55 protein-coding genes (1 of these 55 running past the window's edge) are annotated in these 55,682 nt (G+C 66.6%); 4 read left to right on the top strand and 51 right to left on the bottom strand.

The window, feature by feature from the left end:
• The 7 genes from VDQ18_RS00275 to VDQ18_RS00245 all read right to left on the bottom strand — a co-directional run.
• On the bottom strand, positions 1 to 711 hold the 5' portion of the coding sequence (locus VDQ18_RS00275; RefSeq protein WP_323019033.1) for an SDR family oxidoreductase. It extends 42 nt beyond the left edge of the window; the window shows 711 of its 753 coding nt (coding positions 1-711); the start codon lies at positions 709 to 711; its stop codon lies beyond the left edge, outside the window.
• Positions 711 to 1,745: an aromatic ring-hydroxylating dioxygenase subunit alpha gene (locus VDQ18_RS00270; protein WP_323019032.1), complete on the bottom strand. Its 1,035-nt coding sequence runs from the start codon at positions 1,743 to 1,745 to the stop codon at positions 711 to 713. Before VDQ18_RS00270 ends, VDQ18_RS00275 begins: the two co-directional genes overlap by 1 nt.
• Before the next feature lie 67 nt (positions 1,746 to 1,812).
• Positions 1,813 to 2,385 (bottom strand): cupin domain-containing protein, encoded by a 573-nt coding sequence (locus VDQ18_RS00265; RefSeq protein WP_323019031.1) that lies wholly within the window; start codon positions 2,383 to 2,385, stop codon positions 1,813 to 1,815.
• 54 nt (positions 2,386 to 2,439) lie between these two features.
• Positions 2,440 to 3,207, bottom strand: a complete 768-nt coding sequence (locus VDQ18_RS00260) for an ABC transporter permease (RefSeq protein WP_323019030.1) — start codon at positions 3,205 to 3,207, stop codon at positions 2,440 to 2,442.
• 93 nt (positions 3,208 to 3,300) lie between these two features.
• A complete protein-coding gene (locus VDQ18_RS00255; RefSeq protein ID WP_323019029.1) occupies positions 3,301 to 4,278 on the bottom strand; it encodes an ABC transporter substrate-binding protein in 978 nt (325 codons plus the stop codon).
• Between the two features lie 34 nt (positions 4,279 to 4,312).
• A complete protein-coding gene (locus tag VDQ18_RS00250) occupies positions 4,313 to 5,083 on the bottom strand; it encodes an ABC transporter ATP-binding protein (RefSeq protein WP_323019028.1) in 771 nt (256 codons plus the stop codon).
• Positions 5,073 to 5,375 carry a recombinase-like helix-turn-helix domain-containing protein gene (locus VDQ18_RS00245; protein ID WP_323019027.1) on the bottom strand — a complete coding sequence of 101 codons (303 nt, stop codon included), beginning with the start codon at positions 5,373 to 5,375 and terminating at the stop codon, positions 5,073 to 5,075. The genes VDQ18_RS00250 and VDQ18_RS00245 overlap by 11 nt, the downstream gene beginning before the upstream one ends.
• A 244-nt stretch (positions 5,376 to 5,619) precedes the next feature.
• Between VDQ18_RS00245 and VDQ18_RS00240 the strand changes: the two genes are divergently transcribed.
• Positions 5,620 to 6,414 (top strand): IclR family transcriptional regulator, encoded by a 795-nt coding sequence (locus VDQ18_RS00240; RefSeq protein ID WP_323019026.1) that lies wholly within the window; start codon positions 5,620 to 5,622, stop codon positions 6,412 to 6,414.
• Between the two features lie 16 nt (positions 6,415 to 6,430).
• Here VDQ18_RS00240 and VDQ18_RS00235 read toward each other — a convergent pair whose 3' ends face one another.
• The 13 genes from VDQ18_RS00235 to VDQ18_RS00175 all read right to left on the bottom strand — a co-directional run bounded on the left by VDQ18_RS00235 (position 6,431) and on the right by VDQ18_RS00175 (position 21,385).
• On the bottom strand, positions 6,431 to 7,552 hold the full coding sequence (locus VDQ18_RS00235) for an FAD-dependent monooxygenase (protein ID WP_323019025.1): 1,122 nt from the start codon (positions 7,550 to 7,552) through the stop codon (positions 6,431 to 6,433).
• Between the two features lie 199 nt (positions 7,553 to 7,751).
• Positions 7,752 to 9,185: an indoleacetamide hydrolase gene (gene iaaH / locus VDQ18_RS00230; RefSeq protein WP_323019024.1), complete on the bottom strand. Its 1,434-nt coding sequence runs from the start codon at positions 9,183 to 9,185 to the stop codon at positions 7,752 to 7,754.
• A complete protein-coding gene (locus VDQ18_RS00225; RefSeq protein ID WP_323019023.1) occupies positions 9,185 to 10,189 on the bottom strand; it encodes a branched-chain amino acid ABC transporter permease in 1,005 nt (334 codons plus the stop codon). The genes iaaH and VDQ18_RS00225 overlap by 1 nt, the downstream gene beginning before the upstream one ends.
• On the bottom strand, positions 10,186 to 11,064 hold the full coding sequence (locus VDQ18_RS00220; RefSeq protein ID WP_323019022.1) for a branched-chain amino acid ABC transporter permease: 879 nt from the start codon (positions 11,062 to 11,064) through the stop codon (positions 10,186 to 10,188). Before VDQ18_RS00220 ends, VDQ18_RS00225 begins: the two co-directional genes overlap by 4 nt.
• Before the next feature lie 3 nt (positions 11,065 to 11,067).
• Entirely contained in the window at positions 11,068 to 11,781 is a 714-nt protein-coding gene (locus VDQ18_RS00215) for an ABC transporter ATP-binding protein (RefSeq protein WP_323019021.1), read from the bottom strand.
• A complete protein-coding gene (locus VDQ18_RS00210; RefSeq protein ID WP_323019020.1) occupies positions 11,771 to 12,583 on the bottom strand; it encodes an ABC transporter ATP-binding protein in 813 nt (270 codons plus the stop codon). Before VDQ18_RS00210 ends, VDQ18_RS00215 begins: the two co-directional genes overlap by 11 nt.
• A gap of 3 nt (positions 12,584 to 12,586) precedes the next feature.
• Positions 12,587 to 13,867, bottom strand: coding sequence for an ABC transporter substrate-binding protein (locus VDQ18_RS00205; RefSeq protein ID WP_323019019.1), 1,281 nt, complete (start codon positions 13,865 to 13,867; stop codon positions 12,587 to 12,589).
• 58 nt (positions 13,868 to 13,925) lie between these two features.
• Entirely contained in the window at positions 13,926 to 15,353 is a 1,428-nt protein-coding gene (locus tag VDQ18_RS00200; RefSeq protein ID WP_323019018.1) for an amidase, read from the bottom strand.
• Positions 15,350 to 16,732 carry an aminotransferase gene (locus tag VDQ18_RS00195; RefSeq protein WP_323019017.1) on the bottom strand — a complete coding sequence of 461 codons (1,383 nt, stop codon included), beginning with the start codon at positions 16,730 to 16,732 and terminating at the stop codon, positions 15,350 to 15,352. Before VDQ18_RS00195 ends, VDQ18_RS00200 begins: the two co-directional genes overlap by 4 nt.
• On the bottom strand, positions 16,732 to 17,130 hold the full coding sequence (locus VDQ18_RS00190) for a RidA family protein (RefSeq protein WP_323019016.1): 399 nt from the start codon (positions 17,128 to 17,130) through the stop codon (positions 16,732 to 16,734). Before VDQ18_RS00190 ends, VDQ18_RS00195 begins: the two co-directional genes overlap by 1 nt.
• Positions 17,131 to 17,142: 12 nt before the next feature.
• Entirely contained in the window at positions 17,143 to 17,898 is a 756-nt protein-coding gene (locus VDQ18_RS00185) for an IclR family transcriptional regulator (RefSeq protein ID WP_323019015.1), read from the bottom strand.
• Entirely contained in the window at positions 17,898 to 19,925 is a 2,028-nt protein-coding gene (locus tag VDQ18_RS00180) for an alpha-ketoacid dehydrogenase subunit alpha/beta (protein ID WP_323019014.1), read from the bottom strand. Before VDQ18_RS00180 ends, VDQ18_RS00185 begins: the two co-directional genes overlap by 1 nt.
• Before the next feature lie 194 nt (positions 19,926 to 20,119).
• Positions 20,120 to 21,385 carry an MFS transporter gene (locus VDQ18_RS00175; protein WP_323019013.1) on the bottom strand — a complete coding sequence of 422 codons (1,266 nt, stop codon included), beginning with the start codon at positions 21,383 to 21,385 and terminating at the stop codon, positions 20,120 to 20,122.
• 318 nt (positions 21,386 to 21,703) lie between these two features.
• Here VDQ18_RS00175 and VDQ18_RS00170 point away from each other — a divergent pair, with 318 nt between their 5' ends.
• Entirely contained in the window at positions 21,704 to 22,024 is a 321-nt protein-coding gene (locus VDQ18_RS00170) for a hypothetical protein (protein ID WP_323019012.1), read from the top strand.
• Positions 22,025 to 22,104: 80 nt separating this feature from the next.
• A complete protein-coding gene (locus tag VDQ18_RS00165; RefSeq protein ID WP_323019011.1) occupies positions 22,105 to 22,560 on the top strand; it encodes a DoxX family protein in 456 nt (151 codons plus the stop codon).
• Positions 22,561 to 22,796: 236 nt separating this feature from the next.
• Here the strand turns inward: VDQ18_RS00165 and VDQ18_RS00160 are convergent, their stop codons facing one another.
• The 13 genes from VDQ18_RS00160 to VDQ18_RS00100 all read right to left on the bottom strand — a co-directional run bounded on the left by VDQ18_RS00160 (position 22,797) and on the right by VDQ18_RS00100 (position 35,533).
• Complete coding sequence (locus VDQ18_RS00160) at positions 22,797 to 23,906, bottom strand: hypothetical protein (protein WP_323019010.1); 1,110 nt, start codon at positions 23,904 to 23,906, stop codon at positions 22,797 to 22,799.
• A gap of 134 nt (positions 23,907 to 24,040) precedes the next feature.
• Entirely contained in the window at positions 24,041 to 25,348 is a 1,308-nt protein-coding gene (locus VDQ18_RS00155) for a TRAP transporter large permease (protein WP_323019009.1), read from the bottom strand.
• A gap of 45 nt (positions 25,349 to 25,393) precedes the next feature.
• Positions 25,394 to 25,915, bottom strand: coding sequence for a TRAP transporter small permease (locus tag VDQ18_RS00150; RefSeq protein WP_323019008.1), 522 nt, complete (start codon positions 25,913 to 25,915; stop codon positions 25,394 to 25,396).
• A 26-nt stretch (positions 25,916 to 25,941) separates the two neighbouring features.
• Positions 25,942 to 26,697, bottom strand: coding sequence for a glucose 1-dehydrogenase (locus tag VDQ18_RS00145; protein ID WP_323019007.1), 756 nt, complete (start codon positions 26,695 to 26,697; stop codon positions 25,942 to 25,944).
• Between the two features lie 3 nt (positions 26,698 to 26,700).
• Positions 26,701 to 28,161, bottom strand: coding sequence for an aldehyde dehydrogenase family protein (locus VDQ18_RS00140; protein ID WP_323019006.1), 1,461 nt, complete (start codon positions 28,159 to 28,161; stop codon positions 26,701 to 26,703).
• Positions 28,162 to 28,168: 7 nt separating this feature from the next.
• Positions 28,169 to 29,617 (bottom strand): aldehyde dehydrogenase family protein, encoded by a 1,449-nt coding sequence (locus VDQ18_RS00135; RefSeq protein WP_323019005.1) that lies wholly within the window; start codon positions 29,615 to 29,617, stop codon positions 28,169 to 28,171.
• A 13-nt stretch (positions 29,618 to 29,630) separates the two neighbouring features.
• Positions 29,631 to 30,599 (bottom strand): aldo/keto reductase, encoded by a 969-nt coding sequence (locus tag VDQ18_RS00130; RefSeq protein WP_225296953.1) that lies wholly within the window; start codon positions 30,597 to 30,599, stop codon positions 29,631 to 29,633.
• Positions 30,600 to 30,678: 79 nt separating this feature from the next.
• Complete coding sequence (locus VDQ18_RS00125; RefSeq protein WP_323019004.1) at positions 30,679 to 31,410, bottom strand: GntR family transcriptional regulator; 732 nt, start codon at positions 31,408 to 31,410, stop codon at positions 30,679 to 30,681.
• Positions 31,411 to 31,470: 60 nt separating this feature from the next.
• Entirely contained in the window at positions 31,471 to 32,073 is a 603-nt protein-coding gene (locus tag VDQ18_RS00120) for a carboxymuconolactone decarboxylase family protein (protein ID WP_323019003.1), read from the bottom strand.
• Positions 32,074 to 32,093: 20 nt separating this feature from the next.
• Positions 32,094 to 33,272, bottom strand: coding sequence for a CaiB/BaiF CoA-transferase family protein (locus tag VDQ18_RS00115; protein ID WP_323019002.1), 1,179 nt, complete (start codon positions 33,270 to 33,272; stop codon positions 32,094 to 32,096).
• A gap of 3 nt (positions 33,273 to 33,275) precedes the next feature.
• A complete protein-coding gene (locus tag VDQ18_RS00110) occupies positions 33,276 to 33,932 on the bottom strand; it encodes a glutathione S-transferase family protein (protein WP_323019001.1) in 657 nt (218 codons plus the stop codon).
• A gap of 76 nt (positions 33,933 to 34,008) precedes the next feature.
• Complete coding sequence (locus tag VDQ18_RS00105; protein WP_323019000.1) at positions 34,009 to 34,770, bottom strand: alpha/beta fold hydrolase; 762 nt, start codon at positions 34,768 to 34,770, stop codon at positions 34,009 to 34,011.
• 1 nt (position 34,771) lies between these two features.
• Positions 34,772 to 35,533, bottom strand: a complete 762-nt coding sequence (locus VDQ18_RS00100; RefSeq protein ID WP_323018999.1) for an enoyl-CoA hydratase/isomerase family protein — start codon at positions 35,531 to 35,533, stop codon at positions 34,772 to 34,774.
• A 105-nt stretch (positions 35,534 to 35,638) separates the two neighbouring features.
• Between VDQ18_RS00100 and VDQ18_RS00095 the strand changes: the two genes are divergently transcribed.
• Entirely contained in the window at positions 35,639 to 36,436 is a 798-nt protein-coding gene (locus VDQ18_RS00095) for an alpha/beta hydrolase (protein WP_323018998.1), read from the top strand.
• On the opposite strand, the gene VDQ18_RS00090 is transcribed toward VDQ18_RS00095, so the two are convergent.
• From VDQ18_RS00090 to VDQ18_RS00005, 18 genes are all read right to left on the bottom strand, one after another.
• Positions 36,433 to 37,020 carry a glutathione S-transferase family protein gene (locus VDQ18_RS00090; RefSeq protein WP_323018997.1) on the bottom strand — a complete coding sequence of 196 codons (588 nt, stop codon included), beginning with the start codon at positions 37,018 to 37,020 and terminating at the stop codon, positions 36,433 to 36,435. The two genes, VDQ18_RS00095 and VDQ18_RS00090, sit on opposite strands and share 4 nt — an antisense overlap.
• Complete coding sequence (locus VDQ18_RS00085) at positions 37,017 to 38,117, bottom strand: NAD(P)-dependent alcohol dehydrogenase (RefSeq protein ID WP_323018996.1); 1,101 nt, start codon at positions 38,115 to 38,117, stop codon at positions 37,017 to 37,019. Before VDQ18_RS00085 ends, VDQ18_RS00090 begins: the two co-directional genes overlap by 4 nt.
• A gap of 468 nt (positions 38,118 to 38,585) precedes the next feature.
• Positions 38,586 to 39,758: an ABC transporter substrate-binding protein gene (locus VDQ18_RS00080; RefSeq protein WP_323018995.1), complete on the bottom strand. Its 1,173-nt coding sequence runs from the start codon at positions 39,756 to 39,758 to the stop codon at positions 38,586 to 38,588.
• Between the two features lie 63 nt (positions 39,759 to 39,821).
• On the bottom strand, positions 39,822 to 41,657 hold the full coding sequence (locus VDQ18_RS00075) for an AMP-dependent synthetase/ligase (RefSeq protein ID WP_323018994.1): 1,836 nt from the start codon (positions 41,655 to 41,657) through the stop codon (positions 39,822 to 39,824).
• Positions 41,654 to 42,424 (bottom strand): ABC transporter ATP-binding protein, encoded by a 771-nt coding sequence (locus tag VDQ18_RS00070; protein WP_323018993.1) that lies wholly within the window; start codon positions 42,422 to 42,424, stop codon positions 41,654 to 41,656. Before VDQ18_RS00070 ends, VDQ18_RS00075 begins: the two co-directional genes overlap by 4 nt.
• Before the next feature lies 1 nt (position 42,425).
• Positions 42,426 to 43,187, bottom strand: coding sequence for an ABC transporter ATP-binding protein (locus VDQ18_RS00065; RefSeq protein ID WP_323018992.1), 762 nt, complete (start codon positions 43,185 to 43,187; stop codon positions 42,426 to 42,428).
• The gene (locus VDQ18_RS00060; RefSeq protein WP_323018991.1) at positions 43,184 to 44,260 is read right to left on the bottom strand and encodes a branched-chain amino acid ABC transporter permease; all 1,077 of its coding nucleotides are present in this window, start codon (positions 44,258 to 44,260) and stop codon (positions 43,184 to 43,186) included. Before VDQ18_RS00060 ends, VDQ18_RS00065 begins: the two co-directional genes overlap by 4 nt.
• Before the next feature lie 3 nt (positions 44,261 to 44,263).
• Positions 44,264 to 45,148, bottom strand: a complete 885-nt coding sequence (locus VDQ18_RS00055) for a branched-chain amino acid ABC transporter permease (protein WP_323018990.1) — start codon at positions 45,146 to 45,148, stop codon at positions 44,264 to 44,266.
• Positions 45,145 to 46,080: a winged helix-turn-helix transcriptional regulator gene (locus tag VDQ18_RS00050; RefSeq protein WP_323018989.1), complete on the bottom strand. Its 936-nt coding sequence runs from the start codon at positions 46,078 to 46,080 to the stop codon at positions 45,145 to 45,147. Before VDQ18_RS00050 ends, VDQ18_RS00055 begins: the two co-directional genes overlap by 4 nt.
• On the bottom strand, positions 46,077 to 47,261 hold the full coding sequence (locus tag VDQ18_RS00045) for an acetyl-CoA C-acyltransferase (protein WP_323018988.1): 1,185 nt from the start codon (positions 47,259 to 47,261) through the stop codon (positions 46,077 to 46,079). Before VDQ18_RS00045 ends, VDQ18_RS00050 begins: the two co-directional genes overlap by 4 nt.
• Before the next feature lie 26 nt (positions 47,262 to 47,287).
• Positions 47,288 to 48,496: an acetyl-CoA acetyltransferase gene (locus VDQ18_RS00040; protein ID WP_323018987.1), complete on the bottom strand. Its 1,209-nt coding sequence runs from the start codon at positions 48,494 to 48,496 to the stop codon at positions 47,288 to 47,290.
• Complete coding sequence (locus VDQ18_RS00035) at positions 48,493 to 49,422, bottom strand: nitronate monooxygenase (RefSeq protein WP_323018986.1); 930 nt, start codon at positions 49,420 to 49,422, stop codon at positions 48,493 to 48,495. Before VDQ18_RS00035 ends, VDQ18_RS00040 begins: the two co-directional genes overlap by 4 nt.
• Positions 49,415 to 51,091, bottom strand: a complete 1,677-nt coding sequence (locus VDQ18_RS00030) for an aldehyde dehydrogenase family protein (protein ID WP_323018985.1) — start codon at positions 51,089 to 51,091, stop codon at positions 49,415 to 49,417. Before VDQ18_RS00030 ends, VDQ18_RS00035 begins: the two co-directional genes overlap by 8 nt.
• Positions 51,091 to 51,501, bottom strand: coding sequence for a lipocalin-like domain-containing protein (locus VDQ18_RS00025; RefSeq protein ID WP_323018984.1), 411 nt, complete (start codon positions 51,499 to 51,501; stop codon positions 51,091 to 51,093). Before VDQ18_RS00025 ends, VDQ18_RS00030 begins: the two co-directional genes overlap by 1 nt.
• The gene (locus tag VDQ18_RS00020; RefSeq protein WP_323018983.1) at positions 51,501 to 52,985 is read right to left on the bottom strand and encodes a carotenoid oxygenase family protein; all 1,485 of its coding nucleotides are present in this window, start codon (positions 52,983 to 52,985) and stop codon (positions 51,501 to 51,503) included. Before VDQ18_RS00020 ends, VDQ18_RS00025 begins: the two co-directional genes overlap by 1 nt.
• A gap of 11 nt (positions 52,986 to 52,996) precedes the next feature.
• Positions 52,997 to 54,490 carry a carotenoid oxygenase family protein gene (locus VDQ18_RS00015; protein ID WP_323018982.1) on the bottom strand — a complete coding sequence of 498 codons (1,494 nt, stop codon included), beginning with the start codon at positions 54,488 to 54,490 and terminating at the stop codon, positions 52,997 to 52,999.
• 197 nt (positions 54,491 to 54,687) lie between these two features.
• Positions 54,688 to 55,026, bottom strand: coding sequence for a putative quinol monooxygenase (locus tag VDQ18_RS00010; protein WP_323018981.1), 339 nt, complete (start codon positions 55,024 to 55,026; stop codon positions 54,688 to 54,690).
• Positions 55,027 to 55,035: 9 nt separating this feature from the next.
• Positions 55,036 to 55,682: TRAP transporter large permease subunit (locus VDQ18_RS00005; RefSeq protein ID WP_323018980.1), on the bottom strand; the 647-nt coding region annotated here is incomplete at its 5' end.

The following is a 55,682-nucleotide window of genomic DNA, read 5'->3' as shown; positions in this document are numbered from 1 at the left end:
GCCGGTGAGGGTGAGCGCGGCTTCGGACAAGAGGAACGCGACGGTGCCGGTGACTTCCTCGGCCGATTGGGGCCCCGGCACGGCGCGGCCGTCGCCGTAAAGCGCGTGGCGGGCGGCGGGGACGTATTCGGTGCTCTCGGTCGTCAGGATGCCCGGCGCGATGCAGGTAACGCCGACGCGGTCGGGACCCATTTCGCGGGCAAGGCTGCGCGTCATCGCCATGACCGCGCCCTTGGATGCGGTGTAGGCCAGCAGCCGCGGCGCGCCCCATAGTGCGGTGTCGGAGGCGACATTGACCACCCGGCCCGAGCCCGAGGCGCGCAGCATCGCCGAGCAGGCGCGGGTCATCAGCCAGGTGCCGCGCACGTTCACGCGGTGGACGCGATCCCAGAGGTCGAGCTCGATATCCTCGAACTCCATGCCACCCACGTTGGTCGCGACGGCGCCGTTGTTGCACAGGCCGTGCAACTCGCCCTCATGGGCCGCGATATCCTCGGCCAAGGCGGTGATGCTGGCGGGATCGCCCAGATCCACCGTGACCGCCCGCGCGCCCAGTTCAGACGCAGCGGCCTCGACTCCCTTGGTGTCGATATCGGCCAGTACCAGCCGGGCACCCTGTTCGGTGCAGGTCCCGGCAATCGCGCGACCGAGGCCGCGCGCCGCGCCGGTGATGAGGATCGTGCGTCCCTTCAGAGGCGAATGGGGCAGCATCACTCGGCCGCCACGGCGAGTTCGGCTTCGATCTGCTCCTTGGCCGCGCGGGTCAGGATCTGGCGGATACGCGACACGCCGAGGTCATGCTGATAGAGCATCTCGCGCTTGCGGGCGTCGTCGGGCATGCCTTCCAGCATCACGCGGTCCTGTTCCAGCACGTTCCAGTGCCGCTCTTCCAGCTGCGCGCGGTAGAGGAAGCGCCAGCTGTCACGGGCGATCCCCTCGACCTTGCGCAGGCGCCAGAAGAAGACCTTGCAGGTGGTCTCGTCGATGGGCGTGGTGAAGCCGACGATCCGCATGTTCCCGCCGGGGCCGGCCGCGGGCGGATAGGGGATGTCGAGGAAGCAATACATGTTGCCGGGGAAGACGGCGAATTCGGCCCAGTCGAAATTGTCGCCGACCTGGCCCACGCGAGTGACGTGGAAGCCGTTCTCGGTCTTGTCGAGCTTCATCAGGTCCTGCTTCGAACCATAGGCCAGCGTGAAGCTTTCGGAATGAAGGTAGCAGCCGTGCATCGGATCGGCGAGGTTGTCCAAGGCGTAGCGGTAGTTCGTCTCCCAGACCGAGGTGCACAGGAACCCGGTCCATTCGTCGCCCACCAGTTCCGGCGGCATGACCAGCTCGGGCGGCTCGGGCTGGGTCAGCGAGGGGATGTAGACGAAGACCGCGTCCGAATGCTCGGTGACGTGGAAATTCTTCAGCGCCTTGCGGCCCTCCATGGCGCATTCGGGCATGGCGGGGACCCGGACCACGACGCCTTCGCCATTGACGATCACGCCATGGTAGCGGCAGCCGATATTGCCCTCGTGGATCTCGCCATAGGACAGGGGCGCGCCGCGGTGGGGGCAGAAATCCTCGACGCAGTTGATGGAGCCGTCAGCCTTGCGCCAGAGCACCAGCTTCTGACCCAGCAGCTTCACGCCATGGGGCTTGGTGGTCTTGACCTCGACGGATTTGGCGACCGGGTACCACTGGCCCAGCAGGCCGGTGTTCACGCGGTCCTCGATCAGGGCTTTCTTGTCGATGCTCATGGCGGGCTCCTGGGCGGATTCCTGGGGAGGGAGAGAGGTGGGACCGATGCCCCACCCCGATGTCGGGTCAGCCGGCGGCCTTGGCGCCCTTGGCGGGACGCGGGATCTTGGCGACCGGGTGCTCCGGCGGATAGGTGGGCGTCACGGGCTTCGGGTTGCCGATCAGCACGCACATCAGCGCCTCTTCGATCCCCTCGTTGCGCAGGCCGCGATAGACGCCCGGCGGGCAGGAGATCAGGTCGCGCTCGGTCAGGACCGTTTCGACCATCTCGCCCTTGTGCTCGATGAAGAAGCGGATCTTGTGGCCCTTGAGGATGAAGAAGATCTCCTCGGCATCGCGGTGGATATGAAGCGGGCCTTCGCAACCGGCGGGCAGGACCATGGTCGAGAAGGTGAAATGCTCGGCCGGGACGACGTTCTCATCCGCATCGACGCCGGTGGCGCCGGTGCCGACATAGCGCATCTGGGCGCGGCGGTAGATCGGGTCGAAATCGGCCTGGAACTTCAGCGCGTCCCAGTCCAGCGTGCGGGTCGCATAAGTCGCGGTGCGGCTCTTGATCCAGTCTTCCAGCGTCATGCCTTCGGGGATCTGCACGTCATCGGGTTCGATCGAGGGGAATTTCATCGGAGCGGTGCTCATGGATGTCTCCAGTTCTGCGGTGGGGAAGCGGCGGGCTCAGACGCTGGCCGCGGGTCAGTGATCTTTCTTGGGCAGGTAGTGCAGCAGCCGCTCTTCCGCCCAGACGAGGGCCGAGTAGAGGACGATGCCGATCAGGGTCAGCAGCACGATGGCGTTGAACACCATCGCCGCATTGGCCTGACCACCGCCGTAGCTGATCAGGAAGCCAAGCCCGGTGTTGCCGCCGACCAGCTCGCCGACCGTCACGCCGATCACGGCGAGCGTCGATGCGATGCGCAGGCCGGCCATCAGGTTCGGCAGGGTCGAGGGGAATTCGACTTTCTTGAAGATCTGCCAGCGGGTCATCGAATAGGCGCGGGCCAGGTTCACCATGTCGCGGTCGACGGTCTTCATCGCCGCCAGCACGTTCACCAACACCGGGAAGAAGACGATCAGCACGGTGACCAGCAGCTTCGGCGTGGCATTGTAGCCGAACCACATGATGAAGAGCGGCGCGAAGGCAACTTTCGGCGCGATCTGAAGCGCGAGGATATAGGGCGAGAGCACACGCTCCCAGAATTCCGACAGGCCCAGCAGGTAGCCGATGGCGGCACCCAGGGCCGAGCCGATGGCAAAGCCCAGAAGCGTGTACCAGGCGGTCGACAGCGTGTTCGCGATCAGATCCTCGCGGCGATACATGCGACCGAGTTCGCTCAGCATGTCGCTGATCGTCGGGATGATGAATTTCGGCACGCCGAGGGCGGGCGGCAGGAATTGCCAGACCAGCAGCACGAGGGCCAGGATCGCCAGGGCGACAAGCTTCTGGATGGTGCTTTGCGACATGGGGGCCTCGGCTGACTTGAGGGCGGAAGGGCAAGCCTCTCCCCGCCGCCGCCTTTCGGGCGACGCTTGCGGGCGGGGAGAGGCGAAAGCGGTTTATTCGGTGACGAAGTCGTTGGTGTAGACGTCGGCGATCGGCACCGCCTCGTTCACGATCTCATCCTCGACATAGAAGGCCTGCACCTGCAGCAGCTGCTCCTCGTCGAAGGCACCGATCGGGCGGTCGCCATCCTGAGCATAGACCGTCTCGACATACATGCGCATGATGCGCTCGATCTGCTCGACGTTCTCGGCGTGGCGGTCGACATAGCCGACATAATCCAGCGCCGCCTGATGCGGGTCGGCGATGATGTCGTTGATCGCGTGCAGCGTGGCCTGCACGAAGCCGCGCACGGCCTCGGGGTGTTCGGCGATATAGCTGTCCGAGGCGATGATCGCCTGCGCCTGCGCCGGGAAGACGCTGCGGGCGGGAACGGTGGTCAGCTCGACGCCCGCGTCCTGGATCGCGACGATCCATTCCGGCACGCCCGACATGGCATGGATCGAGCCGGCGATCATGTTCTGGATGATGCCGCCCGGGCCAAGCGCCTGAATGTCGGCATCCGAACGGGTCATGCCTTCGGAGGCCATCACGGCGAGCAGATTGTAATAGGTGGTGTCCTGAAAGCCGATCACGCCGATCGGATGGCCGCCGAAATCGGCCGGGCCGGTGATGCCGCTGTCATTGCGCCAGGCGAGTTGCGTGATGCCCTGGCCGCCCAGCAGCGCCACGCCGCGGATCGGCAGGCCGTTGGCGCGCACGATCATCGCCGTGTCACCCATGCCGCCGCCCAGATCGGCGTTGCCCACGGCCACCTGCGTTGCCACATCCGCGCCGCCCTGACCGATGCGGAAGGTCACGTCGAGGCCGGCATCGGCGTAATAGCCCTTGCCGAGCGCCAGCTGGAACGGGGCGAAGGCGGGCAGGAAGTCGGGAGCGGGGAACAGATAGGTCAGCGCGGTCTGCGCCGAGGCCGACACGCCCGACACCGCGAGAGCGGCGGCAAGGCTGAGGCCGAGGAAGGAATGCTTCATGGGTCGTTCTCCTGTTGGGTCTTGTCGTTGTCGGTCAGGCGGCGCGCCGGTCGAGCTTCAGCAGCGTGAAGATCTCGTTGGCGTAGTCGTGGATTTCCTTCATCTGCCGGCGGGCCAACGGATGTTCGCGGTTGGGCAGGCCGATCTCGATCTCGCGCTGGACGGTGCCGGGACGTTCCGACAACACCAGCACGCGGTCGGACATGATCACCGATTCCGCGAGGTCATGGGTGATCAGCAGCGTGGTGATCCCCGCCTCCTTGATCGTCTCGGCAAAGCTGTCCTGGATCAGCAGCTTGGTCTGCGCGTCGAGCGCCGAGAACGGCTCGTCCAGCAGGATGATGTCGGGGTCGATGGCCAGCGTCCGGGCCAGTGCCGCGCGCTGCCGCATCCCGCCCGAAAGCTGGTAGGGGTAGTGGTTCTCGAACCCCTTGAGGTGGCAGCGCTCCAACTCAGCCATGGCGCGGTCACGGCGCTCGTTCTTCGACACGCCCCGCGATTCCAGCCCGAACTCGACGTTCTTGACGATGGTCCGCCAGGGCAGCAGCAGATCCTTTTGCAGCATGAAGCCGACATGCGGGTTTGGCTTCGTCACCACCTCGCCCGAGACCCGCACGATGCCGCTGGTCGGCTGGTACAGGCCCGCGGTCATCGACAGGATCGTCGATTTGCCACAGCCCGAGGGCCCCACCACCGAGACAAATTCGCCCTTTTCGACCTTGAAATTGATGTCGCTGACCGCGGTCAGTTCCTGTCCCGACGGCAGGGCGAAGGTCTTGGTGACATGGTCGAACTCAAGCGCCATAGCCGTTTTCCGCATAGGCCGCGTCAAGGTCGGCGTTGATCGCTTTCAGCTCAGCCTGGAGCAGCGCCAGATCCCAGTCCGCCCGTCCCGAGACCGGCGCGGCGATGCCCTTGGCCTTCAGCCCGGCGGCGACGGCGGCGAAATCATGCTCGCGGGTGCCCATGATCTCCATCAGAGCGGCGGCGAGCGCCTGCTCGGCCTCGGTCAGCGGGCGGCCCAGCGATTGATGCGCCAGCGCCGGGCGCGAGGTGTCGCGGGCCCGCTGCGAGAGTCGATCCTTGAAAGCGTCCATCGGCGTCTCCTGTGGCTGGCTCTGGCTTCGCGGGACCGTCTGATCTTTGGCCTTGCAAAACCGTTCATATTAGAACATGGTGTTCATTATTGGCGCAGGCAAAGATTCGGTCAAGAAGAATCTTGAAGAAAACGGGATGTGTCGCCGATACGCCGTCGCTTTGGGCATCGGGCCTGAAGAAGTGGCGCGCGATTGCGGCACGGACTTGCCGGACGTAAGGACAGGAAAACGGGAGGGAATTCAGGTGAGTGACGAGACCGAATCCGAGGGAACCAGCTATTCCGTTCCGCCCGTGCACCGAGCCTTCCGCCTGCTGCGCCATATCGCGGGCGGAGCGCGATGCTCGAACGCCAGCGCCACGGCGCGCGAACTGGGCATCAACCGCACCACGCTGATCAGGCTCCTGCACACGCTGGAGGCCGAGCGCATGATCGAGACGCAGGATGAGGGTCTCAGCTGGCAGTTGGGTCCCGGCATGATCGCGCTGGCCGCCGATGCGCTGAAGTCGCGCGATGTGGTGCGCGTGGCGCAGCCGGTCATGGCGCGGCTGGTCATCCGGTTGGGCCTGTCGGCGCATATGGGCATCCTCGAGGGGACGGAGATCATCTACCTGCTGCGCGAGACGCCGAACTCGCATCTGGTCAGCAACGTCCGCGAGGGCTCGCGCCTGCCCGCCCATGCCACGACGATCGGCCGCATTTTGCTGGGCGCCCTGCCCGAAGGTGAGCTGGAGCGCCGCTACGCCGGGCTCGATCTGTCGACATTCACTGACAAGACCGCGACCTCGTTGCAGGCGCTGAGCGCGCAAATCCGCGCGGATGCGGCGCGGGGCGTGGCCTGGAGCTCGGGCAATTTCGAGCGCGGGATCGGCTCCTGCGCCGCCGCGATCTACGATCATCAGGGTCGCGCGGTGGCTGGTCTGAACGTGACCGGGCCCGAGGGCCAGTTCCAGCCCGACACACCGCTGGCCGCCCAGATCGAGAGCGCGGTACGGGAAGCGGCCGCCGAAGTCTCGGCGGCCCTGGGATATTCGGGCTGAGCGAACGCAGGCGGCTTTAGACCTCGGTTGTCCAGGCCTGATAGCCATAAACCCAATCGGCATTGCCCTGGGTCTTCAACCATTCATTGGCCAACGAGGAGCGCTGGATCTCGGCCGTGCGCGGAATGCGGGCCTGTTCGTAGCGGGTCAGGGCCTGAGGCGCGCTCGCGGGCGTCGCGCCTTCCAGTGCGCGGGCCAGAACCACGGCATCCTCGATCGCCATGCAGGCGCCCTGGGCCATGAACGGCACCATCGGATGCGCGGCATCGCCCAGCAGGGTGATCCGCCCCTGCGACCAATGCGCCATCGGCTCGCGCACGTGCAGGGCCGAGCGTGTCACGCTCTCGCAGGCATCGAGCAGCGCGCGGGCATGCGGGTGGAAATCGGCGTAATGACCGCGCAGCTCGGTGATGTCGCCGGGCAGCGTCCAGCCCTCTTCGGCCCAACCCTCCTGCTTGTGGGTGGCGAAGACAAAGATCTCCTGCCCCCGGGTCAGCGGGAAGGTGACGATCTGGCGGTCGGCGGACGGCCCCCACCATTTGGTGAAGGCGTCGAGGTCGGGCAGGTCGCCGCCCTTCTCGCGCGGGAAGACGGCCCGCCAGGACACCAGGCCGGTGAACTGCGGATGGTCGGGGCCGAAGACCGCCTCGCGCACCGGCGAGTGGATGCCGTCGGCGCCGATCACCAGATCCGCGCGGATGACCTCGCCATCCGACAGCTCGGCCCAGGCGCTGTCCTCATCTTGACCGACCGTCCTGACAGTGGCGCCGAAGCGCAACACGCCCACAGGCAGCAAGGCCTCCAGCGCGGCCAGCAGATCGGCGCGGTGCACGGTCAGCTGCGGCGCGCCGTAGCGGGCCTCGGCGGCGTCGGACATCGGCAGGCGCGAGGTTTCCTCGCCGCTGTCCCAAGTCCGGCTGATGCGATGCGTCGGCCGTGCGGCGTTCCTGCGCAGGTCCTCGCTGGCGCCCAGACGGTCCAGAGCATGGACCGCGTTCGGCGTGAGGTTGATATCCGCCCCGACCCGGCCAAATTGCCGGGCCTGTTCGTAAACGGTGACTTTGTGACCCATGCTGCGCAGGGCGATGGCAGCACAAAGCCCACCCACGCCGCCGCCACAGATCGCGATATCCAGCATCTGGCTTCTCCCAATTGTGCAATATTGAACACTTTATTCAATTATGTGCAAGCAATGGGCGCCGGTCAAGCCTGATGTCTTGCCGAGACGGGGGCCACCCGCGTCACGCGGCGCTTGCGCAGGCGGACCGAAAGCGAGAAACACCCACCCCTCCTTCCTTTCCGTCCGCGGTAACCGGCCCAGTCCCGACGCCAGGGGCTCAAATCACCATGGGCCTGCCTTCGGAGACGATCCGCTCAATCGTCATGCCCAGGCTCAGCAGATCGCGATCGGACCCCACTCTCCCGTCGATCTCTATGCCGACGGGCAACCCATCCCGGGTCAGTCCGGCCGGTATGCTCAGGCCGGGCAATCCGGCATTCGCCCCTGGATCCGTGTTGCGGATGAGCGTGTCGAAAGTCGCATGGTCGCGCCCGTTGACGCTCACCCTGGGGAAGGCATCCGCCGGGTGGACAGGGGGCGCCGGAACCGGGACGGTGGGAAAGATCAGCGCCGCCAAGCCGTGGCCACGAAAGGCAGCGGCATAGATCCGGCACAATTCCGGGCGATGGAGCGCCATGGCCGGGCCATAGCTGCCAGCAAGACTTTCCGACATCACCACGTCGAAAGCCGCCCTCACGTCCGGATTGGCGATCTGGTCAACGATCGCGGAAAGCGTGATATCCCCCCTCGCATGCGCCGCCAGCCAGGCAGGAATATCCTCGAGCGGCTCATGCAGGACGACCGGGGCCGAGACCTGCCGCCACGCATCGCGAAGGCCGGGCAGACTGACCGGGACCAACTCCGCCCCCGCCCGGGTCAGAAGGTCGCACACCGCATGGCAGAGACGCGCAACTTCGTCATCGAGATCAACCCAGAAGCACTGCGGCACGCCAAGCCGTAGCCCCGTCAAGCCCGCAGCCGTGACCGGATCTTCTCCGGTCACAACGGCATCAAGCAGGGCCAGATCCGCCACCGAGACCGCCATCGGCCCGGCGGTGTCGTTGGTGTGGCTGATCGGCAAAAGGCCCCGCGGGGAGTATCTGCGTCCGACCCCATTTGTACCGACCGAGGGCCGCAGACCGGCAATGCCGCACAGCGCAGCCGGTATCCGGATCGACCCCGAGGTATCGGTGCCGAGACCGGCACTCACGATCCCCGCCGCGATTGCCGCGGCCGTCCCACCGGAAGAGCCGCCGGTGATCCGGCTCGGGTCATACGGATTCCGCGTCATCGGGATCGGGGCGAAATTGGTATTCGTGACACCGAAAGCCAACTCATGCAGATTGGTCTTTCCCAACGCGATAGCCCCGGCATCAAAGAGGCGCTGCGCGACGGGCCCGGTCTGCTTTGCACGCAGATGCGCCAGGGCGGGCGTGGCCCCCGACGTGATCCAGCCTGCGATATCGATGTTGTCCTTCACGCCGACCGGCAGGCCGGCCAGCGTCGGCACTGCGGCACCGCGTCCTCGGGCTTGATCGACCGAGCGGGCCCGCTCAAGCGCCATGTCGGGCTCCAGGGTCAGGAAGGCGTTAAGATGACTGGCATCTTCAGCCCGCCGGATCGCGTGGCTCATCAGAGCCACGGCGGTCGTCTCGCCGCTGTGCAACTGGCGCAATTGCTCTGTCATGGTCGCTGGCGTCGGTTCGGGCATCACTTCGCTCCTTCGGTGGCGACCGGTTTTGCAAACCGCCTGGACATGTCCTGGAAGAGGCCGGTCAGGCCTCGGGGCATCAGCACGACACAGCCGACCAGGATCAGGCCCATGCCGATATCGCGGAAATCACCGACTTCGCGCATGGCCTCATCGGCCAGCATCAGCACGGCCGCGCCGATCACCGGACCCCAGACCGTGCCGATCCCACCGACCACGATCATCGAGAGCAGGAAGAGCAGATGCTGGAACGAGAACACCACCGGGCCGACCACGCCGGTATTGACCGCATAGAAGGCGCCCGAGAGGCCGGTGAAGAAAGCCGACAGACCGAAGATCCACAGCTGATAGCGGAAGCGGTCAACGCCCCGGGCAGCGGCATAGACGGGGTTGTCGCGCAGGGCGCGGAAGGCCAGACCCATCGGGCTATGGATGATCACGATCGAGAACAGGATCGCGGCGGTCAACAGCAGGAGTCCGACGTAGTAATTGCCGATGTAGAAACTCGACCCAAGCCAATCCCGAAAGCCCAGATCGCCGAAGCGCGAGAAGCCGCGGACCCCGCCCATCAGCGGCATGCAGCCAGCCGGCGGGTTGGTGAAACAATCCGTGTCGTTCACGATCAACACATAGAGAACCTGCGACACGCAGATCGTCAGCAGCGCGACATAGGGGCCATAGAGCCTCAGGCAGGCGACGCCGAGGACGAGACTCGCGATCACGGCCGCAACCGCGCCTGCCGGCATGGCCAGCAGCATTGATGTACCCAGATAATAGCCCAGCATCGCGGTCACATAGGCGCCGATGGCAAAGATCGCGACCTGCGCCAGCGAGAATATCCCGCCGATCCCGAAGACCAGATTCCACTGCACCACCACCGTTGCCCAGATGAAAAAGAAGGTGGTTTGGGTGACGGAATAGCGCATGCCCGAGATCATGGGCCAGACCAGGGCGGCACAGGCGAAGAGGCCGCAAAGAAGAAGATCACGACGCATGGCAGTCATAGACGAACCCCCTGATGGCGCCCGAATACGCCCTGAGGCTTCCAGATCAGCACCACGATGACGAGAAGAAGCAGAGCGGCAAAGCTGAAGCGCACCCCGATTGTGTATTGGACCACCGCCTCGAAGAGGCCGATGAACAAGGCCGCAAGCACACTGCCCGGAACGCGACCAAGTCCTGCGACGACACAGATGATGAAGGCTTTCAGCATCGGATCGCCCCCCATATTCGGCAGCAGGCTGGACAGCGACGACACGGTGATCCCGGAAACCGCCGCAAGTCCGCCGGAAATCGCCAGAACGAGTGCATAGACCACGCTGACCCGCACCCCCATCAGCCTTGCAGCATCTCGGTTCTGAGCCGTGGCCCGGATCGCCCGGCCCATGCGGCTCTTTTGCAAGAGCAGCGCCAGCGCAGCCATGAGCACCATCGACAGCACAAGGATCAGCAGGTTCTGGACAGGCAGATGCACGCCTGCAAAGGAAAGCCCCCCCTGCACCGAAAGCGGCTGCGGTTTCGGTTGAGGCCCGAATGCCATCAGGATCACGCTTTCCAGCACCGCACCGAACCCGATCGTCGCGATGAAGATGCGGGTCTCGAACCCTTCGGAATCCAGCATCGGCCTGGCGATCAGCAGAAAGATCAGGATACCCACCGCAGCGCAGACCAGCACCGCAACCAGCATCCCGACAAGGGGCGGCAGGCCCAGACCGGTCATCGTGAACCAGGCCATGTATCCGCCCAGTGCCATCAAGGCGCCATGGCTCATGTTGAGCATGTTCATCGCGCCAAACACCAGCGCCAGCCCGACCGTGGAAATCGCATAGAGTGCCCCCAGCGTCAGGCCCGAGGCGAGGATCTGGAAAAGAACGTCCATCGCTTACACCCCCAGATAGGTTTCAAGAAGCTCGGGGCGGCTGGAAAGCTCCGTGCCGGTGCCGCTCCAGGCGAGGGTGCCATGGTCCAGAAGATGCACCTGATCGGCGATTGCCGCGGCCCGCAGGGCGTTCTCCTCGACCAGAAGGATGGTCCGCCCGGCGCTGCGCAATCCCGCAATCACCTCGTAGATCTGTTCGATGACGATCGGCGCCAGACCCAGCGACGGCTCATCGAGCATCAGCACGCGCCCGCAGGCCATCAGCCCGCGCCCGATGCCAACCATGCGCCGCTCGCCGCCCGACAAGGTGCGCGCGACCTGGTTTCCGCGGTCCCGCAGCTTGGGCAAGAGCGCATAGACCTCGTCCAGCACGGTTCTTTCCTGCCGCGCGGCGGCGGGAAGAAAAGCGCCCATGCGCAGGTTTTCCAGCACCGTCATGTCGGGAAAGAGCAGATCCCCCTGAGGCACATGCACGATCCCGCGGGCGACGACGGCCTCGGCACCAAGCCCGGAAATCCGCTCCGCGCCCAGACGGATCTCGCCCGATTTGGCCGGGATCAACCCCGAGATGGCCCGCAAGAGCGTGGTCTTGCCGTGGCCGTTCGGCCCGATCAGCGCGGTGAGCCCGCCTGCTTCGACCCGCAGCGACAGGTCGTGCAGAACGGACTGATGCCCGTAGCCGGCCGTCAAATGCGAGATCACCAGATCATCCGGCATGATGCGCCTCCGCCCGGGCCGCGGCCATGCGCGCGACCTCTTTTCCGGCCCCCTGGCCGAGGTAGACCTCGACCACCTCGGGATCCCGCGACAGGCCCGCCGCATCCCCTTCGTAAAGCTTCCTTCCGTGATGCAGGATCATCACGCGGTTCGACAATTGCACCAGAAAGCGCATGACGTGCTCGATCAGCACAACCGTCACCCCGTCGGCCGCGACCTGCCCGACAACATCGGCCACCTGATCGATCTCGCGCTGGGTAAGCCCGCCGACGGGCTCATCGAGCAACAGGAGTTTCGGGGACATCGCCAGCGCACCGGCGATCATCAGAAGCTTGCGGTCGATGACGGGCAGCGTCGCCGCCGGACGATCCGCGCCAGCCGTCAGCCCGACCCGGCTCAGCGCATTCTGAACCTGATCGCTGACCTCGGACGGCACCCGAAAGCCGGGCATCCGGCGCGGTGAGCGCCCGTAATAGGCCGCGATCAGGACATTCTCGCGCACGCTCAAGCTGTCGAACCCGGTGTTCAGCTGAAACACACGGGCAAGCCCGGCATGGCAGCGACCGACCGGTGAAAGCGTGGTGATATCTCGCCCTTCCAGGGCGATAGACCCGGACGTGACGCCGGTCTGCCCTGAAATCATTTCGAAAAGCGTGGTTTTTCCAGCGCCATTCGGCCCTCCGATTCCGAGGATCTCGCCTGCAGCAAGCTCGAAGCTCAGGTCGCTGACAGCCGTCAGCGACCCGAACGTCTTCGTGACATTGCGGCAAGACAGGAGAGGCGTTTCCCTTGCCTGCGCCATCGGTCAGTCCGTGATCCAGGGCGGGGTGACGAAATCGGCCTTCGCATAGGGCCAGGGCGCGATCAGGACCGGTTCGGCAGTGTGATCCTGGATCTGCAGAAACTGGTGCGGCATGCCCAGCGAGGGGTCATCGGTGCCACCGGGATAGGAGGCCGCAGCCTGCTCGCCCGGTATGAAGCGCGTCGTCCCGTTCGGGCCGCGGTGGATCATTGCCCGGATCCGCTCTGCAACCTTGCGGTTCTGGTCTTCCTCTCCCGGGGCACCGGAGCCTCCGGCGAGGGCTGCCGCGGTTGCCCAGATCCATGCCGCGTTATAGGATTGTACACCCGAGTTATGCCCGGCATCGTCGCCGAAGCGCGCCTTGTAGCGGCTCTCGAAATCCAGACCGATCTCGTCCTGCAGCGCACCGATGACGGTCGAGAACACCACGCCCGCAGCAGCCGGGCCGGCGATATCGCGAAAGGATTTCACCGAGGGGCCATATTGCATGTAGATCAGGCTTGGCGTCGGATTGGTCATGAACTGGACCATGAACTGCGCCAGATCGGCCGGGAAGTAATGCGTCACCACGATCACCCCGGGCGGATCCTGACGCAGCTTCGAGAGGGTCGGACCCCATTCTGAGATCGGCACGTTGACGGTCTCGTAAAGGCTGACCTCCCAGCCAAGCGCCGCTGCGCCATCGCGAACCACATTGGCGATATTCGACGAATAGGTCCCCGCCGACAGAATGATCGCCAGTCTGCGATTGGTGGGAGTGAAGGCGCCGCCCTCGGTCAGGGAAGACAGGAACTTCAGCAGGCCCGACCCGTACCAGGTTTCCGACGGGTCGGTCTGGAAGGAACCGAAATAGCGATCCGGGTCGGAGCCGATCAGTACGCCATGCCCGCTGGAGGTATCGTTGTGCATGTAGATGATGCCGGCATCAGCGATCGCGTCCTGCACAGCCGAACCCGAGCCAGTGTTGTAGCCGTTGATCACAGCATGAACGCCATAGCGGTCGATCAGACGTTGCACCGCCTGAACATTGGTCGCATCGCCCATCTGCCGCGTGTCTTCGAAATGCGGCTCCAGCGGGCGACCAAGGATACCACCCAGGGCGTTGATTTCGTCACAGGCCATGATGAGCCCGTTGCGGAACTCGACCCCGTCTGCGGCGGCGAAATCGGTGAGCGGCGCGGCCTGGCCAATCGGGATCGGCTCGCCGGAGGCCTCTGCCCGGGCGCCATTGGCGCCCGACAGCACGGAGGCTGCACCGGCAAGCCAGGCGGACCCTTTGAGCATGCCTCTCCGATGGATGCGATGACCCATGTCGTATCTCCCTGTTGTGGTTGGTTGTGGTCTAGATTTTGCGCCCAGGCATCGCCCAAGGGTGCGCCGTTTCAAGCTGGGCTGCGAGGTTCAGGATGGTCGCTTCGTCGTTCAGCCTCGCCGTGAGCTGGATACCGACCGGAAGCCCCTCATCCGTTACCAGCGTCGGAACACTGGCCGAAGGCAGGCCGGTGACATTAGCCGGCGCGGTGAACATGAAGGAATCGAGCACCCGGTTCCAGGCAACCTCGGCCCCCGAAGACGCCGTGTCGAAATAGCCAAGCCGGGGCGGTGTGAAAGGCAGCACCGGTGAAAGCCAGATGTCCCGCGTGGCAAAGAACTGCCCCATCGCCCGCGCCATCCCCTGGAAGAAAACCAGGTCCCGGATGTAGTCAACCGCCCGGCGCGAGATACCCAAGGCAAAGAGATGCTGGTTAAAGGGCTCAAGCTCGCGCACCAGAACCTCGGGATCGGCACCCCGCGCCGCCGCGATTGCGCTCAGACCGCGCGTGACAGTCATGGGCCAGAAGGTGGCAAGCGCCGCGCGAAAGGCCGCTCCGTCGAAGGGTAGCGCGACCTCCTCGACCTGATGGCCAAGACCACGCAGGGTTTCGACGGCCTGCTCGACCGCGGCACGACATTCCGGCGCCGCTTTCGTGCCGTCCGGCGCGTCAAAGGTCACCCCGATCCGCAACCCGCTCCGAGGCGTGGCGATCGACGAGAGGAAGCTCTCCGCCGGTTCGGGCGCGACGTAAGGGTCTCCGGGCAGCGACCCGGCGGTGGCATCGAGCACCGCCGCGCTGTCACGCACCGATCGCGACACGACATGTTCCGCCGTGATGCCGCCGATCGCCTCGCCGACATCGGGCCCCAGCGTGACCCGCGCCCGCGACGGTTTCAGACCGAAAAGCCCGCAGCACGAGGCTGGAATACGGATCGAGCCTGCGCCGTCATTGGCATGGGCCACCGCGACATATCCCGCCGCAACCGCGGCGGCCGCCCCGCCCGAGGAGCCGCCGGGCGTATGGCCGGTGTTCCAGGGATTGCGCGTGGGACCGCGCCAGATGGGCTCGGTCGTGCCCATGGTGACCATCTCGGGTACGTTGGTCTTGCCCAAGGTGACGAACCCGGCCTGGCGATACCGTGCCATGAGCACGCTGTCGTGGTCGATCACGTTCTGCGCCAGCAGCTGCGCGCTGCCGGTGGTCGGCTTTCCGGCCATATGGCAATAGAAATCCTTCACCAGGAACGGCACGCCCCGAAACCGCCCCGCCGGCAGATCGGTCGTCGCCTGTGCGAGAGCTTCGCCGAAGAAGCGCTGCGTCACGGCATTCAGAGTGGCGTCACCGGCTTCAATCCTGTCGATGGCTGCCTGCGTCAGTTCGACCGCGCTGACCTCGCCCTTTGCCACGGCCTCAGCCTGCGCGATTGCATCGCGGTCAAGGATGTCATCGATCATGCCGTTTCCTCCTCCGGGATGGCGGGCAGTCTTTCGGTCAGGGCGTCAAGCGCCTGCCGCAGACGGGTGAACAACACATCCAGCTCGGCCGACGTAATGATCAGAGGCGGGCAGATCGCGATGGTGTCCCCGAGGTTCCGCAGAATCAGGCCATGATCCAGCGCCAGGGCGATCAGCCGCGCCCCGACGCCTGCGGAGGCGGCGAAGGGCCGGCGGGTCGCACGGTCTGCAACCAGCTCCACCGCGCCGATCAGCCCGACCGCGCGTGCGTCCCCCACGAGCGGATGGGCAGCAAGCGCCCCGATATGCGCGCGAAAGACCGGCGCCAGCGTCCGAACCCGTGACAGCAGGTCGATCTCCTCGTAGATCTTCAGCGTCTCAAGAGCGACGGCGCTTGTGACCGGGTGCCCGGCGTAGGTGAAGCCATGGCCCAGGACGCCGAGACGGCTTGCCTCGGCCCGGACCACCTCGTGAACCTCGGCGCTGAGCAGGGATGCGCCGATCGGCTGGTAGCCCGAGGACAACGCCTTGGCGACGCTCATCATGTCGGGCCGGAAGCCGAAGGTCTGGCAGCCGAACCATTCCCCGGTGCGGCCGAAACCGCAGATCACTTCATCGCTGAGCAGCAGAATTCCGTGGCGTCGCAGAAGGTCGGCAAGTTTCGGAAAATAGCTGGCAGGCGGAATGATGACGCCGCCGGCTCCCATCACCGGCTCGGCAATCATCGCCGCTATGCTCCCGGCTCCTTCGGCCGCGATCAGCGAGGCGACCTCGGCGACCAGCCGGTCCGCGAACTCCTCTTCGTTTTCGCCCACCGCGGCGCCGGTGTAGAAATGCGGGGGCTCGGCAAAGAGGACGCCCGGATCCGGCCAGGCAAATGCCCCCCGCATCGAGGCAATGCCGCTGAGCGTCGCCCCGAGGACGGTGCTGCCATGATAGGCGCGACGGCGGCTGATGATTTTGCGCCGTTCAGGTTCGCCGCGGCCCGAGTGGTAGAGCCAGGCGAGCTTGATCATTGTATCGACCGCTTCCGAGCCGGAATTGGCAAACAACGCCTTACCATCGGGCATCGGGGACAGCGCCAGAAGCCGTTCTGCCAGCTCGATCACCGCCGGGTTCGAGCGCCGGTTGAAAGTGTGATAGGTGCCAAGGCGGTCGATCTGTTCTGCCGCCGCGCGGGCCAGGCGCGGTTCATTGAAGCCAAGCGTCGCACACCAGAGGCTGGACATACCCTCCAGATAGCGGCGCCCGCTGCTGTCGGTGACAAAGACGCCGTCACCGCGTTCGATGATCAGGGGTCCCTCGGCCTCAAGCGCCGCGGGGTCGGTCTGGGGATGCAGGACAAAGGCCAGATCCGTCTGGGCGAGGGAATTGCGCATCACACCGCCCCGATCTTTGCCGCGATGCACTCGATTTCCAGCTTCCACTCGGGCCGACCCAGTGCCTTGACCAGAACCAGCGATGCGGCGGGATAGGGTGCGGGGATCAGCGTATCGCGCACCGCGCGGATCGCGGGCAGGTCTGCGGCCTCGACGACGAAGTAGCTCATCTTGACGATATCGGTGAAAGCGAAGCCCTGGCTTTCCAGAATGATCCTGAAATTCTCGAAGATGATCCGGGTCTGTTCGCCGGCATCGTCGGGGATCGAGCCATCGGGGCGCACGCCGACCTGACCGGCCAGATGGATGGTGGTCGCGCCAGGGGGAATGACCACACCATGGGCGTAATTTCCGAAAGCGGCGGCGACGTCCTTGCAATCAAAAAGCTTGATGGTCATGTCTTCTGCCCTTCAGTTGCGCTGGACCAGCGCGGCCAGCTTTTGCTGATAGGTTTCACGGAAGGCTTGGAAGCGCTCGGAGGGCGCCGACAAGGCCAGGGCATAGGGGGCGGTGCCAGCTTCCAGCGGCATCGCCATGCAGGAGATGCCGGGGGCAAACTCCTCGTTATCATAGCCGACACCCTCGGCCCGGATCCGGGCGAACTCGGCCTGCAGGGATTTGAAATCGGTGATCGTGTTCTCGGTCAGCTTCGCGAGGGGCTGATGGTTGAGCAGGTATTCCGCCATGCGCGCCGTGGCCGCATAAGCCAGAAGAACCTTGCCCGCCGCCCGCGCATGGGCGTGCAGATACTGGCCATGCGGCATCTCGGCCGAACGGATCGCTTTGGCACCGGCGGCGACCTCGATGATCACGATCTCACCCCGCCACCAACCGACGACGTAGCAGGTCTCTCCGGTCTCATGGGCAAGGCCACGCACCAGGGGCAGCATGTAATCCGGCGCAGAGAACTGCCTGCCGAAGGCCTCTGCCAGCGCACCGACGCGCAGGCCAAGGCGGTAATTGCGCTGATCGTCCCGGGCAATGAAACCCGTGTCCTCAAGGGTGTGGACAAGATGATAAGCCGTCTGACGCTCGACCCCGATTGCCTCGGCGATTTCGCGCACGCTCAGGCCCTGATCACTGCGCGCGATGGCGGTCAGAATGTTGACGCCGCGCACCACGGAATTGATCTGGAGCCGTCCGCTCTTCTCCTTGCTTCCCGTCATCAGACATATTCCTCGCCTTGGGGTTGCGCGTTTGTCTGCAGCAGCTCCTGCGCCGCCGCCACGATCTTTGCCGTATTCGGCAACAGAACCGCCTGCAGGACCGGAGAGGCCGGCATCCGGACATCCGGCGTGGCGACCCTGCGGAAGGACAGCGCCGCAGGCCCCAGCCGCTCTGCCAGCCCGGCAACAATTTCCGCCCCGAAACCACCGGTCAGATTGGCTTCATGGACCACCACGACCCGGCCGCCAGTGGCGGCGACCGTGGTGCAAACCCGGTCCCAATCCACAGGTGACAGCCAGCGCAGATCCAGAACCGAAACATCGGTGCCGGCTTGACCCAAGGTCTCTGCGGCCGCTTCCACCGCCGGCATGACAGCACCCCAGCCGAGCAAGGTCAGGCTCGTCCCACTGCGGCGCAGAGCCGCCCCCGCGGTGACCTGACGCGCGGCATCGGGCCAGACAGGGCCGGAGCGCTGATAGAGCGCACGGGATTCAATGATCACCGCCGGATCGTCGCCGTGCATCGCAGCGCGCAGCATGTGATAGGCGTCATCGGCGGTCGAGGGCAAACCCACCCGCAGCCCCGGCACATGGGCCAGCATCGCTTCCAGCGATTGCGAATGCTGGGCGGTCGAGCCGGGCGTCGCCCCTTGCTGGACGCGAACGACCATCGGCGCAGTGCGGGTGCCACGGGTCAGATAGCGGATATTCGCGGCCTGATTGATGATCTGATCCAGCGCCACCAGCAGGAAGTCGGCCCACATGATCTCGACCACCGGCCGCTTTCCTTCCAGCGCCAGTCCGACCGCCGACCCCAGAATGGCGGCTTCCGCGATCGGGGTGTCGAAGACCCTGTCAGCCCCGAAATCCCTTTGCAGATAGCGGGTTGCGCCGAAAATACCGCCCGCATGACCGACATCCTCGCCAAAGACCAAAACCTCGGAGCGCTCTGCCAGCTCGCGCTTCAGCGCCTCGTTCACCGCCTGGATATAGGTGATCTCCTTCACCTCGCCCTGCGGTTCCGGACTGGCCGTTGCCGCGGGAAGTCGAGCGATGACATGGTCGGACGCCGTGTCGGCATCTGGCAGCGGCAGGGACCGCACGGTCTCCAGAACCGCGCTCCAGTCTCGGTCAAGCCGGGCCCGCAGGATCGCAAGTTCATCCGCACTGCTGACCCCGAGCGCGCAGAGCCGGGCCTCCATCCGTGTCAGCGGATCGCGGGCCAGGCTCTCTTGGCGGTCGGATTTCGGCCGGTAATGCTCGATATCGCGGTTGTAATGCCCCCAAAGGCGAGGAACGCGGCATTCGATCAGGGCGGGCCCCTTGCCGGCAAGGACCGCTGCGCGCGCCAGAGCAAAACTGTCTCTGACGGCAAGCGGGTCGGTACCGTCAATCGTTGCCGACTGCATCCCGTAGCCATTCGCGCGCCGGGCCAGACGGTCCAGGCCCGTGATCGACATGGTCGGGGTCATTTCCGACCAGCCATTGTTTTCACAAACAAAGATCACCGGCAGCTTATACGCGGCGGCAAAGACAAAGGCCTCATGCAGGGCGCCCTGGCTGGTGGCCCCATCACCGAATGTCACGACGCAGACCCTGTCAGCCCCTTCCATTCGCGCTGCCAGGGCAATGCCGCAGGCAATCGGTCCACCCGCGCCGACGATGGAGTTTTCGCCGACGAAACGCTCATTGGGCGCCGTGACGAGGGCAGAACCGCTTCGCCCGCCATTCACACCCGCCTTGCGGTGGCAGACCTCGGCAAAGAACTCCTGCGCCGGAACGCCCGTTTCCAGAGCCCAGCCATGGCCACGATAGGTTGCGATCACCCGATCATTCGGGCTCAGGGCCGCCATGGCACCGACCGGGACCGCTTCCTGACCGGCGCAGAGATGCACGGACCCGGCGATCAGCGCCTCCTTGCTGGTGCTGTGATCGAGCGCGGCCTGCTCGAACTGACGAATGCGATACATCCGCTCGTAGGAATGAAGAAGGAAGTCGAGGTCGGTATCGGTGAGAGAGGCGGGCATTCTTTTCCCCCTGCGCCATGCATGGTGTCAGGCGGACCCTAGAAAGCCGCGTCAAATTGGTCAATATAATTATGTCGTTATCACTATCTTATAAAAAAAGAGCGGGCAAGCCTGTATGCCCACCGGGTCAACGCAGCACTGCAGGATGTGGTCCGTCCGGCGTTTGCGTGCCTTGTCGGCGGCAAGACAGCCTCTCAGCGCGTCGACCCTGCCGACCACGTTGCCGAAGTCGCCTCGTCCGACGAGAAGGCAACCGTCTCGGGCGTCGACATCCGCGCCATGGGCGAGGCCTGGAAAACCGACTTCAGGTCCTGGGGGATCGACGAGCGCTGACGGAGCCGCCAAAGCGTGAAGAGCACGATGCTCAGATGGCAGAACCCGGTGACGAGAAACATGGCCGAGGGATCGAGAACGCCCATTGCCAGCCCGGCTATGGTCGGCCCGATCACCGAGCCGATGCCTGTGACCAGCAACAACCCACCGCTGACCTGAATGAAGGTGCCGGGCGCGGCGTGGTCGTTGGCATGGGCCACGATGACCGGGTACATCACAAAGACAGTCGCCCCGAAACAGGCCGAGAGCCCCAGCAGGAACGCGGGATCCGTGCTGCCGGTCACGATGAAGGCCAAGTCGGTCGCCAGGGCCAGCACCGAGATCGCCAGCAACACCAGCCGACGGTCGAACCGGTCCGAGGCCGCGCCCACCGGGATCTGCGACAGCGCGCCCGCCAGGATCGGGATGCTGGCGAAAAGGGCGATATCGGTAAGCGAGAAGCCGGCCCAATCGGCATAGACCGCGGCGAGGGTGCCAAAGGCAGAGTTGGAAATGCCGACCATCAACACGGCAAAAACCGCGACCGGGGAATTGCGCCAAAGCGCCGGGACGTCCAGCTTGACCACCGTCAGCGGCGTCGGACTGGTCGTGGCGCCGACAGCGGTTGGCAGCAGGGCAAGGCAATAGACGATGGCCGCCAGCACGAAGAAGAAGATCCCCGATGCCTCGCCCAGGGTCAGGATCATCTGCCCGGCCGTGGTCGCGGCCAGGTTGACCATGGTGTAGATGCCGAAGATCCGCCCGCGCGAGCCCGCGTCCGCCTTCTCGTTCAGCCAGCTTTCGGCGATCATCGCCGAGCCTGCGAAGCAAAAGCCCGAGAGAGCGCGCACCGGGATCCAGACCGCGGGCGAGATGATCAGGAGCGAGACAAGGATGGCGACCGCTGCCAGCGCACACATGGCGCCGAAAGAGCGGATATGCCCGACCCGGGCCACCAGCCAGGGTGTCAGCAGGCAACCGGCAATGTAGCCGACCGCCCAGCCGGTTCCGAGCAGACCCAGCGAGGCGGCGCTGAACCCTTCGGCGGTGCCGCGCACCGGCAGGATCAATCCGTTAATACCCCCAGCAAAAAGCAGGAGGGCCGTGCCCGCAAAGAGGGCCGTGAGGGGAAGAATGTTTCGTGACACGTAAGTGTTTGTCGCGCGATCTTCGACTGTAACTTCGGCTCAGGGCTCAAGGCGGCGGGGCGCCCCGCCACGCGAGGTCAACGGCCGGGCGCAGAATTGGTTCCCACCCGGATCCTGGCATCCACCCGGTCAGGACGGCGCAGCCCCCCTTTCGCTGACCTCCAGCCCCCCAGCAGCGCCCGGCGGCTTCGTCGCCAATGGTGCTGCTTGGCGGAGGATACCGGCGAAGCGACCCTGACAAGTCCGTGAGGCGAACGCTTTCAGATTGCACCCGGGCACCGGATCGGGATTTTAGCCACGGAAATGACCCGGATTCCGATGCGTTTTCTGATCCTTGCCCTTGCCATGCTGTTGTTGGCTGCCACCCTGTCGACGCCGGTCGCCCTGACGGCAGCAGAGTCCGGCTGCGGAGGAGCAAGCGCTGCGCTGGAACATTGCCCGATCCCTGGGGTCGATCGCACCCGAGGCAAGCCTGCGGACCGCTTCGTCGCTCCCTGTGCGACCTGCGTCATGCCCGGGCAGACCGCCCTGCCGGATTTCGAACCCGGGCAGCGCCCGGTCATCTTTGCTGAAACCGCCCGGCTGACGGCGACGCGCGCCGAAGGGCCCCCTCGTCGGCCGCCCCGTCTGATTTCCTGACCGCGAAATTCATTGGAGGCTGTCGGCCTCCGACCCGCATTCGGCGCTTCGACCTGCCTCAGCGCCACAGGAGACATGACATGGACACCAAACATCTTACGACCGGCCGACCGCTGGTCATCCCCGCTCTCGAAACCCTTTACACCTGGCTCGCGCCGCTGGCCTTCACCTGGCTGCGGGTGATGTGTGGCCTTGCGCTGATGGTGCATGGCTGGCCCAAGATCACCAATCCGCTGGGCGCCGTCGATATGGTTGCCGGCATCGGCTTCCAGCCCGCTGCCTTCTGGTCGGTGGCCCTGGCAGTGACGGAATTCGGCGGGGGCCTGCTGCTGGTGCTGGGTCTCTTGACAAGGCTTGCGGCGGCAGGCGTCACGATCATCCTGCTGGTGACTGTCTACTTCCACTGGGTTCAGCTGGGTCAGGGTTATCGGGGCGCCGAACTGTCGCTGCTCTGGTCGGCGATCACGCTGTACTTTGTGGCGGTCGGGGGCGGGCGGGTATCGCTCGACCGGGCGTTGCTGCCGCGCAACCTTTGATCAGACCCGACGCCGAGGGAGCGGCCCGGCCGCTTCCCGGCACCCGAAACACTGCGCTGGAAACTACGGTTGCCTCCCGCTGAGCGGGCGAAGTGACAGTCTCTACCACAATCCGCGGGACGAGACGGCCGCGCTGACATGGCGGCGAACTGCCACAAGGTCAGGCGACTTCATCACAGGCTCGGCGATGCAAGAGGGCCCCGCCTTGGCGGGGCCCGGTCAGGCAATCAGCGCGATCAGAAGTCCGCGGGGACGTGGGCGTAGATCTCGGTTCGGAGCAGCTGCTCGAACTCCTCGGCGGTCTCGACGCCACGAGTCAGATCGTACCAGCGCTGATAGAGCGGCAAGAAGTTGTCGACGATTTCCTGAGCGTTGGCGACGCCCGCGGCCTGCGCCACTGCAACGGCGCTGGCGATATCGGTCTGGGCCTGCGCGCGGATCGCCTCGGCCAGATCGGCATCCGGGGTCACGACGGTGTAGCCCTCGGCCAGCACACGCTCGTCAGCCTCGATATAGGCGAAGGCGTTGTTGGCGACCGCGGCGGGCACGGTGTCGAGGAAGACTTGACGGGTGGCCTCGTCCATCTCTTCCCAGAGGTCACGACGCACGTTGAACATCGAGGTGGTCACCACGGCGCCGGCATCGACGCGGACGATGTTGCGCACCACGTCGCCCAGCGACAGGCTGTCGAGCCAGACGATCGAGCCGAAGGTGCAATCGGCCTGGTTGCGCTGCAGGGCCTCGAAGGTCTCGGTGATGGTCAGGTTGATCGGCGTCGCACCGATCGCCTGTGCCAGCGTCACCATATGGCCCGAGGCGCGGATGCGCAGGCCCTGGGCGTCAGCGAGGCTCTGGATCGGCTCACGGCAGAGCAACACATAGGACGGCATGGCCCAGGAGCCGAGCGTCTGGACGTTGTAATTTTCCAGCTCGGTGCGGCATTCCGGGCAGCCCAGCATCAGCGCCTCGGTCAGCGCGCCGGTCGAGGCGAGCGTATCCGTCATCTGCGCGCCGATGTTGACCAGCAGCGACGAAACCGGCAGTTCCGAGGGCTGGTAGATCGCCGCCACCAGCGCGCCGTCCACCAGGCCGTCGGTCAGGCTTTGCAGCGTGTTGCGGGCCGTCACCACGGCGCCCGCGCCGATATAGTCGGTCGTGATCGTCCCGTTCGAGGCATCCTCGAGCGCTTGCAGCCACGGCTTCACCGAACCTTCTGTGCGGGGCTCGGAAGGGCTGGCGAAGTCGCCATAGACGTAGTTCGTCTGGGCCAGCGCCGGTACTGCGCCGACACAGAGCAGCGCCACGGCCGACGCGCTTGCCATGCGCGTGATGAGTGCGGATTTCATTCACATTCCTCCCAAGAGTGATCGAAGCGATTCGTCGTTCGATCCCTATAATATATAAACATAGCTTTTAGTCTATTACTGATTCACTCTGGCCCGTGCGAAAACGGCGCGCCATCGCGCGCCGTCTCGACAGGTCAATCCATCAGCGAGGGCAAGAAGAGGATGATCTGCGGGAAGGCCAGCATCAGGGCGACGACAACCGCTTCGACCGTCAGGAACCAGCTGGTGCCCTTGATGATCGTGCCCAGCGACACACTTCCGCCCAGCGTGCTTTTCATGACGAAGCAGTTCAGCCCCACCGGCGGCGTCAGCAATCCCACCTCCAGCATCTTGACCAGGATCACGCCCGCCCAGATCGGGTTGATCCCGGCATTGTCGATGATTGGCAGGATGATCGGCAACGTCAGCAGCATGACCCCCATCGGGTCGAGGAAGCAGCCCAGGATCAGGTAGAGCAGGCAGCAGATCAGCATGATGCCGACCGGGTCCTCGGTGATCCCCATGATGGCGCCGGACAGGACCCTCGGCATCCCGGTAAAGGCCAGGAATTGCGTCATCATCGCCGCACCGATGGCGATCAGGAAGATCGAGGCGGTCGTCACGGTCGTCTCGTAGATCGAGTCCCTGAGGCCCCGCCAGCTCAGCACCCGTTGCGCCATCACGATGATCAGCGTCAGCAGGACACCGAAGCCCGCGGCCTCGGTCGAGGTGGCAATCCCGGCATAGATCGAACCCGTGATGCCCAGGGCCAGGATCAGCACCGGCAGGACGTCAAGGAAGCCGCGCAGATGCTCGCGCCGCTCGGCCTGCCGGCGGGCGATGACCGGGGCGAGGTCCGGGTTGATCAGGCAGCGGATCGCGACAAGGCTGGCATAGGCGATGGCGGTCAGGATGCCCGGAATGACCCCGGCGATCAGCATCTTCGAGGCGGACACCTCGGCGAAGGTGGCGTAGATCACCATGATGATCGAGGGCGGGATCAACGCGCCGATCGTGCCGACCGCGGTGGCGACCCCGGTCGCGAGGGCGGGCTGATAGCCTTCCTTCAGCATCTCCGGCACGGCGATGCGCCCCATCGCCGCGGTGGTCGCCAGACTCGAGCCCGACATGGCCGCGAAACCGGCCCCGGCGAAGCTGGTGGCGATGGCAAGCCCGCCGGGCAGCCAGCCGACCCAGAGCTTCAGCGCCCGGAAGATCCGTCCCACCATGCCCGAATGCGCGGCGATGGCGCCGATCAGCACGAACATGGGCACGGCCGAGAGCGTCCAATGGGCGACGAATTCGAAGGGCGTGGCCTTCAGCACACCGAAGGCGGGATTGAAGCCCCGCAGCAGGTAAAGACCGACAAAGGCCACCGCGGTCAGCGCCAGACCGATCGGCACGCGCAGCACCAGCAGCACCATCAAGGCGCCCAGCGAATAGAAACCGAGTTCAGGATTCATAGGTAACGGCTCCCCTGCGGCCAGGCCGCGGATCAACGGGCATGGTCATCCGCGCTCCCCGGTTCCGGGCGGCGCGTCCTCGTCCGAGGCGATGCCGCGCGGCAGCTGGATCAGCTGCGCCAGAAGCAGCGCGCCCAGCCCGATGACCAGCATCCAGCGCGACGGCCAGACCAGTACCGGCGCGCCCAGACCGGAAATCGCTTCATTCACGCGGGTCTTGGACAGAGCCTGCGCCCAGGCGGCCCAGATCAGCATCCCGCAGGTTGCGAGTGACACCAGCCGGCCCAGGAAGTCCGTGGCCGGGCGCAGCCGCGCCGGAACGATTTTGGCGAAGACGTCGGTGCTGATCATCTGCCCCTGCAACTGCGCGCTGGCGAGCGGCAGGAAGGACGCGGCGACCATGTAGTAGTACGAAATGATCTCGATGGTGCCGAACAGGCTCTGGCCCCAGATCAGCCGTGACAGGACCTCGGCCGAGATGTGCAGCGCCATCGCGGAAATGGAGATGGCGCCCAGAGTGGTTGACAGCCGCGAGGGCAGGATCGCAGCGGCAAGCAGGTGTTTCATCATAGCCCCTCCCCTCGCCCGCCCGGTCAGGCGGTGCGTCCCCCGTCGACGGTGATGATGACCCCGGTGACCAGCCGCCCCAGCGACGAGCCGAGATAGAGCGCCGCCCCCGCCACATCGTCGGGCTGGACGATCTCGCCCAGCGGGACCAGACGGGCAAAGGCGGCCTTGATCTCGGCCGGGTCGCCATCGGCAAAGCCGGTCAGCATCGGCGTTTCCACCGCGCCCGGACTGATGCCGTTGACCCGGATCCCCTGCCCCGCCAGTTCCAGAGCCAGGGCCTTGGTCGTGGCAATGGCCGCCGCTTTCGAGGCGCCATAGGCCGCGAGGCCCGGTTTTGCCTGGGCGCCGACCGTCGAGCAGATGTTGATGACATTGCCCTTGCGCCGGGCCAGCGCGGGCAGGAAATGCTTGGTCATCACGAAGACCGAGCGCGCGTTGACCGCGAACAGGCGGTCCCATTCCGCCACGCTTGCCTCGGCCAGCGCCACCGGCTTCTGTGGCATCCCCGCGCAATTGACGAGGATGTCGAGCCCCTCATGCCGGGCGGCGAGGGCCTCGGCCAGCGCCATGACCGAGGCCTCGTCCGCGACGTCGCAGCGATGGGCATCGCCGGTTTCGCAGCGGGCGACCGTCCCGGGTGTGACCGAGAGATCGGCCACGATCACGATCGCCCCCGCCTCGACAAAGCTGCGGGCAATGGCCCGGCCGATGCCCGAAAGCCCGCCCGTGACCAGTGCCACTTTCCCCGCGAGCAGCCCCTGTTGTTCCAGATCCTGCATCCCTCAGGCCTTGTGAATGTTGATCGCGTGGATCTCGGTGAATTCATGCAGGCCGTATTCGGCATTCTCGCTGCCGATGCCGCTCTGCTTGATCCCGCCAAACGGCATGTGCCGTCGGCCAAGCCGTGATTGCGCGTTCTTGTTGATGAAGGTCATGCCGGCGTCCAGCCGACGTGCCAGAGCCTTGCCGCGTCCCTCGTCACTGGTCCAGATCGACGAGCCCAACCCGTATTCCGTCCCGTTCGCCTGCGCCACGACCGCGTCGAGGTCGTGGTAGCGCAGCACGGGCAGAACAGGCCCGAACTGCTCGCAGGTCACCGCCTCCAGCCCCGGCGCGGCATCGCGCACCAGAACCGGCTTCATGTAATTGCCTGACTCCCATTGCGCGGGATCGACCGGCGTCCCCAGTTCGATCAGCTCGGCCCCGGCGGCGCGGCTGCGGGCGATCAGCCCTTGCAGGAAATCGAACTGGCCCTTGTTGTTGATCGGCCCGAAGGTCGTTGCCGGATCCAGCGGATGGCCGATCTTCTGCGCATCCAGATAGGCCGCCATCGCGTCGAACACGCGGTCATAGATCGCATCCGGCACATAGAGGCGCTTGATCGCGAAGCAGAACTGCCCCGAGCGGTGAAAGGCCCCGGCCATCAGCATCGGGATCTGTTTCTCGATGTCGAAATCGTCGAGCACGATGGCCGCGTCATTGCCGCCCAGCTCGAACTGCACGTTCTTCATCGTGTCCGCTGCCGTCGCCATGATCGCCCGCGCCGCCACCCCGCCGCCGGTGAAGCTGACGAGCCGGACCAGCGGATGCGCGGACAGCGCCGCCCCCGCCTCGCCGAAGCCGTGCACGACGTTGATGACACCGGCCGGGAACAACTCGGCCAGCCCGGCCAGCAGTCTGGTGATGCCGACGGGCGCGGTCGGCGGGGTCTTCACCACCAGCGCGCAACCAGCGACCAGCGCCGGGGCGAATTTGCGGATCATCAGCACGATCGGCGCGTTCCACGGCACGATGGCCGCGACGACGCCAATAGGGCGGCGCTCGATGCGGACGATCGAGGTCTCGTCCTCGATCACCTCGGGCTCGAGCGCGACCTGCGCGGCCTCGACATTGTCGCGCGCGGCAAAGGCGGCGCCACGGAATTCCAGCGTGATCTCGGCGGGCAGCATGCCGGTTTCCAGCACCACGTCGCGCACCAGACCGTCGAGCCCCTTGTCGGCCTCGGCCTCGATCCGGTCGGCGGCGGCCAGCACCGCGGCGGCGCGCTCGGCCACCGGCACGCGGGCCCAGAGCTTCTGCGCGCGGGCGGCAGCGCTCACCGCCTGATCGACGAGGGCCGCATCGGCGGGCACCACATGGGCGAGGATCGTGGCGCGCTGTCCGGGATCACGGACCTCGAACGGCGCGGCCTCGCCCAGCCATTGCCCGGCGACGAAATTGCGGAGGGTGGGAATGTCGCTCATGGCCGTCTCACTTGTGATAGTTCATCGCGTGCAGGGCGTAATGTTCGCCCAGCCCGACGGGAGAGCTTTCGCGCCCGATACCGCTGCGCTTGACGCCGCCGAACGGCATGTGGCGCTGCCCCAGCCGCGAGGTGCCCGCGTTGTTGATGAAGGTCATGCCAGCCTCGATCCGCCGCGCCACATCGAGCGCCGCGTCCAGATCCTCGCCCCAGACCGAGGAGCCGAGCCCCAGCTCGCCCGCGTTGATGCTGTCGATCACCGCGTCGAGGTCGTCATAGACGACGATGGGCAGGATCGGGCCGAATTGCTCGGTGGTGACCAGCTCGTGCTCGGGGTCGATATCGGTGACGAGGGCGGGCATCATGTAATGGCCCTTCTCCCAAAGCTGCGGGTCGGCCTTGCTGCCGCCTACCAGATAGGTCACCCCCGATGCCTGCACGCGCTCGCGCAGGCCCAGCAGATAGTCGAATTGACCTTTGTTGTTGATCGGGCCCACGGTCACACCAGCGGTCAGCGGATGGCCGACGACGTATTTGTCGAGATCGGCCTTCATCCGCGCGATCAGTTCGGGCGCCAGCGCGCGCGGCACATAGACCCGCTTCACCGCGAAGCAGAACTGGCCAGCGCGGCGGAAGGCGCCGCCCATGATCCGCGGCACCGCCTTGCCGAGGTCGGCGTCGGGCAACAGGATCGCCGGATCGTTGCCGCCGAGCTCGAAGCTCACGCGCTTCAGATCGGCGGCGGCCTGTTTCATGATGATCTGCGCGACCTTGAGGCCGCCGGTGAAGGACACCCGCGCGACCAGGGGATGCGCGACCAGGGCCGAGCCGGTCTCGCCCCCGCCCTGCACCACGTTGACGACGCCCGCGGGGAAATGCGCGGCGAAGGCGTGCAACAGGCGGGTCAGGCCGATTGGGGCGGTGGGCGCGGTCTTGACGACGACGGTGTTGCCCACGGCCAGCGCCGGCGAGACCTTGCGCATGGCCAGGATCACCGGGGCGTTCCACGGCACGATGGCGGCGATCACACCGACCGCGACCTTCTCGACCTCGACCGAGCTGTCGGCATCTTCGAAACGGGCGGGGGCGAGGCTGCTTTCAGCATGATCGGCATTGTCCCGCACGATGGCCGCGGCCATGCCGATCTCGGCCTTGTTGGTGCCGGGCAACATGCCCGATTCCCGGGCCATGATCTGCGTCACGTCGTCGGCGGCGGCGATCAGCGCATCGGCGGCCGCACGCAGACGGGCGCTGCGCTCGGCCAGCGGCGTGTCGCGCCAGCCGGCGAAGGCGGCATGGGCCGAGCGCACGGCGCGGTCCACGGTCGCGGAATCGGCTTGCGCGACCAGCGCCACCACGTCGTCGAGATTGCCGGGATCGCGCAGCTCGGCGCGTGGCCCGCCCTCGGCTGCCGCATTGTCGATCAGGTGATCGAGGAGGATCGGTTCCGATGCCATGGTCTTGGTCCTGTCAGTCGATCTTGCGTTCGATCTCGTAATCCGGCCGCTCGGTGAGGGCGGAAATCCGCGCCCGCTGTTCGGGCGTGAGCGAGATCTCGGTGGCGGCGACGTAGCCGGCGATCTGTTCGACCGTCTCGGCGCCGATGATGGGGGTGGTGACGGCGGGATGGCTCGCACACCAGGCGACGGCCAGCGCAGCCGGGTCGACGCCCATCTCGTCGGCGATGGCGCAGAAGTCGCGCGCCACCTCGAAATTGTGACGGTCCTCATAGCGCTTGAGGTAACGCGCCTCGGCCAGACGGCCCTGCCGCGGGCCATCGGGATCGGCATTGGCGCGGGTCAGAAGGCCGCTTGCCAGCGGCGAGAAGACCATCACGCCCAGCTTCTTCGCCTCGGCCAGCGGGAAGAGTTCATCCTCGGCCTGACGCTTCACCAGATTGTACATCGGCTGCAGCACGTCGAAGCCCACGAGCCCCTCGCGCGCCGAGATCCCCAGCGCATCCGCGACGCGCCACGCGGCCCAGTTCGACACGCCGGCATAGACGATCTTGCCCTGACGGCGCAGATCCTCAAAGGCGCGCAGCGTCTCCTCGGGGCGGGTCGCCGGGTCGTAGTGATGGGCGAAATACACGTCGATGTAATCGGTGCGCAGGCGGCGGAGGCTGTTCTCGACCTCCTGCATGATGTGCCGGCGCGACAGGCCCGAGCCGTTCATGTCCTGCGACATCGGCCGGCAGACCTTTGTGGTGATCACCAGCTTCTGGCGGTCGAGCTCGGACAGGCATTCGCCGAGGATCGTCTCGGCCTTGCCCATCCCGGCATAGGAATTGGCGCAGTCGAAGAAGTTGATGCCCACATCGAGGCAGGCCGCCATCATCGCCTTCGCTGTCGAGGCGTCGCTGTAGGATCCGAAGGACATGGTGCCGAAGCATAGTTCGGACACCTTCAGTCCGGTGCCGCCCAGCGATACAGATTTCATGCCATGCTCCTCGATCACGCGGGAGGAACCTGCCACTCGCGCGGCTAAATGTCAATATTATGCTTTAATAGTTTTTCGACTAGAGCTTGAAGTCGATGCGGACCTGATCGCCGCGGTAGAAGCCGTCCGCGAACAGCACCAGCTCGCCGGTTTCATCGACGGCCGAGCGTTCGACCCGGGCGATCGGGTCGGTCAGGCTGATGTTCAGCATCTCGGCCACGACCATGTCGGGCATGCCGATGGTCAGCGTCTGATGCGCCTGCGCGATTGTCAGTTGCGCCACGTCCGCGACCAGCCGCAGCGCCGTCTTGCGCGCGAAATCGGCCTCGGGGATCAGGGGCAGGATCCGCTCCGAGATATAGACATCGGCCAGAAGGAAGGCCTTGCCGTCGCGGGTGTGGCGGCGGCGCAGGTGGCGATAGCTCTCGGCGCAACGACCAATGTCGCTGTGCCGCATCGGCAGCGAGGCTCCCGGCTCGATCGACAGCACCTCGATCTTCGCACCGTCGCGGCCGATCAGCAGGCCCGAGAAATCGGTCTGCACCTGACACCACAGATCCTGCTTCGGGCGCTCCTTGACGAAGGTGCCCTTGGCGCGGAACCGCTCGATCAGCCCCTCCTGTTCGAGGATGTTGAGCGCCTGCCGGATCGTCATCGTGGCGACGCCGCATTCCTTGGCCAGTTCCTCGACCGTCGGGATCTGCTGGCCGGTTTTCCACTCGCCGGTGTCGATGCGGCGGCGGAACAGGCTGGAGAGCTGAAGATAGCGGGAAACCGCGCTTTTCTTCAGCGTGTTGGCGGCGTCATTCATGGCGGGCTCCAGGCTGGCATTCGCTTTGAAGCCTAAAGCTAGATTTTATGACCGAAGCAATCAAGCGGGGATCGGTCGCGCTGGCAACTCAGCGAAGCGGTGCAGGTCGTCGACCTCGAGCTCGGCTCTGGTGCCCTCGGGCAGCGGAATGCGATGGACGTTGAGCGTCGCCGCGACCAGCGCGTAATAGCCGATCAGCGCGGTCAGCTCGACCACCCCCGCCTCACCCCAGAGCGCGACCACGGCCTGATAGGCTGCATCGCCGACATTGCCGCCGGACAGAAGCTCGACGCTGTAATCATAGACCGCGATCTCGTGCGGGCCGTCGAGCGGCGGCACCTGCCCGGTGCGGATCGCCTCGATCACCTCGGCGCGGATGCCTGCGCGTTCGGAATCGCGGCGGTGGATCGCCCATTCCAGCTGGCTGTTCCAGCGCCGGGCGGTCAGCAGGACCGCCAGTTCGGAATGCTTCGGATCGAGCCGCGTGTCGAAGCGCAGGGTCTCGCCCAGCTGGCTCCAGCGTTCGGCCAGTTGCGGGTTGTGCAGGGCGGCGCGCAGGGGCCCGACCAGCACGCCGCGGCGACCCTTGACGATCAGATCGAAGACCCGGCGCTGCGCCTCGTCCATCCCGTCGCGGTCAGGGAGCGAAATGCGCGACGTCATCGGTGCATCAACTCCCATGGTCACAGGCCAAGCTCGGCGAGGATCGCATCGGTGTCCGCGCCCAAAAGCGGCGGGGCACGGTCGAAGACCAGCGGCGCGGCAGCAAAACGCATCGGGCTCACCACCTGCGGCACCTTTCCGGCAAGCGGATGCGGCAACTCCTGCTTCATCGCGCGGGCCAGCACCTGCGGTTCGTCGAAGACCATCGGCACTGTGTTGATCGGGCCGCAGGGCACCTTGTCGGCGGTGAGCTGCTCCAGCCAATGGGCCAGCGGCGCGGTCTGCAACCGCTCGCAGATCGCCGGATGCAGCGTCGAAAGGTTCTCGACCCGCGCGGCATTGGTGCGATAGCGCGGATCTTCGGCCCAACCGGGCATGCCGAGGACATTAGCGAAACGCTCGAATTGCTGGTCATTGCCGACCGCGACGACCATGTAGCCATCGGCGACCGGGAACACGTCCTGCGGCTGGATGTTCGGATGGCGGTTGCCGCGGCGCGTCGGAGCCTCGCCCGAGACGAGGTAGTTCATCGCCTGATTGGCCAGCATCGCCACCGAGACATCGAGCATGGCGATGTCGATCTGGTCGCCCTGCCCGGTCTTCTCGCGGTTCGCGAGCGCGGCGAGGCAGGCAATGCAGGTGTACATGCCGGTCATGATGTCGACGATCGGCACGCCGACCTTCTGCGGACCGCCACCCGGCTGGCCATCGGCCTCGCCGGTCACGCTCATCAGACCGCCCATCGCCTGGATCATGAAATCATAGGCGGAATCGTTGCGCCGGGGGCCGGTCGCACCGAAGCCGGTAATGGAGGCGAAGATCAGGTCGGGCTTCACCGCCTTCAGATCGCCGTAGCCGAGGCCATAGCGTTCCAGCGTGCCGGGGCGGAAGTTCTCGACGACGATATCGGCGGTGGCGGCGATGCGGCGCACCACTTCCTGCCCCTCGGGCGAGGCGAGGTCGACCGCGACCGACCGCTTGCCGCGGTTGACCGAGAGGTAATAGCCGCTCTCGCCGGTATCGGCGCCGGCCTCGTCCTTGAGCCAGGGCGGACCCCAGCGGCGGGTGTCGTCGCCGACGCCGTCGCGCTCGACCTTGATGACCTCGGCGCCGAGATCGGCCAGCATCTGGGTGCACCAGGGGCCGGCCATGATGCGGCTCAGGTCAAGGACTCGGATATGGGAGAGGGGTCCGGGCATGGGTCACTCGAAGGTAAGCTGAAGGTCGGGGCCGGAATCGCCCTGATCGTTGACGATGGCCGTCACCGCGACCGAGGGTCTGACGGCCGTGTCGGCGGCGAAGCGGGCGAGCGCGGGAAAGGCCGAGCGCCAGCCGCAGTCGGGATAGCGGAAATCGAGCTGCCCCAGCGCGCAGGTCAGCGCGATTGGCCCGGGGCCGAAGGGCGCTTCGCGCAGGAGCGGCGCCTCGGCCTCGAACAGGGCCATGCCGGCGCGCACCTTGGCCTCGAAGCTCTGGCGCCGGGCGGCGTCGATGCCTTGCGGGCCGGTGGCGGCGATGCGCCAGTCGAGCAGCACCTCGGTCAGCTGGTCGGCCAGCGCCTGCCAGCGCAGCTGCACCACCCGCGCCTCGCCCGAGGCCGGCAGCAGGGCGCGCCCGCCCGGCGTGATCTCGCAGAGATAATCGAGGATCTCGGCCGAGCCGATCAGCGCGGGGCCGGCGTCGCGGATCAGGGCCGGGATCTTGCCCAGCGGATTGACCGCCAGGATCGCGGGATTGGGCATCCCGCGGGGCACCGCCACCTCGCGCTGCAGCGCCAGCGCCTCGGCGATGCCCAGCTCATGCGCAAGGATCATCACCTTGCGCACAAAGGGGGATTTGGGTGACCAAATCAGGATCATCGCGGCGGGGCCTCTCTTGCAACGGGGTCAGCATAGCCTGCCCACCCCATATGAATCAATAGACTATCTTTTATGATTATAGAGTTTCGGCGAGCAGGGCGTTGAACGCCTTTGGCGCCTCGAAACACGGCAGATGCCCGGCGCCGGGGATCAGCGACAGCCTTGTGCCGGGCTTGCTCTCCGCAAGGGCCTGCATCCCCGGCACGATCCGCGCATCGGCCTCGCCGGCGACCAGCAGGACCGGGCCGGCGAAAGCCTCGAAGGCCGCGCGGGCGTCGTAGCCGCGCAAGGCATGCCCACAGGCGGTGAAGCCCTCGAGCGGGACCGAGGCGATCATCGACGCCAGCTCCAGCCGTTTGTCTTCGCCCGAAGGCAGCCAGCGCTCGGCGGTCTGCGCGGCCAGCGCCGTCATGCCGTTCTCCCGCGCGAAGGCGATGCGCTCATCCCAGAAGGCCGCGCCGGACGAGGCGGCAAGCCCGTCGACCAGCACCAGCCGCGTGACCCGCCCACCAAGCTCGGGCAGCGCCGTCAACCCGGTGGGCACGCCCATCGACAGGCCGACATAAGTGGCCCCGGTCACATCGAGTGCCGCGCACAGCGCGACCAGATCCGCCGCCAGCGTCGCCATGTCCAAGGGCCCCTCCGGCACGGCCGAGCAGCCATGGCCGCGCGGGTCCCAGGTCAGCACCCGGAACCGGCCGGAGAAGGCGGCGATCTGTTCGGCCCAGATCGCCTGCGTCGTCATCAGCGAATTGCCGAGCACCAGCCAGGGCGCGTCCTCGGGGCCGGTGACCGCATAGGCCAATCTATGGCCGTCCGCGAGGGTCAGCACCGGCATGTCAGCGGCCCTTCCAGACCGGCGCGCGTTTCTCGACCACGGCACGGGTCGCCTCGCGCGCATCCTCGGTGGCCATCAGCGCGGTCGAATAGCTTTGCTCCAGCTGATAGCCGTCCTCGGTCTGCATGAACTCGACCTTGTTCAGCGCCTCCTTGGCCATGCGCAGACCGATCGGCGCCTTGGCCGCGATCTCGCGCGCCAGCGCCATGGCCTCGGCATCGAGCTCCTCATAGGGAACGATCTTCTGCACGAAGCCATAGGTCGCCGCCTCCTGCACCGAAAGCGGGCGGGCGGTGAAATACATCTGGCGCAGCACACCCTGCGGCAGGTGGCGCATCATATGCGAGGCCCCGCCGCAGCGGCCGACGTTGATCTCGGGCGTCGAGAAACGGACATGGTCGGCGGCGATGCGGATGTCGGCGCAGGAGGCCAGCACCGCCCCCGCCCCCAGAGCCGGGCCGTTGATCGCGCAGATCACCGGCACCGGCGCATGGCGCACGGCGGCGAAGCAATCGCGGACGATGCGCGCGCGGCCCGGGTCCTGATCAATGGTCGCAGCGAGGAATTCGTTCAGGTCGAGCCCGGCGCAGAAGGCCTTGCGCCCGGTCGCGGTAAACAGGATGACGTTCGCGTCTTGCCAATCCTGCGCGGCGCGGAAGGCATCGCGGATGTCGGCGTAATCCTGCAAGGTGATGGCATTGACCGGCGGGACGTCGATTTCGATTCGGGCGATGCCCTCGGCGCGAGTGATATTGATGGTCATGAATCCCCCAGGATCGCCGCCTCGGGACGGCCAATTGCATAAAAGATAGTTTTATGTATGATAGGCGCTCGAGCGAAGTCAACCACCTGCGAAGTCCCTCAGTCCATGCCAGAATTCCCGCCCGTCACCGATGAGCCCAATGTGGTGGATCTGGGCCAGCGCCAGCTTGGCTATCGGGCCGATGGCACGGGGCCTCTTGTCGTGCTGATCGCCTCGACCGGCCGCTGCGGGGCCGAGTTGGCGCCTCTCGCGGCCGGTCTGGTCCAGCAGGGGTTCCGCGTGCTGCGGCCCGAGCCGCGAGGCATCGCGCCCTCGGTCGCGCCGATGGAGGGGGTAACGTTCCACGACCTCGCAGGCGATCTGGCCGACATCATCCGGGCCGAGGGCGGGCAGGCGATCGTCGCCGGTCATGCCTATGGCGCCTGGATCGCGCGCTGCGTGGCGCAGGATCATCCGGAACTCGTGTCAGGCGTGGTGTTCCTCGCCGCCGGGGCCAAGGCCTGGCCGCCCGAGCTCAGCCGCGCGATCACCGAGATCAACGATCCCGCGACCTCGGACCTTGACCGGCTGGCCGCGCTGAAACTCGCCTTCTTCGCCGAGGGCAACGATCCGACGGAGTGGCTGACCGGCTGGCATCCCGCAGTGGTCGAGATGCAGCGCAAGGCCCGCGCCGCGACCCGGCCCGAGGATTGGCGCCCGGCCGGCACCGCGCCGATCCTCGATCTGCGCGGCGCGCAGGACCCGTTCCGGCCGGCCGGGACCGAAGCCGAGATCGCCGAAGAGCTCGGCCCGCGCGTCACCGCGATGGCAATCGAGGGCGCGAGCCACGCCATGCCGGTCGAACGCCCGGCCGAAGCGGCGGCGGCAATGGGCGACTGGGTGCGGCGCATCGGGCTCCTCTAACCCGCCATCGGCAGGTAGCCCGGCAGCGCCACGATCCGCGCGATCCAGCGGCGGATCGCCGGCGCAGCCTCCAGCGACAGGCCGGCCTCGCCCGCCATCGAAACATAGGGGTAGACCGCGACATCGGCGATGGTCGGATGATCGCCGACAAGCCAGTCCCGGGTTGCAAGCCAACCCTCGAGCACAGCCAGAGACGCCTCGGCCGTGGCGGTGGCCGCGGGCACATCCAGCGGTCGGCCCATCAGCCGGTGCAGCCGCAGCGCCTGCAATCCGGTCGCGACCTCCTTGGCAGAAAAGGACAGCCATTGCGCAACAGCGGCCCGCTCAAAGGCATCGCGCCCAGCCCAATCCGACGCGTGGCGCTCGGCGAGGTAGACGAGGATCGCCTGACTGTCCCAAAGCACCCCTTCGGGCGCCTGCAGTACGGGCACCTGCCCACGGGGATTGAGGGCGAGGAAGGCGGGGCTGCGGTTCTCGCCGCCCGGCATGTCGACGGTGCGGATCTCGCAGCCCTGCCCGATCATCGAAAGGAACAGGCGGACTTTCCAGCCGTTGCCAGAGAAGGGGTGGCTGTAGAGGATCATGCCATGCGCGCCACGGCCTTCACCGCGCGCCCTGACTTGGTGGCTGCCAGCGCGGCGCCGATGTCGTCGAAATCGTAGCCGGTCACCAGCCGCTCGAAGGGGAACAATCCCGCCGCTTGCAGCCGCAACAGGTGCGGGATGAAGACCGGGGGCTCGCTGTCCCCCTGCACCACGCCGCGCAAACTGCGGCCGTAGAGCAGCTTGTGTGGATCGACCATCAGGGGCCCCTGCCCCGAGGCCGCGCCGCAGATCGCGGCCTTGCCCAGCATCGCCAGGGCGTCCAGCGCCAGAGCCGCCGTCACCGGGCTGCCGGCGCATTCCACCGCATAGGCCGCGCCGCCGCCGGTGATCGCGTGGATCTGGCCCGGGATATCCTCGCCCGCGGCCAGGACGGTGTGGGTGGCGCCGAAATCGCGGGCCAGCTCCAGCCGCTCGGGCGAGCGGTCCACGGCGATGATCGGGTCGGCGCCCGAGGCCTTGGCCGCCATCAGCGCCGCCATGCCCACGGCGCCGAGGCCGATGATGACGACCGAGGCGCCAACTTCTGGCTTCAGAACGTTCAGCACCGCCCCGGCCCCGGTCTGCAGCCCGCATCCCAGCGCGCCGAGCATCCACAAATCGTCCCGCGCCGGCACCTCGACGAGGTTGCGCAGCGAGACATTGGCATGGCGCGCGAGGCTCGACTGCCCGAAGAAGCAGGCGCCGAGCGGCAGGCCCTCGCGGTCGTGGAAAGGGCTCGTGCCGTCCGGGCGGCGGCCCGAGAAGTTCAGTGCGGGTTTGTCGTCGCAATAGGGCGATTGCGCGGCCCGGCAGCGCGGGCAGGTGCCGCAGCTGCGGAAGGACAGGACGACCGAGCGGCCGATCAGCGCGGAATCGCCGCCGGGACCGACGGCCTCGACCACGCCAGCGCCCTCATGTCCCAGCACCGCTGGCAGGGGGAAGGGCAGTGCGCCAGACGCGGCGAGGAAGTCGGTGTGGCACAGGCCACAACCTGCAAGGCGGACACGGACCTCGCCCACCGTCGGCTCATCCAGTGTGACGGGCTCGACGGCGACCGGGATTGTCGGGTGACGGAACACCGCGGCAAAGCTCTGCATGGGAGGCTCCTTATCAATAATCAATAGACTATATTATAGACTATTTTAGATTGAGCCAGAGGGGGCGGGTATCCATGCCGTGCCGTCGCAACGTCACTGATCTTTGCAGCGATCCCGGTCTGACCCGCCCCGCTTGAGTAGCCCGCTTCAGCCTTGGCGCATGACGGGCCTGATATTCTCCTATTGCAGGAGATGAACGCCCCTCTCGGCCGGCGCGCTGTCATGGGAATGGCCGCGACTGCATGGGCCGGGCTTCAGGTCGTATTGGTGGACGAACGGTCGCCAATGCCGGTTGGTGAACCGAGACCCCTGGTCAAAAGGCACCGTGACCCGGCCGACGGGAATCCGGACCCAGCCGGAGGTGGCGCCGGGGCGGCTGACAGCCTTCCGCCCCGGTGCGAGGCCGGGGCGGGTATCGGGTCAGGGCCTGAACTGGGGAGCAAGGGGCAGCCGGGCTGCCCCGACCCGTCAGAAGGGTTCGGTCTGCGGCACCCAGGCGCCGCCCTCGATCCGGTCGATGGAAACCAGTTCGGGCATGGCGTGGTTGTTCTCGAAGCTGGCCTCGGCATAGGTGGTGAAGTCCGAATGCCGGGTCTGGCGCGCGCCTTCGGTGAAGCTTTCGGCGGTCAGGTCGGCACCCGCAGCCTCGAGCGAGGCGAGGAACCATTTGGTGTAGGAATAGGCGTTCGCCGCGTTCTCGTCCGGGATATCGCCATAGGCTGCCTGATAGGCATCCATGAAGGCCCGCGCGCCCGGATCGGTGGTGTCCGCGCTGTGCAGACGCCAGCCGCCGACACCATAGAGCCCCTCGGTATCCGCCCCGCCCAGTCGCGCCACCACCGTGGACCGGCCCGGAATGGCGGTGAGCACCCGCACATCGTCCCAGCCCAGGCGCTTGACCTCGGCCATGATGCCGACCGTCTCCCGGGTGATCGTCGCGGCGATGATCGTGTCGACATTGGCCGCGCGCATCCGGGCAACCTGGCTGGAGAAGTCGATGTCGCCCGGCCGATAGGCCGCCGTCGCCGCTTCGGTCAGGCCCGCGGCCTCCAGCGCCGGCGTCACGCCCGCGTGGATCAGGTCGCCGAACGGGCCTTCCATGTAGATCCCGCCCAGACGCTCGACGCCCCATTCCGGCAGCATGCGCGACAGCGCCGAGTTCATCGTCGTGTTGTAGTTCTGCACGGTGGTGAACAGCAGGTCCGAGCCCCCCGCGACCTGATGCATGACCGAGGACGCCGCCCAGGGCGCGAAGACCACGGTCCCGGCCTGCACCGCCTGGCCGATGGTCGCGGCATTGGTGCCCGAACCGAACGGGTTCAGCAGGGCAAAGACCTCGTCCGAGCGGATCAGCTTCTGCACCGCCCGCACCGCGAGCTGCGGCTGCGAGCCGTTATCCTCGACGATCAGCCGGATCTGGCGACCATGGACGCCTCCCGCCGCATTGGCCTCGGCCAGCGCCAGTTCGGTGGCGTTGCGCAGCGCCGGCATGCCGGCCGCGGCCGGACCCGACAGGTCGAGATGCGTGCCGATCACGATCTCGTCCGAATGGACACCGGCCGCCCGGGCCGGACGCAGGCTTGCCCCCAAAGCCAGAGCCGCGGCGCTGCCGGCCAGAATCTGCCGTCTGTTAAGTGTCATGAGAACCTCCCTGTTCAACTGGCGGAATGACATTCGGCCTTCTCCCTTCCCCGTCCTGCCGCCTCAGGAGGGGTACATGCCGTCGATAAGCGGTCGGTATTTCTGCGCGATGACCTTGCGTTTCAGCTTCATGGTCGGCGTCAGTTCCTCGTCCTCGGCCGTCAGCAACTGGTCGATGATGCGGAAATCCTTGATCTGCTCGACCCGGGCGAGGCGGGGATTGACCGCCTCGATCTCGGCCCGGATCAGCTGCACCACGCCCTCGGCCCGGGTCAGGCTGGCGAAATCCGTGTAGGGGATCGCCTGTTCCTGCGCGAAGCGGCTGACGTGTTCGAGGTCGATCATCACCAACGCGGTCAGGAACCGCCGCCCCTCGCCGATCACCACCGCATCGGTGATGAAGGGGCTGAATTTCAGCTGGCTCTCGATCTGGGTCGGCGTGATGTTCTTGCCGCCCGCAGTGATGATGATGTCCTTGATCCTGTCGCGGATCGCCAGATAGCCGTCGGAGCTGACCTCACCGCAATCGCCGGTCCTGAGCCAGCCGTCAGGCAGGATCGTCTCGGCGGTCTTGTCGGCCTGGCGCCAGTAGCCGGCAAAGACATTGGGGCCGCGGATCTGGATCTCGCCCTCCTCGGCGATACGGATCTCGGTGCCCCTGGCGGCGGTGCCCGCCCAGCCCAGCCGGATCCCGCCCGAGGGGGTGGAGGCCGCGAAACCGGCGGTTTCGGTCATGCCGAAAGCCTCGCGCAGTTCGATGCCGATGGACAGGAACCAGCGGATCAGATCCGGCGGCACCGGGGCGGCGCCGGTCAGCGCGCTGCGGCAGTTCTGAAGCCCGAGGAACACCTTGATGTTGCGGAAAGCCAGCCGGTTCAGCAACGCGTCGAGCGGCCCGGGCCGGGGCGGCGCAGCCCCCGTGAGCCGCGCCTCGACCCCGGCGCGCCCCCGTTTCAGCGCCGTGCGATAGGTCCAGCGGGCGGGGCCTGTGGCGTCGCGCAGGAACAATTCCACCGCCGAATGCATCTTTTCCCAAAAGCGCGGCGGGGCGAAGACCACATGCGGCGCCACCTCGCGCAGATCGTTCTGCACGGTCCCGGCGTTTTCGGGGAAATGCACGATCAGCCCCAGCGCCAAGGGGTTGAAGACCGAGGCCATGCGCTCGGCGATATGGCACAGCGGCAGGAAGCTCAGCGACTTGTCGCCGGGCTTGGCGTCCAGATACTCGGTCGCCTTCTGCATCTGGAAGATGGCATTCGCGTTCGAGATCATCGCCCCCTTGGGCGCCCCGGTGGTGCCGGAGGTATAGACAAGGAACGCCAGATCCGCCGAGCGGCCCGCGTCGATTGCCGCCTCGAACTCTGCCGCGCGGGTCTGGGCCAGCGCCATCCCCCGCTCCAAGAGGTCGCTCCAGAAGAGGACATCGGGGTCCGAGAGCTTGCGCAGCCCCTCGGGATCAATCACCACGATCTTGACCAGCGCCTGGCATTCGGCCCGCACGGCCAGCGCCTTTTCCAGCTGCTCCTGGTTCTCGACGATCAGCACCCGGGTTTCGCTGTCTTGCAGGATGTAGCGCATCTGCTCGGGTGAGGCGGTGGGATAGATGCCGTTGCCGACGATCCCCATGGCCTGAGCGCCGATATCGGCGATCACCCATTCCGGCCGGTTCTCGGCCAGAACCGCGACGACCTCGCCCCGCCGGACGCCCAGATCGGCAAGCGCCAGACCCAGAGCGCGGGCCTGGGCGTAGTAATCGGCCCAGGTCAGGCTCTGCCAGAGGCCCCGCCGCTTGTGCCGAAGGGCGGGCATCGCCGCCCATTCCTGCGCCCGGGCGCGGAAGACGGCGGCGGGGGTGGCGTGACCGACAAAGGTCAGGGGATGGGTCATCATCGCGTTCATCGCCAGGTCCTCCGCCGCTTCCAGCGTTGCGCCGTACCGCTCAGCCCCTCGGCCTCGCGCCCGCCGAGATAGGCCTCGCGCACGTCTTCCTTGCGCGAGAGTTCAAGGCAGGTATCGGCGGCGACGATGCGGCCCAGTTCCATGATATAGCCATCATCGCCATGCTTGAGCGCGACGGCGGCGTTCTGTTCGACCACCAGCACCGCGGTGCCGGTCTCGTCCCGGATGCGGCGGATGATGGTGAAGATCTCCTGCACCAGACGCGGCGACAGGCCGAGGCTGGGTTCGTCCAGCATCAGAAGCTTCGGCGCAGACAGATACGCCCGACCGATGGCCACCATCTGCTGCTCGCCGCCCGACAGAAGCCCCGCGTGCTGCGCGTCGCGTTCCTTGAGGCGGGGAAACCACGCCTGCACCTTCTCAAGATCGCGGGCAACGGCGTCGCGATCCCGGCGGGCATAGGCGCCCATCATCAGATTGTCGCGCACCGAGAGGAACGGATAGATCTGCCGCCCCTCGGGCACCAGCACGAGGCCCCGCCGCGCCACCTCATCCGCGTCGAGGCCCTGCACCGGCTGCCCCAGGAACAGCGCCTGACCCTTGAACGGGTCGATGACACCAGCCAGCGTATTCAGCAGCGTCGTCTTGCCCGCCCCGTTGGCGCCCAGCACGGCGACGATCCGGCCCTCGGCCACCGTCAGATTGACGCCCTTCATCGCCGCGATCGGGCCGTACCAGGTTTCCAGATTCTGTACATCCAGCAGCATGTTACGTCCCCAGATAGGCGGCGATGACGTCGGGGTGGCCCTGAACCTCGGCGGGCGTGCCCTCGGCCAGCATCTTGCCCTGCGCCATGCAGACCACCCGGTCGGCCACGGCCGAAACCAGCGACATGTCGTGTTCGATCATCACCACGGTGATGCCCAGGTCGGTGCGGATATCCTCGATCCAGAAGGCCAGATCGCGGGTTTCCTCGGGGTTCAGCCCCGAGGCGGGTTCGTCCAGAAACAGCAGTTCCGGCTCGGCACACAGCGCCCGTCCCAATTCCACCACCTTGCGCACGCCGTAGGGCAGACCCGCCACCCGCGCGTTGCGCCAGGGCGAGAGGTCGAGGAATTCGATCACCTCCTCGGCCTTGGCGCGATGGCGTTCCTCCAGCCTTGTGAGCGCGGGCGTGCGCAGGACCTGCTGCCACCAGCCGCCCGAGCCGAAGCGGTGACGGCCCAGCAGCAGGTTGTCGAGCACGGTGGCCGCATCGAACAGCTCGATGTTCTGGAAGGTCCGCGCGATGCCCAGATGGGCGATGCGCGCGCGCGGCAGCTGGGCGATGTCCTGCCCCTTGAAGCGGATCCGCCCCCGGCGCGCGTTGAAAACCCGTGTCACCAGGTTCAGCATCGAGGTCTTGCCGGCGCCATTGGGGCCGATCACCGCCAGAACCTCGCCCTTGTCGACCCTGAGCGACAGGCCACCGATGGCGACCAGCCCGCCGAAGGCAAGTTCCACCTCGTCGAGTTCCAGAAGCGCGGTCATCGGTTCCTCTCCGAACGCATGTAGCTTTTCTGGCGGCGGAAGGTGTCGCGGCGGTAAAGCGGGAAACTCTCCCACAGCGCGCGGAGCTTCAGCCAGCGACCGTTGAGGCCCATCGGTTCGAAGAGCACGAAGAAGGCCAGCACCGCGCCCGCGACGAAGATCTCCATCCCCGATTGGCGGGCCATGGCGTCCGGCAACAGCGCCTTCAGCGCGGCGACGGCGCGAGGCAGCAGGCTGATCAGGATCGCGCCGAGGATGGCGCCGCGCAGACTGCCCATGCCGCCGATCACCACCATCAGCACCAGATCGAGCGACAAAAGCAGGGTGAAGGCGTCGGGTGTCAGATAGCCGATGTGATGGGCCATCAGCGCGCCAGCCAGCCCCGTCACCCCGGCAGACAGGCCGAAGGCGCCGACCTTGACCCGCTTGACAGGGATACCCAGCGCATAGGCCGCGGCCTCGGAATCCCGGACGCCGACGAAGGAGCGCCCGATGCCCGAGCGCATCAGGTTCAGAAGCACCAGCAGAACCGCCAGCGTGAAGAACAGGCAGACGTAATAGAAGGCGCGGGGCGAGGACAGCGACAGGCCCAGAAGGTCCGGGTTCGGCACCAGCATGCCCATGAACCCGCCGGTCACCCCGCGCCAGAGGCCGATCACCTGTTCCACCACGATTGAAAAGGCCAGCGTCACCATGGCGAGGTAAAGGCCCGACACGCGGATCGCCGGGATCCCGACGACCAGCCCTGCCCCGGCCGAGATCAGCGCGGCCAAGGGCAGCGACAGGGCGAAGGGCAGGCCCTGGGTCATCAGCCAGGCATGAGCATAGGCGCCGATGGCGACGAAACTCGCATGCCCCAGGCTGACCTGCCCGGTGAAGCCGGTCAGCACCATCAGGCCCATGGCGGCGATGCACAGGATCAGGACATAGCCTAGCTCGCCCAGCAGATAGGTCGAGGCGAAGAAGGGCACCGCCAGCAAGAGGGCGATCAGCAGGCCATAGAGCACGCGGTCGCTGGTATGGGGCAGCAGCGCGAACCCCTGTCGGTACTGCGTGTGATAGTCGAAGCGCATGGTTCAGACCCTCCGACCATGGGCTTCGCCCATGATCCCGGTCGGCCGCAGGATCAGCACGAGGATCAGGACCAGATAGGCGGCGATATCCTTGACGCCATGCATCAGATAGACGCCCGCGTATTGCTCGATCAGCCCGATCAGGATGCCGCCGATCACCGCGCCCGGCAGGCTGCCGAACCCGCCCAGCACGATCGCCGCCAGCGCCTTGAGCGTGATCAGCCACAACGAGGTATCGACCAGCGTGATCGGCGCCAGGAAGATACCGGCGACCGCCGCCGTCACCCCGGCCAGCGCCCAGACCAGCGAATTGACCCGCTTGACCCGGACGCCGTTCAGATGCGCCGCCAGTTGGTTCTGGCTGGCCGCCTGCATGGCGATCCCGAGCCTTGTGTAGCGGAAGAAGAGCCACAGCAGCGCCGCGATCAGCAGCACCGATCCCATGATGACCAGGGACAGATCGGCCACGGTGATGCCCAGGATCTCGGTCGAGGAGCCGGTCCAGGGCGTGGCATAGCTTTGCGATTCCGTGCCGAATCCCATGCTCACGAGGCCCCGCATCATGAAGGCGATGGCGATGGTCAGCATGACGCCCGCGAATTGCGGCTGGCCGACGATCCGCCGCACCACCAGCGCGTCGATGCCATAGGCCAGCACCCCCATGGCCAGCGCGACCAGCGGCAACACCAGCCAGAAGGACAGCCCCGCCTTGTCGATCAGCGCCCAGGCGCTGAAGGCCGCGACGACCAGCAAGTCGCCATGGGCGAAATTCAGCACCTCGGTCGCCTTGTGGATCAGCACGATCCCCAGCGCGACCAACGCATAGATCGAGCCGACGGCGACGCCATTGGCGGTGAGTTGGGCAAAAAGTTCCAGATGGCTGCTCATGTTCCCTGCCCCGTTTCGAAAGTCACGTCCCAGGCCTGCAGCCGCTGGTGGCAATGGCCGCAGGTCGCGCGCGGCACGAAAGGCTTGCCGCATGTCTTGTGATAGGGGCGGATCGAGCTTGGCTCGTGAAAGAGCTGCTCGCTCGCCCAGGTCGAAAGCAGCGTGATGTAGGGGAACAGCGCCCGGCTGGCCGGGGTCAACAGATAGACCCGGCGGCGACCGTCCTCGCGGTCCTGCTCGACGGTCAGCAGGCCCGCCTCGACCATCGCCGCCAGTCGACGGCTCAGCAGCGGGGCGCTGATCCTCAGCACATAGGCCATCTGGTCGAAATGCCGGCACCCGAGCACCTGCGCCGCGACGATCATCAGCGACCAGCGGTCCAGCCTGAGCGCCAGATGCGACATTGCCCCGTCCTTGACGGTCACCTTGGGCGCCCGGTCCGGCCCGCCGGTGTCATGCGGCAGATGCGGGTTCGGCTTCAGCCGCAGCTCCAGCTCGTGCATCGTCGCCGGTTCGCCGCAATGCTCGCAGACCAGTTGCGGCAGGAAGCGGTGGCCGCAGGGCGTGTGGATCAGCCGCGAGGGCAGCGCGATGCGGTTCTCGCCGAAGCGGTGCTCCCAATCCCAGGTCATCAGCGTCGCCTCATAGATCGCCATGCCCTTGCGGGTCAGGTGATAGGCGTAGCGCTCGGGCCGTTCCTGATAGAGCCGGGGTCGGAGCATATCCATCGCCACCAGCGCCCGCAGCCGGTCCGACAGGGTGCGGCGGGGGATGTTGAGGCGGGTCTGGAAGTCGTCGAAGCGCTTCACACCGATAAAGGCGCCCATCAGGATCTGCATCGTCCAGCGGTCGCCGATCAGCTTCAGCGCATGGCTGAGAACCGAGGTCGACAGCGCGTCGCGCATCAGGTCCAGATCCTGCGCCTCGCTCATGCGACGCGCTCGACGATCACGGCCGAGGCCAGCCCCGCCGCGCCACAGGCGGCGATCAGCGCCCGGCGGGCGCCCCGGCGTTCCAGTTCATCGAGCGCGGTGCCGATCAGGGCGGTTCCGGTCGAGCCCATGGCATGACCCAGCGCGATGGCGCCGCCGTTGACGTTGAGCCGGTCCAGCGGCACCTCCAGGTGGCGGGCGAAATGCAGGGCGAGGGCGGCGAAGCTTTCATTCACCTCGAATAGGTCGATGTCGTCGGAGGTCAGCCCGGCCTTGACCAGCGCCACCCGCGCCGCATCGACCGAGCCGGTCAGCGCCAGCACGCGGTCGACCGACAGCTCTGCCACCGCCAGCACCCGCGCCCGGGGTTTCAGCCCGGCGCGGGACGCGGCCGCCGCCGTGCCCAGCAGCACCGCCGAGGCGCCATCGGCCATGGCGGGCGAATTGCCCGCGTGGTGGACGTGATCCACCCTTTCCAGCCCGGCATGGGCCATGATCGCGGCATCGAGACCGTATTTTGCGCCCATCTCGGCAAAGGCGGGGGTGAGGGCCGAAAGGCTCTCGGCGCTGGTGCCGGGGCGCGGGGTTTCGTCCGCCGCAAGCCCGCCGACCGCGACCAGCGAGGCGAAGGCGCCGCTGTCCCGCGCCGCCACCGCCCGGCGCTGGCTCTCTGCCGCATAGGCGTCGCACTCGGCGCGGCTGAAGCCTTCGGCGGTGGCCACGGCATCGGCGCTGATGCCGATGGGGATCAGCCCCGCCGCCTTCTGGAAGGCGAAATCATGGGTGAGCGGCCCCTTGTCCGAGGCCATCGGCACCCGAGACATGCTCTCGACCCCACCGGCGAGGGCCAGCGCATCCTCGGCCCCGGCCCTGAGTGCCGCGAGCCCCAGCGCGCTGAGGCCGCTGGCGCAATAGCGGTTGATGGTCACGCCCGGCACGCTGTCGCCATAGCCCGCCGCGATCAGGCCCAGCTTTCCGATATTGGCGCCCTGCTCGGCGGTCTGGGTGACGCAGCCGAAGACCGCATCGGCCAGCACCCGCCCGCGCAGATCGTGCCGCTCGGCCAGTGCCGACAGTGGCGCCGCCAGCAGGTCCACGGGCGTCACGCCCGCCAGCGCGCCCTTGGCGTTGCCCCGTCCGCGCGGGGTCCGCAGGGCGTCGATGATGACAATATCCGACACGTTCTTCTCCCTGTCCCGTCCGAGCCTCAGGCGCTTTCGACGACGAAACTGACCACGGTGCCGAAGCTGCCGCCGATGTTCAGCGTCTGCACGCGCCGGGCGCCGTCGATCTGCACGTCGCCCGCCTGCCCCGTCACCTGCCGCGCCGCGTCGCGCAGCATCCGCGTGCCAGTGGCGCCGACCGGATGGCCGCAGCCGATGAGCCCGCCCGACAGATTAACCGGGCAGCGTCCGCCCGCCTCGATGCTGCCATCCTCGATGGCCTGCCAGCTTTGCCCGGGCGCGGTCAGACCCAGATGGTCGATGGCGATGTATTCGGTGGTGGTGAAGCAATCATGCGTCTCGACCCCGCTGATCGCCTCGATCCCGCCGATCCCGGCGCGGCGCCAGGCATCCTCGATGGTCTGCCGCACATGCGGGAAGACGTAGTCCCCCTGCCGCGCCAGCTTGTCCTTGAAGCGGAGCCCTGCGTTGTGATGCCCCCAACCGGCAATCCGCGCCGCCCGGCCCCCGGTCCGCCGCGCCCAGTCGGCGGCGAAGGCGGGCGAGGCCAGCACCAGCGAGGCGGCGCCGTCGGTGATCTGGCCGCAATCCTGCCGCCGCGTGCCGGGCTCGATCATCGGGTTGGCGTTGTCGTCATCGGTGAAGCTGAGCGCGTTGAACGCCCAGCCGCGGGTCTGGGCCAGCGGGTTCTTTCGGGCATTCGCGTAATTCAGCTCGGCAATGCGGTTGAGGTGGCGGCGGTCGAGGCCATAGCGCGCCTCGTATTCCTGCGCGGCGAGGCCGAAAACCGCGGGCCAGAGGAAGCGGCAGTCGATCTCCTCATGCCCCTGCCAGCCGGCGGCATTCTGGTTGACCGAGGCCACATCGCCCTTGGTGTTCTTCAATTCCTCGGCGCCAACCACCAGAATGCACTCATAGCGCCCGGCCTCGATCTCGGCCATCGCCGCCAGCACGGCAAGCGAGGCGCTGGCGCAGGCCCCCTCGTGGCGCATGGCCGGCACGCCCCAGAGTTCGGGCACCACCTGCGCCACCATCGAGCCCAGATGCGCCTGCTGGCGCTGCAATTCGCCGAAGGCATTGCCGACATGGATGCTGCCGATCTCGGCCGGGCTGACCTGCGCATCCTCCAGCGCGTCCAGCACGGAGTCGCGGATCATGTCCGACAGGTCCAGCCCTTCGCGCGACCAGACGCGGGCGAAATCGCTCTGCGACGTACCAAGGATATAGGTCATGCCAGGCTCCGTTCGCGCCGGGCGGCAAGCCGCGCCTGTGCCGCGTCGAATTCCCGGGCCAACCGCTCGACGATCACCGCCGCGGGTTCGGTTCCCTTGACCGCGCCAACGCCCTGCCCCGCCGACCAGACATCGGCCCAGCGTTTGCCCTTGAAGCTCTGGCTGCTGTCATAGGCCCGGCCGGGTGCGTCGGGCATGTTGTCGGGATCCATGCCGTTGTCGCGCAGCGAGGGTTTCAGCCAGCTGGCCGGTGTGCCGGTGATCCCGGCGCTGACCAGCAGATCCTCGATCTGGGCGGCCGCCAGCATGTCCTTGTAGGCCGCAGGCGCCAGGCTTTCCTCGGCGGCGATGAACGAGGTCCCCATATAGACGTAATCCGCCCCCGCCGCGATGGCGCCCGCGATGCCCGCGCCGTCGCTGATGCCCCCGCCGACGATCAGCGGCCCGTCGAAGAAGGCCCTGACCGCGCTGATGAAGGCGAAGGGCGAGAGCGTGCCGGTATGCCCGCCCGCCCCCGCGCAGATGCAGGCCAGCCCGTCGGCGCCCGCGGCAATGGCCTTCTTCGCCAGCGCGACGCTGGTGACATCGGCGATGACCTTGCCGCCATAAGCATGCACCGTCTCGATGGCCGGTTTCGGCGAGCCGAGCGCGGTCACCACGAAGGGCGGCTGATGCTTGGCGATCAGTGCCAGATCCTGCGGCAGGCGCGCGTTCGAGGAATGGGTGACCAGGTTCGCGCACCAGGGCCGTGTTCCGACCTCGGCCCTGATGCGGGTCATCCATTCGTCCAGCTGCTCGATGCTGCGGCAATTGGGCGTCGGGAAGGCGCCGACGATCCCCGCCTTGCAGGCGGCAATCACCAGATCGGGGCCGGACACAAGGAACATCGGCGCGGCAAAGACCGGCAGGCGGAGGGCGTCAGTCATGGTCGTTTCTCACGGGTCGGCGGGATTGGGTCACGGCAAAGCGCGAGGCGACAAAGGCCAGCGTGGTCAGCGCGGCATTGCCCGCGCCGTTCAGGCCGGTGACGTGGTAATCGCTGTAGGCGGCGGCGAAATTGAGCGGCATGGCGCCGGTCAGGTTGATGGTCAGCTGCGCCCCGGCGCGGGCATAGGCGGCTTCGGCCCGGGCGATGAAGCCCTCGTCCCGCGCATAGAGGAAGCCGGTGATCCCGCCCTTTTCCCGCGCGTCCCGCGTCGCCTGTTCCAGCGCATCCTCGGCGCTGTTGCAGGCGATGACGAAGCCGATGGGGCCGAAGCGTTCCTCGGCATAGAGATCGCGGGCCTCCTTGCCGAGGCTGACAAGCAAGGGCGTGGCGGTCCGGGCATCGGGGAAATCGGGATGGGCATAGGGGCGGCTGTCCAGCAGCACCCGGCCCCGAGCCTGCCCCTCGCGCCGCATCGCCTCGATAAGCGCCAGAGTCCCAGCGCCCTGCACGGTGGCAAGGATCATCGCGGCGCGGCGCGGATCCTCGGTCAGCCGGGCGATGGCCGACGCGAGCCGTGCTGCCACCTCGTCCCGGGAAACAGGGCCCTCGGGCGTGTCGATCCAGGGCGGCAGATAGACGTTCTGCGGGCTGGTACACATCTGCGCCGAGAACATGCACATGGTCGTCGCCAGCGAGCGGATCGCCGCGTCCAGATCCTCGGCCCCGGCCAGCACCACGGTGTTGCAGCCCGAGGTCTCGGTGAAGGCCAGCGCCGGATGGGCATTGGCCTCGACCCATTGGCCGAAGCGGGCCGAGCCGGTGAAATCGACGATGGCGCAATCCTCGTGCTTGATCAGCACCTTGCCCAGCGGCGCCTCCAGCGTGTCGAGGCAGAGCGTCACCAAATTGGGATCGAACCCCTGTTCCGCCAGCAGCGCCCGGAACACCCGCACGGAGATCGCCATCGGCAGCACGCTCGCCGGATGCGGCTTCACGATCACCGCGTTGCCGGTCGCAAGGCTGGCCAGCATCGAGGGCCAGGCGTTCCAGGTCGGGAAGCTGGCGCAGGTGAAACAGACGGCGACCCCGCGCGGCACCAGCCGATAGGTCTTGTCCAGCGCGATCTCGTCGGGACCGAAGCGCCGGGTCCAGCGGGCCTGCGGCGCCACCGCCCGCATCGCCTGTTCGGCATAGACCAAGGCCTCGATCCCGCGGTCGAGCGCGTTCACGCCCGATCCGGCATAGGCCATGTTGTAGCTTTGCCCGGCGGTATGCATCACCGCATGGACCAGCGTGAACAGATGCTGGCGATAGAGCCGGTCAAGGCCCTCCATCAGCAGGTTCAGCCGCGTGTCGATCCCGGCCCCGGCCCAGCCCGGGATCGCGGCCCGGGCGGCGGCAAAGAGCGTATCGGGATCGGCCTGCGGATAGGTGATGCCGAGGGGTTCTTGCGTATAGGGCGAGATCTCCTCGCCCGCCTGCCCGGTCACGCCCGGCAGATCCAGCGCGAAGGGCTGACCCAGCAGCGCCTCGAACGCGGCCTTGCCTGCGGCGGCGGCGGCCTCGCCCTCGGGGTAGAGTTTCGGCATCTCGGGATAGGGCGACCAGCAGGCGCGGTCAGAACAGGCCTGACGCGCGCGGGCCAGAAGGGCGGAATGATCCAGCATCAGCGCCTCCACCGCAGCCGGTGATGGCGCGGGCCTTCCTGCGCCGACAGGGTCAGCCGGTCGCCAGACAGGTCGATCCTCCGCACCTGCTCGCTGCCCGGGAAATCGGGGTTCAGGCTGTGGGTCACGGCATGGACCACATGGGGGATGCCGTCGCGGTCCTCGATCCGCCAGGTCCCGGCGTAGTGGAAATAGCTCTCGAAAGCCGCGAGCCGCTCGGCATCCGGCGCCTTGCGCGGATTGCCGGCCGACCAGTGGGGCCGGTCGGCCCGGGCGATGCAGGCCGACATGAAGCCATCGGCCGTGTAGCAGATCATCCCGGCCGGGGCCTCGCCGAAGGGATGCGTGACGCGCCCCTCCGACTCGATCTCCCAACCGATCAGATGCCAGGTTCCTCCCAGATCCGGCATCACGCGACCTGTGCCGCCGTCAGTTGGTCTTCGCGCACCCAGCAGGAATGGAAGCCATGCGGCACCCGCTGCGGCACGATCACCCGGGCGATCGGCCCTTTCGAGATATCGCGCGCATCGGTGACCCAGACCTCGGAGCGGTTCGCGAGCCCGTTCCAGACGAAGCCCACGACATAGCCGTCGTCTTCCTCGGTCGCACCGTCGCGGGGCGCGAAGGGCGCTTCCGAGAACCAATACCCCTCGCCCGGATGATAGGCGACGGCGGCGCCGGTTTGCAGATCGTATTTGGCCAGCCCCGCGAAATGCGGCTGTTCCAGCGTCCGGGGCCGCCCCATCAGCACGTTATAGGTGTAGCGGTTCTTCAGCCCCTGGAAGCGGGTGTTGATCATCGGGAATTCGGTATTCAGGATGTCGTCGACGATCCCTTCCCGCGTCATCCCGGTGTCGAGGTTCATGCGCCACTGGTAGAGCTCGTAATCCGTGCCCTGCGTGCCGATGGTGAACAGCAGCCGCTGCACATCGAGCCCGCCATCGTAGCCGCGCGGCATGGCATAGGGCGTGCCCAGCATCACCACCTCGCGCTCGCCCTGGGCGTTGACCTCTTCCCAGGCGTTCGAGACATGCAGCATGTAACGCGGGTTGAACTCGAACCAGCGAATCTGGTCGGGGGTGCCGTGGCGCGGGATCACCGCGAAACGGGTCGGCCAGTCCTGATGGAATTCCAGCGAATAGCGGCCGCGTTGCAGGGCCTCGCGGTTATTCACCAGCGGGAAATCGTGCAGGATGGTGAAATTCGGCGTGATGGCGCAATCATGCGGCAGGCGCGGCCCGGGCAATTCGACCGGCATGAAGGTTTTCAGCGCGCCATCGGCGCCGATCACCCCATAGTGCATGTAGGGATGGCGGTTGCCATAGGCGAAGAAGATGAATTCGCCCGTCGCCTCGTCAATCCGGCTATGGGCCGAGATCTGCAGGCCGACCAGCCGCGGATCCTGTTCCAGCTTGCCCAGAGTCTGCAGGCTGCCGGGGTCGACGGTATAGACCGCGCCGCCGCGATACCACATCGAGTAGAGCTTGCCGTTGTGGAATTTCACATCGGTGTTGGCGGTGTTCTTCAGCGCGTCGTCCGGCAGCGCGCCGTCGGGCATGCGGTCCTTCAGCCCGGGCCACAGCGACCGGCCCGCCTCGCGTTCGGCCTTCAGCCCGTCGGTTTCCACCATCCGGTTGCGATAGGTGGCGCGGCCGCCCTGAAAGCGCACCGCATGCAGCATGCCGTCGCCGTCGAACCAATGGTATTTGCCATGCGGGGCATGGGCGGGCGACGGCCCGTTGCGGACATAGAGCCCGTTCAGGTCCTCGGGCAGATCGCCGATGACCTCCAGATCCTGCGCCACGATCTCGTTGTGCATCGGCGCGAAGGGCCCCTGCATCGAGGCATTCTCGACCAGCCAGTCCTGGTTCGGGGGTATCGTCTCGAGTCCCATGGCTTTCTCCCTCAGCCCATCGCCGCCCGCGCGAGAATCCCGCCATCGCGGAAATCGGCGCCATTGGCCCAGCAGGAATGCGTCCCGCTGGCCATCTGATGCGGCAGTTGCAATTTGCAGACCGCGCCCCGTTCGAAGTCTCGGGCGTCGATCAGCCAGACTTCGGATTTGCCAGTCTTCTCGTTGATGACGAAGGTGACGAGGTAGCCGTCGTCCTCCGCCGTGGCGCCGATGCGCGGCGCGAAGGGCGCCTCGCTGGCATAATGCCCCTCGGGCAGGGTCAGCTGCCAGCTTTGCCCGGTCTCAAGGTCGTGCTTCACATAGCCGTTGAAGATGAACCAGCCCGGCACCTGCACCGCGGAATAGGCGTAGCGATAGGGCCGCCCGGCGTATTTCTGGTTAATCATGCCGAATTCGAGGGTGCGGTCGTCCAGCCGTTCCTCGCGCGCCTCACCGGTCTTGAGGTTGAAGCGCCAGCGATGCAGCCGCGTGCCCATCTTGTACTGGTCGAGGTAGGACATCATCCGCTCGTAGCCCGGCTGCGCCCCCTCATAATTGGTGGGCATCGGGTCTTCCTGGAAATAGCCGTCCAGCACGATCTCGTCGCCCTCCTCATAGGCGTTGAGAAAATGCAGGACGAAGGTCGGCGTCGCCTCGAACCAGCGGATCTCCTCGGCCCCGCCCCGGCGCGGGATCACGGCAAAGCGCGACGGCCGGTCCTTGTAGAAACGCACCACATGCTTGTCGCGCTTCAGAAGTTCCGGGTCCCAGTGCAGCGGGAAGTCGTTGAGGATCGCGTAATTCTGCGTGAAGGCCATGTCATGCGGCAGGCGCGGCCCGGGCAGCGGCACGGGCGTGTAATGCACCAGCCGGTCCGAGCGGTCGACCACGCCGTAATGCATGTAGGGCGCCGTCTTCGAGTAGTTGAAGAACAGGAGTTCCCCGGTCGCCTCGTCCACCTTGGTATGGGCCGAGATGCCGTGTTCGGGCGACCAGTCCGGCACCCCCTGCTGGTCGAGGGTCAGCGGATCCATCCGATACCCCTCGCCGCATTGGTAATAGGTCGAAAGCGCCTTGCCGGCATGGACCACCACATCGGTGCTGCTGGCATCCTTCAGCGCGCCATGGGCGCCCCAGCCGGGGCGCTTGGACAGCGCGGGATCTTCCATCAGCCCGGCCCAGAGCCGCTCGCCGCTGTCGATCTCGGCGTTCAGGCCCTTGGTCTGGATAAAACGGTTACGATACTGCACCTTTCCGTCACGAAAGGCCGCCATGTGGATCATGCCGTCCCCGTCGAAGGGATGGTAGCGATCCAGCGCCTGATGCAGCGGATTTTGCGTGTTGCGCAGATAGACGCCGTCGATGTCACGCGGCACCTCGCCCTCAAGGAGGACGAGGTCATCGGCGTTCACCTCCTCGTGCAGCGGGGTCCAGGGACCTTGCAGATAAGGGTGATCGCCGGCTTCGATGGTGCCAGCATAGTTTCTGACCACGACAGGGGGCATGGTGTTCCTTCCGCCAGGCTCGAATCTTACTTACGTTCTTGAACTATTGATTCCGCCAAAAGGTGAGTCTGTCAATCATGGATTTTCAATCCGGGTCAAAGCGGCGGGGGCCCGCCCGGATCTTTCCCCCGGAAACGCACGAATCCCGGCCGGCCACCGAGGGGCCGACCGGGCGCTAGGCCGCGAAGATGCGGAGGTCAGAGGCTGGGCATGTAGACCGGGCGCAGGGCGGCGATGGCAGCGCGCGCCTCGGGCCCCGGATCGCCATAGACCACCAGCCGCTCGGGCTTCAGCAGGCCGAAGAAGGCCCGCGCCCAGCGCCGGTTGAACCCCTCGACATGGCTCAGCAGCGCCGCGTCATCGGCGTAGCCCTCGAGGATATGGCAGCGGTTGCCCTCCTCGTTCAGATGCCAGTCGTAGCGCAGGCAGCCCGGCTCCTCGGCCCGCACGACCTCGCTCATCTCCGCCGCCAGTCGGCGCAGATCCCCGACCCGCTCGGGGTCGAGGCTGGTTTCCAGGATCCACAGAACGGCCATGATGCCCCCTCAGCGCGGCAGGTTGAACAGGTTGACCAGGAACAGCGACAGCGCCGGAAAGGCGATCAGGATCCCCAGCCGCAGGATATCCGCGGCGATGAACGGCGCGACACCGGCAAAGATCGTCGACAGCTTGGTCCGTGGCAGCATCGCCTTCATGACGAAGACATTCATGCCGATGGGCGGGGTTATCATGCCGATCTCGATCACCATGACGGTCAGCACGCCCCACCAGATCGGGTCGTAGCCATAGCCGACGATCAGCGGAAAGACGAAGGGGATGGTGATGACCATGCTGGAGATCGTCTCGAAGATCGAGCCCAGGATCAGGTACATGACCATCAGCAGCATCACCACCCAGATCCCCGGCAGGCCGGTGTCCTGGATACCGGCGACGATCAGCCGGGGCAGGCCCGAGATGGTCACCGCATAGGTGAAGATCGAGGCGCCGATGGTCATGAGATAGATCATCGAGGTGGTGGCCGCCGTCTCTTGCAGCGCCGACCAGAAGCGCGGCCAGGTCAGGCGGCGGCGCAGCAGCGCGATCAGGAAGGCGAGGAACGCCCCCACCGCCGCGCTTTCGTTGACCGAGAAGATCCCGGCATAGATCCCGCCCGAGACCGCCGCCATCAGCAGGACCGCGGTCCAGCCGTCCT

The sequence above is a fragment of the Pararhodobacter sp. genome, from assembly GCF_034676075.1.
Classification (GTDB): domain Bacteria; phylum Pseudomonadota; class Alphaproteobacteria; order Rhodobacterales; family Rhodobacteraceae; genus Pararhodobacter.
This window is presented reverse-complemented; position numbering and strand designations above follow the sequence as displayed.

Excerpts from the sequence above, each read along its gene's own strand:
- VDQ18_RS00180 (WP_323019014.1), bottom strand. The coding sequence starts at position 19,925 with ATGCCCGCCTCTCTCACCGATACCGACCTCGACTTCCTTCTTCATTCC.
- VDQ18_RS00075 (WP_323018994.1), bottom strand. The coding sequence starts at position 41,657 with ATGAACGCGATGATGACCCATCCCCTGACCTTTGTCGGTCACGCCACC.
- VDQ18_RS00115 (WP_323019002.1), bottom strand. The coding sequence starts at position 33,272 with ATGCCCGGACCCCTCTCCCATATCCGAGTCCTTGACCTGAGCCGCATC.
- VDQ18_RS00065 (WP_323018992.1), bottom strand. The coding sequence starts at position 43,187 with ATGACCGCGCTTCTGGAACTCGACGAGGTGGAACTTGCCTTCGGCGGG.
- VDQ18_RS00190 (WP_323019016.1), bottom strand. The coding sequence starts at position 17,130 with ATGACCATCAAGCTTTTTGATTGCAAGGACGTCGCCGCCGCTTTCGGA.
- VDQ18_RS00070 (WP_323018993.1), bottom strand. The coding sequence starts at position 42,424 with ATGCTGCTGGATGTACAGAATCTGGAAACCTGGTACGGCCCGATCGCG.
- VDQ18_RS00095 (WP_323018998.1), top strand. The coding sequence starts at position 35,639 with ATGCCAGAATTCCCGCCCGTCACCGATGAGCCCAATGTGGTGGATCTG.
- VDQ18_RS00260 (WP_323019030.1), bottom strand. The coding sequence starts at position 3,207 with ATGTCGCAAAGCACCATCCAGAAGCTTGTCGCCCTGGCGATCCTGGCC.
- VDQ18_RS00170 (WP_323019012.1), top strand. The coding sequence starts at position 21,704 with ATGCGTTTTCTGATCCTTGCCCTTGCCATGCTGTTGTTGGCTGCCACC.
- VDQ18_RS00245 (WP_323019027.1), bottom strand. The coding sequence starts at position 5,375 with ATGGACGCTTTCAAGGATCGACTCTCGCAGCGGGCCCGCGACACCTCG.
- VDQ18_RS00145 (WP_323019007.1), bottom strand. The coding sequence starts at position 26,697 with ATGCAGGATCTGGAACAACAGGGGCTGCTCGCGGGGAAAGTGGCACTG.
- VDQ18_RS00060 (WP_323018991.1), bottom strand. The coding sequence starts at position 44,260 with ATGCGCTTCGACTATCACACGCAGTACCGACAGGGGTTCGCGCTGCTG.
- VDQ18_RS00030 (WP_323018985.1), bottom strand. The coding sequence starts at position 51,091 with ATGCTGGATCATTCCGCCCTTCTGGCCCGCGCGCGTCAGGCCTGTTCT.
- VDQ18_RS00160 (WP_323019010.1), bottom strand. The coding sequence starts at position 23,906 with ATGAAATCCGCACTCATCACGCGCATGGCAAGCGCGTCGGCCGTGGCG.
- VDQ18_RS00085 (WP_323018996.1), bottom strand. The coding sequence starts at position 38,117 with ATGCAGAGCTTTGCCGCGGTGTTCCGTCACCCGACAATCCCGGTCGCC.
- VDQ18_RS00040 (WP_323018987.1), bottom strand. The coding sequence starts at position 48,496 with ATGACCTATATCCTTGGTACGTCGCAGAGCGATTTCGCCCGCGTCTGG.
- VDQ18_RS00140 (WP_323019006.1), bottom strand. The coding sequence starts at position 28,161 with ATGAGCGACATTCCCACCCTCCGCAATTTCGTCGCCGGGCAATGGCTG.
- VDQ18_RS00270 (WP_323019032.1), bottom strand. The coding sequence starts at position 1,745 with ATGAGCATCGACAAGAAAGCCCTGATCGAGGACCGCGTGAACACCGGC.
- VDQ18_RS00090 (WP_323018997.1), bottom strand. The coding sequence starts at position 37,020 with ATGATCCTCTACAGCCACCCCTTCTCTGGCAACGGCTGGAAAGTCCGC.
- VDQ18_RS00105 (WP_323019000.1), bottom strand. The coding sequence starts at position 34,770 with ATGCCGGTGCTGACCCTCGCGGACGGCCATAGATTGGCCTATGCGGTC.
- VDQ18_RS00155 (WP_323019009.1), bottom strand. The coding sequence starts at position 25,348 with ATGAATCCTGAACTCGGTTTCTATTCGCTGGGCGCCTTGATGGTGCTG.
- VDQ18_RS00185 (WP_323019015.1), bottom strand. The coding sequence starts at position 17,898 with ATGACGGGAAGCAAGGAGAAGAGCGGACGGCTCCAGATCAATTCCGTG.
- VDQ18_RS00110 (WP_323019001.1), bottom strand. The coding sequence starts at position 33,932 with ATGATCCTGATTTGGTCACCCAAATCCCCCTTTGTGCGCAAGGTGATG.
- VDQ18_RS00010 (WP_323018981.1), bottom strand. The coding sequence starts at position 55,026 with ATGGCCGTTCTGTGGATCCTGGAAACCAGCCTCGACCCCGAGCGGGTC.
- VDQ18_RS00055 (WP_323018990.1), bottom strand. The coding sequence starts at position 45,148 with ATGAGCAGCCATCTGGAACTTTTTGCCCAACTCACCGCCAATGGCGTC.
- VDQ18_RS00050 (WP_323018989.1), bottom strand. The coding sequence starts at position 46,080 with ATGAGCGAGGCGCAGGATCTGGACCTGATGCGCGACGCGCTGTCGACC.
- VDQ18_RS00135 (WP_323019005.1), bottom strand. The coding sequence starts at position 29,617 with ATGGCATCGGAACCGATCCTCCTCGATCACCTGATCGACAATGCGGCA.
- VDQ18_RS00020 (WP_323018983.1), bottom strand. The coding sequence starts at position 52,985 with ATGGGACTCGAGACGATACCCCCGAACCAGGACTGGCTGGTCGAGAAT.
- VDQ18_RS00235 (WP_323019025.1), bottom strand. The coding sequence starts at position 7,552 with ATGCTGGATATCGCGATCTGTGGCGGCGGCGTGGGTGGGCTTTGTGCT.
- VDQ18_RS00220 (WP_323019022.1), bottom strand. The coding sequence starts at position 11,064 with ATGGACGTTCTTTTCCAGATCCTCGCCTCGGGCCTGACGCTGGGGGCA.
- VDQ18_RS00205 (WP_323019019.1), bottom strand. The coding sequence starts at position 13,867 with ATGCTCAAAGGGTCCGCCTGGCTTGCCGGTGCAGCCTCCGTGCTGTCG.
- VDQ18_RS00035 (WP_323018986.1), bottom strand. The coding sequence starts at position 49,422 with ATGACTGACGCCCTCCGCCTGCCGGTCTTTGCCGCGCCGATGTTCCTT.
- VDQ18_RS00080 (WP_323018995.1), bottom strand. The coding sequence starts at position 39,758 with ATGACACTTAACAGACGGCAGATTCTGGCCGGCAGCGCCGCGGCTCTG.
- VDQ18_RS00200 (WP_323019018.1), bottom strand. The coding sequence starts at position 15,353 with ATGATCGATGACATCCTTGACCGCGATGCAATCGCGCAGGCTGAGGCC.
- VDQ18_RS00255 (WP_323019029.1), bottom strand. The coding sequence starts at position 4,278 with ATGAAGCATTCCTTCCTCGGCCTCAGCCTTGCCGCCGCTCTCGCGGTG.
- VDQ18_RS00025 (WP_323018984.1), bottom strand. The coding sequence starts at position 51,501 with ATGCCGGATCTGGGAGGAACCTGGCATCTGATCGGTTGGGAGATCGAG.
- VDQ18_RS00265 (WP_323019031.1), bottom strand. The coding sequence starts at position 2,385 with ATGAGCACCGCTCCGATGAAATTCCCCTCGATCGAACCCGATGACGTG.
- VDQ18_RS00250 (WP_323019028.1), bottom strand. The coding sequence starts at position 5,083 with ATGGCGCTTGAGTTCGACCATGTCACCAAGACCTTCGCCCTGCCGTCG.
- VDQ18_RS00125 (WP_323019004.1), bottom strand. The coding sequence starts at position 31,410 with ATGAATGACGCCGCCAACACGCTGAAGAAAAGCGCGGTTTCCCGCTAT.
- VDQ18_RS00015 (WP_323018982.1), bottom strand. The coding sequence starts at position 54,490 with ATGCCCCCTGTCGTGGTCAGAAACTATGCTGGCACCATCGAAGCCGGC.
- VDQ18_RS00195 (WP_323019017.1), bottom strand. The coding sequence starts at position 16,732 with ATGCGCAATTCCCTCGCCCAGACGGATCTGGCCTTTGTCCTGCATCCC.
- VDQ18_RS00130 (WP_225296953.1), bottom strand. The coding sequence starts at position 30,599 with ATGAAATCTGTATCGCTGGGCGGCACCGGACTGAAGGTGTCCGAACTA.
- VDQ18_RS00100 (WP_323018999.1), bottom strand. The coding sequence starts at position 35,533 with ATGACCATCAATATCACTCGCGCCGAGGGCATCGCCCGAATCGAAATC.
- VDQ18_RS00210 (WP_323019020.1), bottom strand. The coding sequence starts at position 12,583 with ATGGCGCAGGCAAGGGAAACGCCTCTCCTGTCTTGCCGCAATGTCACG.
- VDQ18_RS00215 (WP_323019021.1), bottom strand. The coding sequence starts at position 11,781 with ATGCCGGATGATCTGGTGATCTCGCATTTGACGGCCGGCTACGGGCAT.
- VDQ18_RS00165 (WP_323019011.1), top strand. The coding sequence starts at position 22,105 with ATGGACACCAAACATCTTACGACCGGCCGACCGCTGGTCATCCCCGCT.
- VDQ18_RS00120 (WP_323019003.1), bottom strand. The coding sequence starts at position 32,073 with ATGACGTCGCGCATTTCGCTCCCTGACCGCGACGGGATGGACGAGGCG.
- VDQ18_RS00225 (WP_323019023.1), bottom strand. The coding sequence starts at position 10,189 with ATGACTGCCATGCGTCGTGATCTTCTTCTTTGCGGCCTCTTCGCCTGT.
- VDQ18_RS00150 (WP_323019008.1), bottom strand. The coding sequence starts at position 25,915 with ATGAAACACCTGCTTGCCGCTGCGATCCTGCCCTCGCGGCTGTCAACC.
- iaaH (WP_323019024.1), bottom strand. The coding sequence starts at position 9,185 with ATGCCCGAACCGACGCCAGCGACCATGACAGAGCAATTGCGCCAGTTG.